Source organism: Streptomyces sp. NPDC001351, assembly GCF_042896045.1.
GTDB lineage: Bacteria > Actinomycetota > Actinomycetes > Streptomycetales > Streptomycetaceae > Streptomyces.
In genome coordinates, this window is the sequence record NZ_JBIAWS010000005.1 from 687289 (window position 1) to 741776 (window position 54488).

Consider the following 54488-nt stretch of genomic DNA (forward strand, 5'->3'; position numbering starts at 1 on the left):
CAGGCTGCCGTCGGCCGCGGTCCGGGCGGCCCTGCGGGCGTGGTGGAGCAGCATGAGAGCGAGCAGCCCGGCGACCTCGGGATGGTCGAAGCCGGCTGCGAGCCGGCGGGTGAGACGGATGGCCTCGGCGGCGAGGTCGACGTCGCCCGAGTAGCCCTCGTTGAAGACCAGGTACAGGACGCGCAGCACGGTGGCGACGTCGCCGGGCTGGTCGAACCGCACGCCGGAGACGGTGCGCTTGGCCCGGCTGATGCGCTGCGCCATGGTCGCCTCGGGCACGAGATAGGCCTGGGCGATCTGGCGCGTGGTGAGGCCGCCGACGGCGCGCAGCGTGAGCGCGACCGCCGACGACGGCGTCAGCGACGGGTGGGCGCACAGGAAGTACAGCTGGAGCGTGTCGTCCACCGCTGACGCCGGCCCGGGAGCCGGCTCCTCCTCGAGGCGGTCCTCACGCCGACGGCGGGCGGCGTCCGCCCGCCGCGCGTCGAGGAACTTCCGCCAGGCCACGGTCACCAGCCAGCCCTTCGCGTCCCGCGGAGGGCTGGCCGGCCAGACGCGGAGCGCCTCGACGAGCGCGTCCTGCACGGCGTCCTCGGCCGCGGCGAATTCGGCTCCGCGGCGGACGAGGACGGCGAGCACGCTCGGCGTGAGGCTTCTGAGCAGGGCCTCGTCGATCTGAGTCACTTGAAGGTGCACTCCGTGGTGGTGGAATGCGTGCCCAGGAAGGGGCGCAGCTCCAGCCACTCGTGGATCGGCTTGCCGCCCGCACCCGGTGCGGCCGACAGCTCCCCGGCCAGCTCGACGGCGCGCTCATGGCTGTCGACGTCGATGATCATCCAGCCGGCGATGAGGTCCTTGGTCTCGGCGAACGGGCCGTCGGTGACCGGGGGGCGCCCCTCGCCGTCGTATCGGACGAAGGTCCCCTCGGGGGCGAGCGCCTGGCTGTCGACGAACTCGCCGGTCTCCTCCAGCCGGGCCGCGAAGTCGCGCATGTACTGTACGTGGGCCGAGATCTCCTCCGGAGTCCACTGCTCCATCGGCACGTCGTTGACCGCGGCCGGGGCGCCGCGGTAGTGCTTGAGCAGCAGGTACTTGGCCATCGTGGTTCTCCTCGGTGTGGTGCGACCCATTGTGGTCGCGTTCACCCCGGGGACGGAGCCGGACGCGGGTTCTCGACATCGCCGTCCAGGTTTTTCCGTCGAGTGGACAGTTCTCCTGAGGTGGCAGCGGGTACCTAAGATCGTCGGCATGGCCCTGCGACCTGTACACGTGATCATCAAGGCGGTCGACGCCCCGGCGGTCGGCCGGTTCTGGGCGGAGGCGCTCGGCTGGCATGCCTACAGCCCCGGCGTGACCACCTACGTCGGACCGTCCGGCGGCCTCGTCTGGCCGCACCCGACCGCTGTCGGCATCGACGTCGTTCCTGTCCCGGAACCCAAGACGACGACGAAGAACCGTGTACACCTCGACCTCGCCACCGCCTCCGCGGCCCATCAGGCGGAGCTGATCGCGCGCCTGACGGCTCTCGGTGCGACGCCTGTCCACGTGGGCCAGGGCCAGGTGCCCTGGACGGTTCTCGCCGACCCGGAGGGCAACGAGTTCTGCGTGCTGGAGCCCCGGGAGATCTACCGCGACACCGGGCCGATCGCCGCGGTGGTGGTCGACTGCGCGGATCCGCGGGCCATGGCCCGGTTCTGGGACGAGGCGCTGGACTGGACGCTGCACGAGGTGAGCGACGATCATGCGTCGCTGCGCTCCGCCGCGGGTGTCGGCCCGTATCTCGAGTTCCTCCGCACGCCCGACGTGAAAACCGTGCCGGACCGCGTCCATCTCGACCTGCTGCCCCACCCCGGCGACGACAAGGCAGCGGAGGTGGCCCGGCTGCGGGCCCTCGGCGCCACCGACCTCGACGTCGGCCAGGGCGACGTCCCCTGGACGTGTCTGACCGACCCGGAGGGCCACGAGTTCTGCGTCCTCGCCCCCGCGGTCTAGCTCGTGGCGTCGGGCTTCCAGTCCTTGGCGAGGAGCCCGAGCAGCACCTCGTCCAGGAACTCGCCCATCACCCAGGCCGAGGAGCGCAGGACGCCCTCGCGGACGAAGCCGTTGCGCTCGGCGGAGCGCAGCATCGCCGTGTTGTCCGACAGCGTCTCGATCTGCAGCCGCTGCAGGCCGAGCACGACGAAGCCGTAGTGGCACAGCACCGCGACCACGTCGCTGCCGTAACCCTTGCCGCGGCAGGACGGCCGCAGGCCCAGCCCGATGTGCGCGGACCGGTTGTGGTTGTCGATGCCCCACAGCGACGCGGTGCCGACCAGGCTGTCGCCCTCCAGCGCCACCACGGAGAACTTGACGCTCCCCTCCTTCGTGTCGTCCACGATCAGCCGCGGGTCCTTGGAGCCCGGCGCGATCGGCCGCCACGGCGCGCTGTCGGACCGAGAGGAGTTGACCACGTCGTCGTAGAGCTCGGCCCGGAGTATCGGGATGTCGTCCTCGTGCCGGGCCCTGAGCCCGACCTTGCTGCCTCTAAGCACGCAAGCTTCCTATCCGACCTGGCCGGCCGGCGGCAAACCAATAAAAGTCCTCAACTACCGGGTTGGAGCCGCGTGTTGACGCCGTAGCGGACCGGCGGTCGACACTAGCGCCGGTAGCCACCCGCCTCGGCGCCGAGGACGTTCAGCAGAGCCAGAGCGTCGGCGCCGGGGGAACCGGGCGGCGCACTGTAGAGCACGAGGTGCTGGTCGCGGTCGGTGAGGGTGAGCGCGTCGCAGTCGACGGTGATCTCGCCGACAGCCGGGTGGCGGAAGGTCTTGGTGAGCGTCGGCGCGGCATGCACGTCGTGCCGTTCCCACAGCCGGGCGAAGTCGGTGCTGCCGGTGCGGAGTTCGTCGACGAGGCCGGTCACTGCGGGATCCGCCGGATAGCGGGCGAGGGCGGCGCGGAGCTGCATGACCACGTGGTGGCGGAACTCGGCGGCGTCGGAGATCCCGTACAACGGCGCATCGGCGGACGTCGGTCCGAGGAATGCCCGGCGTGCGAGATTGCGCTCCTCTTCGGCGAGTGAGGCGAAGTCCTCCATGAGCGCGGCCGCGAGGTCGTTCCACGCGAGCACCTCGAACGCGGCGGATATCACGAAGCCCGCCGTCTGCGGCAGCCGCTCGAGGAGCGCGAGGATGCTCGGGCGGACGTCGCGCCGGTGCAGCCGGGCACGGGGCGGCGCGGTCCCCGCGAGGAGGTGAAGGTGGTCGGTCTCGGCGTCGGTCAGCCGCAGCGCTCCCGCGATCCCGCCGAGGACCTCGGCGGACGGCCTGGGCGCCCGGCCCTGCTCGAGCCGGATGTAGTACTCGGTGGAGATGTGTGCGAGGACCGCGGCCTCCTCGCGGCGCAGACCCGGTGTCCGGCGTCGCGCCCCGGCGGGAAGACCCACGTCCTGCGGCTTGAGCCGCTCGCGGCGGCTGCGGAGGAACGCTCCGAGCTCCTGCTTGTCCATACGGCAAGTGTGCCCGCGGCGCGGCGGCGGATCCTGGTACTGGCTGTGCCTGTATCCGGCCGGCAGCGGGGCTGACGCTGCTGTCATGACGAACACCACTGACACTGACATCGCCACCATGGGCCTGCTCACCGGCAAGGTTGTGCTCATCACCGGCGCCAGCCGCGGCATCGGGGCGGCCGCGGCCCGGCTCTTCGCCTCCGAGGGCGCCGCCGTCGTGCTCGCCGCCCGCAGCACCGGCGCCCTCGACGCGCTCGTCGCCGACATCCGCGCCCATGGCGGCGCCGCTGACGCCGTCCCCCTGGATCTCGCCGACCGGGCGAGCATCCGCGCCGCCGTCGACCACGTGGAGAAGCTGCACGGCCGGCTGGACGGCGCCTTCAACAACGGCGCCGTCCCCCAGCAGCAGCCCGGCCCGGCCGACACCACCAGCGACGAGGACATCGACGAGCAGTTCGCCATCAACTTCCGCGCGCACTGGACCGCCATGACCGCCGAGGCCGCCCTCATGCGACGAGGCGGCGGCGGGGCGATCGTCAACACCTCGAGCATCGGCAGCCGCCGCGCGAACCCCGCGCTGCCCGCCTACGGGGCCATGAAGCGCGCGCTCAACAGCCTCACCGAGACCGCGGCGGTCAACTGGGCCGGTGACCGTGTCCGGGTCAACGCCATCACCCCGGGCGGCACCTCCACCCAGATGATCGACACCTGGGAAGCGGCCACTCCGGGCATCGTCGAGCAGATCACCGCGAGCATCCCGCTCGGCCGGATGGCCGAACCCCGGCAGATCGCCGAAGCGGCCGCGTGGCTGCTGAGCGACCGTGCCTCGTATGTGACCGGGGCGATCCTGCCGGTCGACGGCGGCGCCGGAGCCTGAAACAGCGGCTTCACCCGCGCCGCGTCCACCGACGGTCAGGCTCCGAATTGCCGCCGCGCGGACTCGATGTGCTCGAAGTACCGGTAGGTCCATGTGCACATCCCGTCGACCGTCGCCCGCAGTCCGTGGCCCGCCTCGGTGAGGGTGTACTCGACGCGGGGCGGGACGGTGGGGTGGACGGTTCGTTCGGCCAGGCCGTTCCGCTCCAGCATGCGCAGGTTCTGGGTGAGCATCTTGTGGCTGATGCCCTCGACCCGGCCGCGCAGCTCGCTGAAGCGCAGGGTGCCGTCCCCCAGCGCTTCGATGATCAACAGTGCCCACTTGTTGGCGACGTCGGAGAAGATCTCCCGCGCCAGGGAGTCGGCACGGCGCAGGTCTGCATCCTCTGGCGAGCCGCTGAGCTGCTTGGTCACCATCTGGTTCCCCAGTCACTGAAAAGTGCGTTCTTCCATGTCAACGCACACTCTCCTACGGTTCCTGAGTAACCACAAGAGACCACAGCTGGTCTGAGGAACACGGGCTCGAAGGAGCCCGGCGCAAGGAGACGGACACCATGGCCATCACCCTGAAGAACCCAGCCGGACTGCCGGAGATCGACGTCTACCGGCAGGTGGCGATCGCCTCCGGTTCGAAGCTGGTCTTCATCGCCGGGCAGGTCGCCTGGGACGCCGACGGGACCACGGTCGGTGAGGGCGACCTCGCCGGGCAGGTCGAGCAGTGCTACCTCAACATCGCCGCCGCGCTGGCCGGGGCCGGCGGATCCTTCGACGACGTGGCGAAGCTGACCTTCTACGTCGTCGACTGGACTGCCGACAAGATGTCCCCGCTCCTGGAGGGGGTCTCCCGGGCGGCCGTGAAGCTGGGAGTCACTCCGGTGCCGCCGACCACGCTGATCGGCGTGGCGGCGCTGGACGTCCCCGAGCATCTGGTCGAGATCGAAGCCACCGCGGTCCTCGACTGATCATGGAGCCCTGAGCGCCGAAGGAGTTGCCTCTTGGGATGGCTCCGGCACGCAGCCCGGACCGCACCCGGCAAGCTGCCCTTCGTCGTCTCCTGGGGCCGGGTCAGTCCGCCGGCAGGGTCGGCTGGATGCGGCGCAGGAACGTCGCGTTGTCGGGGGTGTCCCGCATGCGCTCCAGAAGGGTTTCCAGGCCGGCCTGGCCGTCGCGGGACTGCAGGACGCGGCGCAGGCCGTGTACGGCGGTCAACTCGGCCGCGGGCAGCAGGAGTTCCTCGCGGCGGGTGCCGGACGGGATGATGTCGACGGCCGGGAACACGCGGCGGGCGGCGAGCTTGCGGCTGAGGCGGAGCTCCATGTTGCCGGTGCTCTTGAGCTCCTCGAAGAAGTAGTCGTCGGCACGGGAGCCGGTCTCGACCAGCGCGGTGGCGAGGATCGTGAGCGAGCCGCCCTCCTCGGCCAGCCGGGCGGCGCCGAAGAACCGCTTGGGCCCGAGCAGCGCGGTCGCGTCGACTCCGCCGGTCAGGGTGCGGCCACCGGCGGCGGCCGCGTTGTTGTGCGCCCGGCACAGCCGGGTCAGCGAGTCCAGCAGGATGACGACGTCCTCGCCGGCCTCGACGAGCCGCTTGGCCCGCTCGATGACGAGTTCGGCCAGGGCGATGTGCTGCTTGGCCGGCCGGTCGAAGGTCGAGGCGTACACCTCGCCGCGCACGGAGCGCCGCATGTCGGTGACTTCCTCGGAGCGCTCGTCGAGCAGTACCACCATCAGGCGGCACTCGGGGTGGTTGCCGGCGACGGCGGCCGCGATCTGCTGCAGCAGCACGGTCTTGCCGGTCTTGGGCGGGGCCACGAGCAGGCCGCGCTGGCCCTTGCCGACGGGGGCGATCAGGTCGGCGACCCGCCCGGTGAGGCCGGCCGCCGGGTGTTCCAGGCGCAGCCGGTCGTGCGGGTGCAGCGGTGTGAGGTCGCGGAAGTGGCGGCGGCCGCGCAGTTCGTCGGGCGTGCGCCCGTCGACCTGTACGACCTCGGTGAGGGCGCGCCGGCCGTCGCGTACGCCTTCGACGAGGTCGCCCTTGCGCAGGCCGTGACGGCGGATCAGCGCGGGGGAGACCGAGACGTCGGAGGGCGAGGCCAGCAGGCTCACGGCGCGCAGGTGCCCCTTGCCGCCCGCGTCGATGTCGAGGACACCGGTGGCTGCCTGGGTCGTGGGCTCCTGCTTGACAGGGGAGTGTTCGAGAGTGGTGGTCATGGTGGTCGGTCCTTTCGAGGACGGATGGCATGAGACATGCGGAAGGAAGGGGTGGGATGCCGCGGAACGGAGGCGGACCAAGCGCCTTCGGCGGCAGGAACAGCACCTCGGGTACGGCACGGCCGTGCCGGTCGCGAGGCGGTGCTGGAAAGCCGGTGCGCCGGCCGGGAACGGCGGGCGATACGGCGAACTGAAGAGGAACTGGCACCGGCGCCCTCAAGGGGGGCGTACACAAGTGCTGTCAGGACCGTACCACAGCATGTACGGCGCCAAACCACTCCTCTGCATCGGTCAACGCACCGACGGCCTCGCTTATTCCGCGCATCCGGCGCAACTCGACGAGATGCGGTCGGCTGCCGCCCGGCGCACGCGGGAAGAAGTCCTCATCGGTCACAGTTGGCGTGGGACGAGTGTCCGACGATGAGAAGGGCAAGTCATGCGCGCACTGATCGTTGACCCCGCGGCACCCGGACGGCTGCGCCTGGGAGAGGCCCCTGATCCGCGGCCCGCGCCGGGCCAGGTGCTCGTCGAGGTCCGGCACACCTCTCTGAACGCGGCCGAGCTGTGGTTCGCGCAGCAGGCGGCGCCGGGTGAGGTGATCGGCTTCGATGCGGCGGGCGTCGTCGTGGCCGCCGCGGCGGACGGCACCGGGCCGGCGCCGGGCACCCGGGTCGTGGGCTTCGCGGAGGGCGGCGGCTTCGGCGCGCTGCGGGCCATGGACGTGGCCGATGTCGCCGCCGTTCCGGACGGTGTCGACCTCGGCGAGGCGGCCGCGCTGCCGGTCGCCGCGGGCACCGCGTTGCGGGCGCTCGACCAGGCGGGGGCGCTGCTGGGCCGCCGGGTGCTGGTGACCGGGGCCTCCGGCGGGGTGGGCGGGTTCGCGGTACAGCTCGCGCGGCTCGGCGGGGCGCAGGTCGTCGCGGTGGCCGGGTCCGAGGACGGGCGGCGGTGGGTCGCCGAACTCGGGGCGGACGAGGTGGTGGGCGGGGTCGGTGAGGTGACCGGGTCGCTCGACGTGGTCATCGACACCGTGGGCGGTGACCAACTGACCGCCGCCTACGGTCTGTTGGCATCGGGGGGCAGCGTGCAGAGCATCGGCTGGGCGTCGGGGCGGGAGGCCGTGCTGCCCGTCGGGTCGACGCTGGGCAGCCCGGCGCCCAAGGCGATCGTGTCGGTCTACAACGGCGGCGGACTCACCGACCGCCAGGACCAGTTGGCGCGGCTGCTGACCCTGGTCGCCGCCGGGAAGCTGCGCGTGCCGGTGGGCTGGCGCGGCCCCTGGGACAAGATCGCGCACGCCGTGGAGGCGCTCGGCAGCCGCAGTCTGCGCGGGAAGGCGATCCTCGACATCGAGTGAGGTCCGTCCGCCCTCGGCCCGAGTACCAGCCGTACGAACTCCCGATGGCCCTTCACTGACCTATTTCTGTTTCTGCGGCAGCAGCTGCAGAACGCCGTCAATGCTTAAGGAAAGGGATGAAGTTGAAGGCTGAACGCGTGGGTCTCATCGTGAGACTGGCTATCGTGAGTGCATGAAGCGGACGTCGTTCTCGAACTGGCCGTGCTCGATAGCCAGAACCATGGACCTGGTGGGTGACGCGTGGACACCCCTCGTGCTGCGCGAGGCCTTCTACGGGATCCGCCGTTTCGACGAGTTCCAGAAGGGGCTGGGCATCGCCCGCAACACGCTGGCCGACCGGCTGCGCCTCCTCGTGGACGAAGGGCTGCTCGACAAGCGGCCCTACCAGGACGAACCCGTGCGGCACGACTACGTGTTGACCGAAAAGGGACGGGACTTCTTCGGCGTACTCGCCGCGATGTCCCGGTGGGGCGACCGCTGGCTGGCTGAGGAGCCGGGCGCCCCTGTCGTCTTCCACCACGACGCATGCGGCCACGACACCGAGGCCGAGGTGGTCTGCGCCGAGTGCCGGAAGCCCCTGCGAGCCGCGGACACCTCCATGCGGATGGGCCCCGGCTATCCCGAACGGCTGCGGCAACGGCCCGACATCCAGCGCCGGTTCGGCGCGGCCTGACGGCGCCCGCGGTTCCAGGGGAGCACCCCCGTCCCTCTTGACATCGCAAGTTCTATAAAGCAACTCTGGTGGTCAGGCCCTTAATGGCGAGGAGGCTGACCGGTGTGAAGTGGACCGGCGCGCACTACACGGACAAACCCACCGTCGAGGTCCGGACCTGGATCGGTGCCCCGCCGGAGCGCGTGTGGGCGCTGGTCACCGACATCGGGCTGATGCCCAGCCTGAGCGAGGAACTCCAGTCGGCCGAATGGCTCGACGGCGCCACCGGGCCGGCGGTCGGCGCCCGCTTCCTCGGCCGCAGCAAACACCCGGCGTTCGGCGAGTGGGCCACCACCTCGCACGTCATCGAGTACGAGCCGGAACGCATCTTCGCCTGGGCGGTGCAGGACCCCGCCGAGCCCTCCGCGATCTGGCGCTTCCGGCTGCACGCGGGAGGCGGCGGCACCGAGCTCTCGCAGTGGATGCAGCTGGGACCCGGCCGCTCCGGCCTGTCCGTCGCGATCGACCGGATGCCGGAGAAGGAGCAGAAGATCGTGTTCGTGCGCATGCGGGAGTTCGAGCACAACATGACCGCCACCCTCGCGCACATCAAGAAGCTGGCGGAGGCCCACTGATGCGCACCGCGACCACGATCGAGGCCTCCGGCGGTGAACACTGGTCACAGCAGGCCGACTTCGTCGTCGAGGCCGAGAAGCTCGGCCTCGGCATCTGCTGGGTGGCCGAGGCATGGGGCTCCGACGCGCCCTCCGCCCTCGGCTACTACGCGGCCCGCACCGACCGGATGCTGCTGGGATCCGGCGTCATACAGGTGGGCACCCGCACCCCGGTCGCCGTCGCACAGACCGCGATCACCCTGTCCAACCTCTCCGGTGGACGGTTCCTGCTGGGCCTCGGGGCATCCGGCCCGCAGGTGCTGGAAGGGCTGCACGGCGTCCCGTTCGCCCGGCCGCTGTCCCGGGTGCGGGAGACCGTGGAGATCGTGCGCCGGGTGCTCGACGGCGGCAAACTCTCCTACTCCGGACGGGAGTTCACCATCCCGCTGCCCGGCGGCGACGCCGTCCCCATGCGGCTGTCGACGCGGGCCGAGCACGACATCCCCCTCTACCTCGCGGCCCTGTCGCCGGCCATGCTGCGGCTGACCGGCGAGATCGCCGACGGCTGGCTCGGTACCAGTTTCGTGCCCGAGGGCGCTGCGGGGGCGTACTTCGCCCATCTCGACGAAGGCCTGGCCGTCGGCAGCCGTAGCCGCAGCGACCTGGACGTCTGCCAGGGCGCCGAGGTCGCCTTCGCCCCCGACGAGGAGGCACTCGGCCCCATGGTGGCGGGCCGCAAGAAGGAACTGGCCTTCAGCCTCGGCGGCATGGGCTCGGCGTCGACCAACTTCTACAACCACGCCTACAGCCGCCAGGGCTGGGCGGAGGCGGCCGCCGAGGTACGCGAGCGGTGGCAGGCGGGCGACCGGGACGGTGCGGCCGGCCTGGTCACCGACGAGATGGTGCTCGGTACGACACTGATCGGGACCGAGTCCATGGTCCGCGCACGGCTGCGGGTGTGGCGGGACGCGGGCGTGAACACCGTACGCCTCTATCCGGCCGGGCAGACCCTGGACGACCGGCTCGCCACCCTGGGCCGGGCGATCGAACTCGTGCGGGAGGTCGACGGCCCCGAATGAGCCCGTCCAGGGGACGGCTCTCGCCCGGGGTGTCGATTGCGGCGGCCCCCGTTCGTCGGTGGGGTGTAGGAAGCTCATGACGACCGGGAGGACCCATGAAGTACATGCTGCTCGTCTGCGGCGACGACACCGCCGACGCCTCTGGGATGGCACCCGTCGAACCCTGGGTGGAGGAGCTCGGCGACCGCAGCGTCCGGCTGCACGGCCACCGGCTGGCCCTGCCCTCCGAGGCGGTCACCGTGCGGGTGCGCGATGGTGAGGTGCTGCGCACCGACGGCCCGTTCGCGGAGACGAAGGAGTACGTCGCCGGATTCGACGTCCTGGAGTGCGACAGCCTGGAGGAGGCCGTGGAGGCCGCCGCGAAGCACCCGGTGGCCACCATCGGCGCGATGGAGGTGCGCCCGTTCTGGCCGATGTGGGACGAGGAGGACGAGGAGACGTCGGTCCGTCGGCTCGACGCCGAGCTGACCGAGGCGGCCCGCGAGCGCGACGTGGAGCGGATCCTGGCCTGCTACGCCCCCGACGCCGAGATCTTCCACCTCGCCGACGGCGGGCAGCGGCAGGGCCTCGACGCCTTCCGCAAGGCGGTGGAGGAGGAGTTCGCCGCCGTCACCGGGCCCGTGACCCGCGAGGTCCTGGAACTGCGCGTCCATGTCGACGAGAGCATCGCGTTCGCCCATGCCCTCGTGCGGACGCGCGCCACCCGCACGGACGGCTCCCCCGTGGACGACGTGCGGCGCGTGACCACCGGCTACCGCAACGCGGGCCTGCGCTGGCTGATCACCCACGAGCATGTCTCGCCCGCCCCGGACGCCCGCCTGGCGAAGGACAGGCCGTGAGGTACGTGCTGTTCGTCTGTGCCCCCGCGGACGAGGAGGAGACCGCCCCCATACGGGTCACCGCCCGCCTGCGGCCGCCCGCCGACGCCACCACCGTGCGCGTCGCGGGCGACGAAGTCCTCCTCGGTGACGGGCCGTTCGCCCGCACCGAGGAGTACATCGCGGGCGTGGACCTCGTGGAGGCCGACGACCTCGACGAGGCCATCGCCCTCGCCGCACGGCACTCCGCCGCCCTCGGCGGCGGCACCGTCGAGGTGAGGCCGGTACGGGAGTGAACGTGCCCGATGCCGAGGAGGCCGTCGCCGCCGCCTTCCGCGAGGAGTGGGGGCAGATCGTCGCCACCCTCATCCGGGTGACCGGCGACTGGGACCTCGCCGAGGAGTGCGCGCAGGACGCCTTCGCCCAGGCCCTGGACCGGTGGCGGCGCGACGGAGTGCCGCGCCGCCCCGGAGCCTGGCTGACCACGACCGCCCGCAACCGTGCCCTCGACGTGCTGCGACGGGAGGCGGTGGGGGCGGCGAAACTGCGGGAGGTGGCAGTGCTGGCGCGCGACGAGGGACCGTACGACCCGGACCACGACGGCGAGGACAGCGGTGTCCAGGACGACCGGTTGCGACTGATCTTCACCTGCTGCCATCCCGCGCTGGCCATCGAGGCGCGGGTCGCCCTGACCCTGCGCACCCTCGCGGGGCTGACCACTCCGGAGATCGCCCGCGCCTTCCTGGTCCCCGAGGCCACCATGGCGCAGCGCCTGGTGCGCGCCAAGAAGAAGATCCGCAACGCCGGCATCCCGTACCGGGTGCCGCCCGCGCACCTCCTGCCCGAACGCACCACGGGCGTGCTCGGTGTGCTCTACCTCCTGTTCAACGAGGGGTACGCGGCGACGACCGGCGGCGACCTCGTGCGTACGGACCTGTGTGCGGAGGCGATCCGCCTCGCGCGCGTGCTGGCCGGCCTGATGCCCGACGAGCCCGAGACGCTGGGCCTGCTCGCCCTTCTGCTGCTGCACGACGCGCGCAGGCACACGCGCGTGGACGCGGCCGGCGAGCTGGTGACCCTGGAGGACCAGGACCGCAGCGCCTGGGACCGCGCCGAGATCGACGAGGGCGCCACCCTGCTGGAGACGGCACTGCGCCGCGGCAGCCCCGGCCCTTACCAGATCCAGGCCGCCATCGCCGCCTGCCACACCACCGCCGCCACGGCCGAGGACACCGACTGGGCCGATATCGCCGGACTGTACGGCGAGTTGGCCCGCTTCGTGCCCTCCGCCGTGGTCCGTCTCAACCGGGCCGTGGCCGTCGGCATGTCCGAGGGCCCCGACGCGGGCCTCGCCCTGGTCGCCGAACTGGAACACGAAGGCGAGCTGACCGGCTACCACCTGCTGCCCGCCACCCGCGCCGACCTGCTGCGCCGCAGCGGACGTACAGCAAAAGCCGCCGAGGCGTACGAGCGGGCGCTGGAGCTGGTGGAGAACGACGCCGAGCGGAGGTTTCTGGAGAAGCGCCTCGCCGAGTGTCGATCCGCGTAGGCGCCCTTCGTCGGTCGGGTGAGACAACTCCACGACACCGGAGGCCCCGATGACCGCTCACGACCCCCGCCCCGGCAGGCTTCGCCGGCTCCTCGCCTCGCTGCTGCGGGCGCGCCCGACCACCGACACGCCCGGCACGCCCGACGTCTGGCTGGCAGCCCTCCGGCTGCGAGGCTGACCATGATCATTGACACCGCCCGCCGCTGGTACGCCCTCGTCCTGCTCTGCGTCGCCGGGTTCATGGTGATCCTCGACGCGCAGATCGTCCTGCTCGCCCTGCCGTCGATCACCCGCGGGCTCGGCCTGTCCGCAGACGGCGCCCAGTGGGTGATGAGCGCCTATCTGCTCACCTTCGGCGGGCTGCTGCTCCTCGGCGGCCGCACCGCCGACCTGCTGGGCCGCCGACGCGTCTTCATGACCGGAACGTTGCTGTTCGGGCTGTCCTCGCTGCTGTGCGGATGCGCGTGGAGCGCCGGAGTCCTGATCGCTGCACGCGCCGTCCAGGGCGTGTCGGCCGCCGTCATGGCACCCAGTGCGCTCTCCCTCCTGGTGGACACCTTCGAGGAGGGGCACGACCGCAACAAGGCGCTCGCCATCTGGTCCGGCAGCGGCGGCTTCGGTGCCACCGCCGCCCTGCTGATCGGCGGACCCCTCACCGACGTACTCGGCTGGGAGTGGGTCTTCTTCCTCAACGTGCCCGTCGCACTGCTCCTGCTGGCCCTGAGCCCGCTGCTGTTGCGCGAGAGCCGCACCGGGACACGCTCCCGCGCCTACGACCCGGCCGGCGCACTCACCGCCACCGCCGCACTCGTCGCCTGTGTGTACGCGGTCGTCGAGGCGCCGCGCGCCGGATGGCTGTCGGCGCGCACGACGGGGCTGCTGACGGCGGCCGCGCTGCTCGCCGCGCTCTTCATCCGTGTCGAGGCCCGGTCCAGGGCGCCTCTCGTCCCCCTGCGCCTGCTGCGTGCGCGGACCGTCAGCGGGGGCAACCTGGTCGTCTTCCTGCTCGGAGCCGCCGCCTTCGGGATGTCGTACACGCTGTCCCAGTACGGGCAGGGAGTCCTCGGCTACTCGCCGCTGCGCTTCGGTCTCGCCAACGTGGTGATGCCGGCCGGCGCCGTCGTCGGCTCCTACGCCGGGCAGGCCCTGGTCACCCGCATCGGCGCCCGCCCGGTCGCCGTCGGCGGACTGGCCCTGGTCGGCGCGGGCAGCCTGCTGCTGGCGGGAGTCCCGGTGCACGGCGCCTTCGTCCGCGACCTGCTGCCCGGCCTGCTGCTCTTCGGACCGGGCCTGGGCGCCTGCGCGGTGGCCGGTTCCATCGCCGCACTGACCGGCGTGGGGGAGCGGGAGTCCGGGGTGGCCTCCGGCATCAACACCGCCGCCTTCCAGATCGGCGGCGCCTTCGGGGTCGCCGTCGTCACCTCTGTAGCCCTCTCCCACAGCGACGGGCCGGAACGGCTCGCGGCCCTGACCGAGGGGTACCGGTCCGCGTTCACGGCATGCGTCGCGCTTGCTGCGGCCGGTCTGGGCTGCGCGCTGGTACTGCTGGGCAGGCCACGCGGGCCCGAGAGGCAGTCCACGCCGGCAGCCGGAGCCCCGAGGCGCCGAGTCCGTTCGTGATCATCTCGCGGCGGAACCTTCGCACCGACGCGAGGCGTTGTGGAGTGGGGAGGTGGGGCATGGGGGCGCTGAGGCCGGGCGAGACCGCAGTTCGACGTGATGTGTTCCGCGCCAAGGTGTGGAGCGCACACGCCCTCCGCGTCGTCGAGGACGGACCGGAGGCGCTTGTCCTCGGGGGGCGGCCCGGGGCGGAACTGCTGGCGCCGACGACCTGGATCGAGTGGCTGCTGACGGGCGACGAGGCCGCGCGGGCCCGGGCACTGCCGAACCTGGCCGACGGGCACTGGCAGCTCGACCGCTGGTCGTGGCGGAGCACCGCCCATCTCCAGTGGGTCCCACCCGATGTCTGGTTCAGTGTGCACGCCTTCTACGACCCGTCCGACGGCCACCGGCTGACGCACTGGTACGTCAACTTCCAGCAGCCGATGCGCCGCATGGCGATCGGCTTCGACACCTTCGACCTCCTCCTGGACCTGGTGATCGCCTCAGACCTGTCGCAGTGGCGATGGAAGGACGAGGACGAGTACGCCCACGGCCGCCGGCTGGGGGTCGTGACCGAGATCGATCACCGGGCGGTAGAGAAGGCCCGCGAGGAAGCGACGGCCATGGTCGAGGAGAGAACGGGTCCCTTCGCCGCAGCCTCGGGCTGGCGGAACTGGCGCTCCGAACCCCACTGGCCGGCGCCTCCGCTGCCCGCCGACACGCTGACCGTCGGCCTTCCCTGACCAGGCGTCGAGCGCGTTCGTGATCGCCTCCACCCCGCCGTGCGCCGCGTACCCGCCGTCGACCGTGATCCCCGCGCCGTTGACGTACGACGCCTCGTCGGACAGCAGCCAGACCACCAGGGGTGCCACTGCGGCCCTGAGGCGCCGTCGAACCTCGCGCTGAACGCCTCAGAAAGGAACCGAACCACCCCACGCTGCTCATCAAGACCGGCTGAGCCGTCAGGCCCGCGCCTGCGCCTCCTTCTCGATCCGGTCGAACTGTGCGCCCATGGCCGCGGCCAGGGCCTGCGCGGCGGACAACGGGCGCACCATGACGGTCAGTTCGTCGATCAGGCCCGCCTCGTCGAGGTGGATGAAGTCGCAGCCGCTCAGCTCACGGTCGCCCACCCGTGCCGCGAACACCAGCGCGTGGTCGCGGCCGTCGGCCCCGGCGAGCTCGCGCTCGTAGCGGAAGTCCTCGAAGACCTGCGAGACCGCGCGCAGGATCGCCGCGGTGATCGCCTTGCCCGGGTAGGGCTTGAACACCACCGGGCTGGTGAAGACGACGTCCTCCGCCAGCAGCGCCTCGACGGCGTCCATGTCGCCGGCCTCGACCGCCTCGCGGAACGCACGCATCCGATCACCTCATAGTGAACTAGTTGAGTAGGTGCTGATGAGAGTAATCAGCTGTGGAGGGCGTGTCCAGCGCCCGTTCCCCTAAGCTGACGCTGATGTTCAGCCCCGAAGGTCCCAGTCTGCGCGAGCTCGCCGTCCAGGCGCTCTCGTCCGTCGAGCACGGCTACGACCTGCTCGCCCCGAAGTTCGACCACACCCCCTTCCGGACCCCCGACGCGGTGCTCGAGGCCGTCGCCTCGGCGCTGGCGCGGAGGGGCCCCTTCGACGCGGGGCTGGACCTGTGCTGCGGCACCGGTGCGGGAGTCGACGTGCTGGCGCGGGTGTGCCGGCGAAGCGTCACAGGGGTCGACTTCAGCGCGGGCATGCTCGCCGTGGCCCGGCAGGGCGTACGGCCGGCCGGGCCGGCGGTGTCCTGGGTGCGGGGAGACGCCCGCGCCCTCCCCTTCGCTCCGGGCGCCTTCGATCTGGTGGTGAGCTTCGGGGCGTTCGGGCACTTCCTGCCCAAGGAACTGCCGGGGCTGTTCGCCCAGGTCCACTCCGTGCTGCGGCCGGGCGGCAGCTTCGCCTTCCCTATCCTGGCCCCGCCGAGGCCCACCTCTCCGGCGTACTGGATGCTGCTCGGGTTCGACGCGGTCATGCGGGTGCGCAACGCCTTGTGGCGGCCGCCGTTCGTCATGTACTACCGGGCCTTCCGGCTCGGCGACGTGCGGCGGGAGCTGGAGTGGGCCGGGTTCCGCGTGGGCCTGGAGGAGCTGCCGGAGTTCGGACGGCGCGGCGACGGCAGCCCGCGCGTGCGGATGGTCGTCGCCGTCCGTTCCTGACCCGGGCGGGGGAGGGGGCACAGTCCGTTCACGTCGCGACGCCGCCCAGCGCCAGTGCGATCGCCGCGTCCGGCCCCAACTCCCGTCCCTCGCGCACCGCTTCGTCGAACCGGACGTCCCCCAGCGAGGCGCGCAGCCTGCGCTCGTACTCGCGGTGGAAGACCGTCAGGTCGGGCCTGCCGAGCTGCGGCAGGCCCGCCGCGTGCCACAGGCGCCGGCTGACGCCCAGGAGGCGGGCGGCGAGCTCCTCCTCGCCTCGTGAGGCCTGCGCGACCACCAGCAGGTCGGCGACCGCGGCGGCGCCGATCCGGTCGTGCACCCGCCACTTGGCGGTCAGTGCCTCGCGCGCCGAGAGTACCGCCTCGTCCGGATGGCCCAGACCGATCCCGGCGAGCGAGACGAAGAAGTCGCCCCAGGCCCGCATCCACAGCTCCCCGCGCTTGGCACACTCGGCGCGCAGCCGCTCCGCGACCGCCGCGCACCGCTCGAAAGCGGCCTGGCTCGCCAGCAGATACGCCTGCACGGCCAGCGTCAGCAGCTGGAAGAACTCGGCGCCACCGTCCCCGGCAGGCGCCTGCCGGACACTTCCGTACAACACCGCCGACCGCGCCGACTCGCCCCGCACGGCCAGGCTCGCCCCGGTCAACGGCAGCGCGGGCACCGGCAGTCGGCGCTCCTCGGCCAGCCACACATAGGCGGCGCTCACCGACTCGGCCGCCTCCAGGTCGTCCGGGACGACGGTGACCAGCCGGTGTGCCCAGACCGCCAGGGTGTGCTCGGGGCCGCCGCTCTCCGGGGTGTGGCGCAGCGCCCGCTCGAGATAGGTGCGGCCCTCCTCGGCGAACCCGCAGGCGAACCAGAAGAACCAGAGTGTGCCGGTGAGTTCGAGCGCGGTCTCGGGCTCGCGCGCGGTCAGGCACTCCTCGATCGCCAGGCGCAGGTTGGCGTGTTCCGCGGTCAGCCGCTCGGCCCACATCCGCTGGCCGGGCCCCAGCCACTCCGCCTCGCCCTGGCGGGCGATCCAGCGGAAGTAGTCCCGGTGGCGGCGGCGCACCACCTCCGCCTCGCCAAGCCCGGCCAGCCACTCGGCGCCGAACGAGCGGACCGTGTCCAGCATCCGGTAGCGCACCGCCGCGCCCTCGCCGTCCCGGGTGACGATGGACTTCTCGGTGAGCGAGGCGAGCAGGGCGAGGATCTCCTCCGCGTCCAGGGGGCCGCCGTGGCACACGAATTCGGCCGCCTCCACGTCCCAGCCGCCCGCGAACACCGACAGCCGGGCCCACAGCAGCCGCTCCAGCGGCGTGCACAGCTCATGGCTCCAGCCGATCGCGGTGCGCAGCGTCTGGTGCCGGGCAAGACGCGGCCGGGCGGGCGAGACAAGCAGGTCGAAGCGGGAGTCCAGGCCCTCCAGCAGCCGGTGCAGGGGGAAGCCCCGCAGCCGTACGGCGGCCAGCTCCAGCGCCAGCGGGATCCCGTCGAGCCGGGCGCAGACCGCGGCGACATGCGGCCGGTTGGCGTCGGTGAGCGCGAACGAGGGCACCGCGGCCGCCGCCCGGGCCGTGAACAGCGCCACCGCGTCGTCGCGTTCCCCGAGCGGCAGCGGCGCCACCGTCAGCAGATGCTCGCCCGGCACGCCGAGCGGCTGCCGGCTGGTGGCCAGAACGTGCAACTCCGGAACGCTCGCGAGCAGTTCCTGCGCGACCCGCGCGCACTCGTCCAGGACATGCTCACAGGTGTCGAGTACGAGCAGCACGGCCGCCCCCGCGAGGTGTTCGGACACCGCCTGCAGCAGTGGCCGCAGCGTCTGCTCGGTCAGCCGGGTCGCCTGCGCCACCGTGTTCGTCAGCAGATCCGGGTCCCTGAGCTCCGACAGCTCCACCAGCCATGCCCCGCCCGGGAACCCGGCCTTCGCGGCGTGCGCGGCCCGCAGCGCCAGACGGGACTTGCCCACACCCCCGGGCCCCGTCAGCGTCACCAGCCGCTCGGTCCCCAACAGCCCCGATATTTCGGCGAGTTCGAGCCGACGGCCGACGAACGTGTTCGCCTCGGCGGGAAGGTTGCCGATCCTGCCGCCCTGCACAGAGGCCGCCATCGTCCCCCCTCACCCGGAACCGATGGCGGACACGATAACCCCTCACGGCAGGGCTGCTTCCGGCGTAGCGTGGAAGCGGTCCGTCCACCGAGGGAGGTACGGGGATGGCCCTCACACCCACCCTGAAAACCGTGGGGCAGATGCGCCAGGGGGACCACCTGCTCCTCGGCTACGACACGGACGAGGAACGTGAGACCGTCCTCGTCGCGTTCCTGCTGGACGGCCTGGCCAGCGGGCAGCGCGGCCTCCTGCTGCCGCCCGCCGACATCCCCGCCGGCGTCGCCCTGTCCTTCCTGGAGGCGCACGGCTGCCGGGTCGACGAGGAGCTGGCGGCCGGGCGGCTGCGCGTCGACCCGCATCTCGCCGGCCCCGAGGGGCTGTGGGACCTGGACGAGGTGATCCGCCGCGAGACCCGCCGTGCCGTCGGCGACGGCTTCCTCGGCCTGCGGGTGTGCACGGAGATCCTGCGCGCCCAGGCCGGCAAGGAACTCAGGACACTGCACGACAGCGAGCTGCTGCTCGACCCCGTGTTCTCCTCGCTGCCGGTCCTCGGCATATGCCAGTACGACCGCCGCATCTTCGACGAGACGGAACTCGCCCCGCTCGCCGGGCTGCACCACGGCCGCGTCGGCGCCGACGACGTGTGGCGCGACGACCTCCTCGCCATCACCCGCACCTTCACACCCCCCGGCCTCGCCCTCGCCGGAGAGGTCGACGACACCAACGTCACGGCCGTCGCCCGCGCCCTGCACTCGGAGACGGCCCGCGCCCGGGCCCGCGCGGCGGACGGCGCCCGCATCCATCTCGACCTGCACGAGCTGCGGTTCATCGATGTCGGCGCGCTGCGCCTGCTGGTGTTCACGGCGCTCGCCCTGTACGCGGCGGGCGGCACCCTCGAACTGTCCGGCGTCGCCCCGCACGTCCAGCGGGTGATGCGGGTGACCGGCTGGGACCGGGTCCCGGGTCTGCACATCGAGCCGGAAGGACAGGAAGGAGAAGGACCGTGACCGGCTTCGTCCACCAGGCACCGCGCTACGCGTCGGACGACCAGTTCAGCGACACCAAAGCCGCCTTCGTCCGCGCCCCGTCGAGTGCTTCGACGCCCGCGACTGGTACGACTACCCCTCGCGCACCCTGGGCCGCTACCACGCCTAATGCACCCGGCAGCAGCCCCACCGCAGGGTCCGCGTCGTCGGCGAACCGGTCTGGGAGGGCCGCACCGACTTCGAGACCGGGGAATGGATGCGCTACGAATCGCTCGTCAACGTCGCCTTCGCCGGCTCCGCCCACCGGCTCCTGTGCCCGTACGACACCCGGGCGCTGCCGGAGAACATCGTCCGCAGCGTCGCCCGCACCCACCCCGAACTCGCCCACGAGCCCGGCACGGCGGCCGACTACACGGACCCGGCCGAATTCTGCGCCGAGTGCGACGAGCACGCCCCGGCCCGCCTGCCCGTCGCGGCAGCAGGGATCCCCTTTACCCGCGGCCGCACCGCCGCAGTCCGCCGCGCCCTCGCCGTGTACGCCCGCCGCCTGGGCCTGACCGAGCAGCGGACGTACGACCTGGTGACGCCGGTGCACGCCCCGCTCGCCCTTCCCCGGTCATCTGCCGCCCGAGCCGGCCGCCATGACCGGGCACGGCATGTGGCTGGTACGGCAGTTGAGCGACCTGGTCGCCGACGACCTCGACTCCTCGGGCTCCGTCGTACTGCTGTACTTCCGGCGCCCGGAGCGCGCTCACCCCGCGGCGGGCAGCGTGAACTCGTAGACCAGGGCGTCCGGTTGGGCGTCCACCACCAGGTCGGTGATCTCCAACGGCCGCGCATACTGGTCGTGCACGCGGCGTCTGACCCGCACCGAGGGCGCGTCCGCGAGCGGGGTGATGGAGTCCCGGTGGTGCAGGGTCAGGCCCGCCCTGCGCATCCAGTCGTAGGTGCGGCGCAGCTGGGCGGAGGCGGCGCCGTCGGCGCGGTCGCGGTAGCGGGCCAGCTCCTCGACCTCGGCGAGCGCCACCGCGGAGAACGAGGTCACGGCCGTGCGGCGGCCGCGGCCGTCGGCGCCGGCCGACTCGTAGCGGTGCACGAGCGTCTGCGAGCGCGGGGCGAGCCCCAGGGCCTCGGCGTGCTCGGGCGGCGGAGTCTCCCAGGTGACCGTGGCCCGGTCGACGGCACACGGGTCCGCGACCCGGGCGCCGACCGGGAAGGTCAGCGAGGACGCCGTCTCCACCGGCAGGCCGGGCAGCGTGGCGTGGCTGCCCCGCCGGTCGGTGGCGACCAGACCGTCCCGGCGCAGCACCTCCAGTGCCTGCCGGACGGTCTCCCTGCTGACTCCGAAGTGCCCGGCCAGCTGCCGCTCGCCCGGCAGCCGTTCACCCGGCGGGACGGTGCCGTCGCGCAGCTCGCCGAGCAGCTGTGTCGCGACGCGCCAGTACAGCGGGTCCCCTCGGTGTCCGCCTTCGGCGAGGGGAGGGTCGTGCGGGGTGGTGCGGGCCATGCCGCGCCTCCTGTTGGTGACGGTACGTAGCCGTGCGGGCTCATTGCGCCACCAGATCTAGCATTGGTCTAAACCACCAGGGAAGACCGACCCGCTGGTTCGGCCGAAACCGGTCCGCGCCGAGCGCCGTTCACAGCGCCCGGTACACGGCCTCGACCAGCGCCATCTTCCTCGGGTCGTCCGCGATATGAGGCCCCATCCGGTTCATCACATACCCCACCGACACACCCGCCTCCGGGTCGGCGAGCCCGCAGGAACCGCCGAAGCCGTCATGTCCGAAAGCCCGCGGGTTCGGCCCGTACGAGCCGTTCGCGCCGCTCAGCCACAGGCCAAGACCGATCTCCGTCTCATGCCCGAGCCCCGCGCCGAGCACCAGGTCCAAGCAGCTGCCCTGTCCCTCACGCGCCCGCTCGACCGCCTCCGCGGACAGCACGCGGTGGCCGTCGTAGGAGCCCCGGCCCGCGAAGATCCCGTACAGCGCGGCGACCGCCCGCGCCGTTCCGTGCCCGTTCGCGGCCGGGATCTCGGCGGCCCGCCACTCGGGCGTGTTTGCCTCGCCCGCGCCCACCAGCGGATTGGCCAGCGCGGCGAGCGCCTCCGGCCCCAACTGGCTGAAGATCGCCGCCTGTTCGCTGCTCGACGCGGCGGGCGGATGCACCAGCTCGGCCACCCGCCCGGCCTCCTTCTCCGGCAGTCCGACAGTGAAGTCGATCCCCAGCGGCCCGGTCACCTCGCGCTCCAGAAAGGCACCCGGCAGCAGCCCCGAGACGCGGCGCACGACCTCGCCGACCAGGAAGCCGTAGGTGAACGCGTGGTACCCGGACCGCGTCCCCGGCTCCCACCAGGGCTCCATTGCCGCGAGCCGCTGCGTGGTCACCTCCCAGTCGTACAGCTCCTCCAGCGAGTGCGGCTCACGCGGCCCGGACAGTCCCGCCCGGTGCGACAGCAGATGCCGTACGAGAACCTTGTCCTTGCCGGCCGCGGCGAACTCGGGCCAGTACGCGGCCACCGGCGCGTCGAAGTCCAGCAGCCCCCGGTCGGCCAGGATGTGCGCGCACAGCGCGACCGGGCCCTTGGTCGTCGACCACACATTGACCAGCGTGTCGCGCTCCCAGGGCCGCGTGCGCGCCGCATCGGCCCAGCCGCCCCACAGATCCACGACGGTCGTGCCGTCGACGGTGACGGCGACCGCGGCGCCGAGCTCCGCCCGCTCCCGGAAGTTCTCCTCGAGCGCCGTCCGCACGGCGGCGAACCGCTCGTCGCAGTAACCCTGTACCTCTGGTGCGCGCTCCGTCATGGGTCCCTCCGTCGTCCGCCGGAAACCCGGGCCGCGACGCTGCGGCCCGGGGCAACCTGAACGTACCGACTGGTCGGACTGGAGGGAAGGTCAGAGGAGGAACAGCTTCCCGGCGGGCTCCTGGTGACCGTCGGCCGTGTGCCAGTAGTCCCGCGTCTCGACGGCCAGGCCCGACCCGTCGAACCGTACGAACACACAGCCCGCGAGGGCCGAGGCGACCCCGCCCTCCTCGGCCAGGACACGGAACTCGGCCACCGCCACCCCGTCCTGGCCGACCACCGGCGGCGAGAACCGCACGTCCGTCACCCGCTCCTGGGCGAACGACCACCGCAGATACCCGGCCAGTTCGCCCCGCCCCCGGTGCGGCTCGCGGAACGGCATCGAGCGGTGGACGCAGTCCTCGGCATACAGCTCCAGCAGTGCGTCCACGTCGTGCGCGGCCCACGCCCGCTCCCACACGCGCACGAAGCGTTCGGCGGCCTCACGCGTGTCCATACCGCTCGCTCCTCACACGTACGACCGCAGCCACTTCAGCTTGGCCGCCTCCTGGAAGGGCCCACCGCCCTCGTGGTCGTTGAAGTCGTACACCTCGATCGCCTTGTCGTCGTGCGCCCAGGCGTTGAAGGCGGCGAAGACGGTGGACGGCGGGCAGGTCTGGTCCTCCAGGGCCGCCGAGAACAGGGCGGGGGCGCGACCGCGGGAGGCGAAGTGGACGCCGTCGAAGTAGGACAGGGTGCGCAGGGCGTCCGCGGTGCGGCCGCGGTGGGTCTTGAGGAACAGGCCGATCTCACGGTACGGGTGCCGGTCCGTCACCGTCGCCGCGCGTGGGTAGTCGCACAGGAACGGCACGTCCGGCGCGATCGCGGCCAGGTCCGGGACCAGACCGCCCACCGCGATGGTGATCCCGCCGCCCTGGCTGCCGCCGAGGGCGGCCGTGCGGGAGGCGTCGGTCAGGGGGTGCGAGCGGGCCGCCTCGACGGCACGCACCGCGTCCGTGAACACCCGCCGGTAGTAGTAGTTCTCAGGCGCGTCGATGCCGCGGGTCATGAAACCGGGGTAGGCGGGCGCGCCGCCCACCGGGTCCGCGGTGCCGCCGCCCCCGCCCCAACCGCTGCCCTGCCCGCGCGTGTCCATCACGAAGTGCGCCCGGCCCGTGGACGCCCACAGCAGATGCTCGTGCGGCAGGCCGCGCCCCCCGCCGTAGCCGATGAACTCCACGACCAGCGGTATCGGCTCCTCGGCCGCGGCGGGCAGCGTCAGCCAGCCCTTCACCGGGTGCCCGCCGAAGCCCGCGAACGTCACGTCGTACACGTCGACCGTCGTCAGGCCCGTGTCGACCGGTTCGAAACGGGCCTCCAGGTCGTGCTCGCGGGCCTCCTGCAGGGTCTTGGACCAGAACGCGTCGAAGTCCTCGGGCTCGACGGACTCGCTGCGGTAGTCGCGGAGCTCGTCGAGGGGGAGGTCGAACAGGGCCATGTAGGACCACCTTTGCGAAGGGACAGTCACCAAGGGACACTGCGGATGATCACACCGTACGTGGATCGTCGGACGACTCGCCAGGTCTTTCCGGCCGTACCTGTCTACGATGGGCGCCATGACGTCAGCCGTGGATCTGCTGGTCAAGGACGCCGGTCTGCTGGTCGTCGACGGGGAGAGGGAGATCCCCGGCGGCTGGGTGGCCGCCGGCAATGGTCGGGTCACCGCCGTGGGCACGGCCGGGACCGAGCCCGAGGCCCGTACGACCGTCTCCGCGGCCGGACGGCTGGTCACCCCCGGTCTGATCAACACGCACCATCACATCTACCAGAACCTCACGCGCTCCTACGCCCCCGCCGTCGGCGGCACCCTCTTCGACTGGCTGACGACCCTCTACCCGCTGTGGTCCGCCCTCGACGACGAGGCCGCCTACGTGTCGGCGTACGTCGGCATGGCCGAACTGCTGATGGGCGGCTGCACCACCTCCTCCGACCACCTGTACGTCCACCCCCGCCCGCACCTCGTGGACGCCGAGATCCGCGCCGCCCGCGACATCGGCTTCCGCTTCCACGCGACCCGCGGCTCCATGACCCGCTCCGTCGAGGACGGCGGACTGCCGCCCAGGAGTGTCACGCAGACCGTCGACGAGGTGCTCGCCGACAGCGAGCGGCTGATCAAGGCCCATCACGACCCGAAGCCGGGCGCACTGATCCGGGTCGCGCTCGCGCCCTGCTCGCCGTTCTCGGTGACCAAGGAGGTCATGACGGCGACCGCCGAACTCGCCGAACGCCACGACGTACGCCTGCACACCCACCTCGCCGAGGACCACGACGAGGACACCTACTGCCTGGAGACCTACGGCTGCCGGCCGGTGGAGTACTTCGAGGACTGCGGCTGGATGAGCGACCGCACCTGGGTCGCCCACTGCATCTACCCCAACGACGACGAGCTCGGCCGGCTCGCGGCGGCGGGCGTGGGCGTCGCGCACTGTCCCAGTTCCAACATGCTCATCGGCGGCGGCACCGCACGCGTCAAGGAGATGCGCGAACTCGGCCTGCCCGTCGGCATCGGCTGTGACGGCTCCGCCTCCACGGACCACGCCTCCCTCTGGATGGAGACGCGGGGTGCCCTGCTGCTGGGCCGCTACCGCGGCGGACCCGGCGCGATGACCGCACGCGACGCCCTCGACATCGCCACCCGCGGCTCGGCCCAATGCCTCGGCCGCGCCGACGAGTTGGGCCATCTGCGCCCGGGCGCCTGCGCCGACCTGGTCGTCTGGGACCTCCACGAGGTCGCCCTCGCGGGCGCGTTGAGCGACCCCGTCGAGGCGTGGCTGCGCTGCGGACCGGCCCGTGCCTGGACGACGGTGGTCGGGGGCCGGGTCCTCGTCGACCGGGGGGAGCCGGTGCTGCCGGGGCTGACGGAGGCGCTGCGGGACCACGGGCGGATCGCACGCAGGATGCAGCAGGAGGCGTAACCGGGATCACGCGGTGGGCTGCCGGCCCGGGGGCGGGGGTCTTGCCGTTGTCACTGGTCGGCGACCAGCATCTCCGCAAGCTCCTTCAGATCCTGCGCGCTGAGACTGGGCGGGGTCATCGTGCGCGGGTACACGGAGACTCCGCGCCGCAGCCACGCGCCGTCCAGCCCGGCTCTGCGCGCCCCGTCGATGTCCCAGGGATGCACGGCGACCACCATCGCCTGCTCAGGCCGGACGCCGACTCGTTCGACGGCGTAGTGGTAGGCGGCCGGTGCAGGTTTCCAGCAACGCGGTCCGCCCACGTCTGACAGGGCCTCGAAGCGGTCCCGCACTCCTGCCGCGTCCAGCAGCCGCTCGGCCAGGGCGACGCTGCCGTTGGTCATCGCCGTCAGCCGGTACCCCGCATCGCTCAACTTCCGTACACCGTCCGGCACGTCGGGGTGCACGGCCGGCTGAGCGAAGCCGTCCAGAATGTGGCGGGCTGCGGCCTCTGCGTCTCCCGTCCATCCCTCCAGGCCGGACAGCAGCGTCCGTACGCCCTCGTGTGCGACGGAGGTGAAGTCCGCGTACGCACCGGCGGCTGTCAGGGCGAATCCGTCCCGCAGTACCCCGGCGAACCAGGTCGGCAGCAGATGCACGGGTGCACCGATGTCCTCGAAGCGACCGCGCAGGGGCGTGAGATCGCTGAGCGTCTCGTTGATGTCGAAGACGAGAACCTGGTGCCGGCCGGCGGGCATGCTCCTCTCCTCTCCTCCTGGCGTCCGCACAGGGATGCCGGACGTCGAGCCCCGTCAGGCTGCGAGTACCCGCCCGGCGTGCAGTTGCTGCAGCAGGCCGTTTCCCTCCCGCAAGCGCAATCCGCGGATGGTCCGAGTCTCGAGCCGGATGTGGGCACCGCAGCCGGGGCCATGTTCCGACAGGCGGGCCAGGGCCTGGTGGATGTGGGTCGCAGGTTCGTCGATGCAGAGACGTTCCTCCGCGTAGGCGTGGGTGAGCGGGTGCACCCGGAAACGGTGGGGCGCGGTGCGTTCGATCAGGTGCTCGGCGGCCAGGGTGGCCAGATGATGTTCGGCGGTGGTGAACGGTTCGCCCAGGAGTACGGCGGCTCCTGCGGTCTCCACCTCTGTCGGAGGATGGAGTGCCAGCAGACGAAGGAGTCGCCGTGCACCCTGCGGCAGCCGGGCGTCGGAGGCGGCCAGTGCGGTGCGCACACCGTCCTCCAGCGCCAGGGCGATCAGGGGCTCGCGGTAGTAGTCGCCGAGGGCCCAGGCGGGATGCTCGCGCATGTGGCGGCCGATGACCGACAGGGCGAGCGGGAGGTGGCCCAGTAAGCCCGCGATCTGCTGGACGGCCGGGAGGTCCGAGGCGAGGCGTTCGGCTCCGGCGGCGGCCCGCAGCAGGTCGACGGAGTCGTCCGGGGCGAGCGGCGGCACCGGCAGACGGGCGGCTTCCGTCAGGCCGTCCAGCGCCCGTCGGCTGGTGACCAGGGTGCGGCATCCCGGGGCCCCGGGCAGGAGCGGCCGCAGTTGTTCCTCGTCTGCCGCGTCGTCCAGGACGATCAGTGCGCCCGTTCCCGCCAGGAGCCGGCGGTAGAGGGCTGCTCGTGCGTCGAGGTCGTACGGGATGCGGTCGCCGGTGACGCCGAGCAGCCGCAGAAAGGTTTCCAGCACGGCAGCAGGGTCGGCGGTCGGGCCCTGAGCGGCGGAGCCTCGCAGGGCGGCGAAGAGGACAGGTACCTCGGTGCACTCCTCGGCGAGCAGCCGGTGGGCAATGTGCAGCACCAGTGACGTCTTGCCCACGCCCGCCATGCCCTCAAGTGCCAGCGCCTGTCCCTCGGAGAGCAGCAGTGCCGCCGCCTCGGCCGCCGGTCCGGTCCTGCCGACGAGTGCGGAAAGTCCCGAAGGCAGCCGATTGGAGGCGCTGACCCGCGTGGCGGCTTCGGCCTCGCCGAGCACCGCACGAAGCGACTGCCGCCAGACGGAGACGACGGCTTCGTCGGCGCCGCTGAGCGCCTTCACCACGGCAAGCAACAGCTCGGCGTTGGGGCGGCGACGACCCACCTGGAAACAGTTGCCCACCGTGGAGCGGGCCGGCCATTCGCCGCGCGGGCGTCCTGCCCGCTGCCAGTCGCGGTGGATGCGCCGCGTGATCTCGGTGATCGACGGGTTGCCCGCCCATGCCTTCAGCAGTCTCAGTTCCGCGATGAATTGATCTATTGTGCGGGCTTTTGCCGGATCCAGCACCTGCGGCACGAACATCCTCCCCCATGGGACACCTGGGCCACGACCAACTTGGAACGCTCGTTTCAAGTTAGACGACATGGGGTCTCGACTGTCAAGCGGTGTCCGAGGGTTGACCTTCGGCCACGGAGCGCGTCCAGGATCATCCACGAACACTCCGGAAGCCCGTATTCCGTCCTGATGCTGAGGCCCGTCCCTGCTCATCGGCACCCAGGAATCCCACTCGCCCCTGACGGCGAGCCTCGTGTGCCCCGTTCCAGGACAGGAGTCCGTGCATCACCATGCCCGAAATCGGTGTGTCCCTACGCCTCGTCGGCGGCAGCGTCGTCGTGGGCCGGGCCAGAGATCACACGCTCACCATCGACCGGCCCGAGGAGAAGGGGGGCACCGACGCCGGTCCCATGGGCGGAGAGCTGCTGCTCCTGGCACTCGGTGGGTGCTACGTGAGCACCTTCCTCGCCGCCCTGAAGGCCGAGGACCCGCAGGCCGACACCTCCGAGATCAGCCTCCAGGTCGAGGGAAGCCTCGTGAGTGCGCCGACCCGATTCTCCGACATCACCGTGCAGGTGTCGGCGCCCGCCGCCCTCCAGGACCTGATCACCAAGCCCCTGCTCAAGGCCGAGCGGGGCTGCATCGTCCACAACTCGATCCGTGACGCCATAGCGGTTCGCTTCACCCACGAGTGGCGCTGACTCTTCCCCCCCACCGAAGGAGACAAGACCGTGGAAATGCAGCACACCACGATGCAGCACACCACGATGCAGCACGCCACGATGCAGGACACTCCGAGCCAGGACCGTGGCATGCCGTACACGGCCGCACAGCCGAGCAGCATGCAGCACGACCCCATGGGCGATACGGCCCCGCGTACGCGGCGCGTCACCATCGTCGGTGCCGGCTTCTCCGGCACGCTCACCGCCATCCGGCTGCTCCACTTCGCCGACACACCCCTGGAGATATGCCTGATGGAGAGGGAGGAGGGCTACCGCTACGGAGGTATCGCCTTCGGCTGGGCGTCCACCAACTGGGAGCACATGCTCAACATCCAGGCCGGCCGCATCACCCTGCGCCGCGAGCGTCCGGAGGACTTCCTGGAGTGGGCCAACGAGGAGGCGGACCGCTCGGAATGGCCGCAGAAATGGCAGTACCACACCTTCGGCGTGGCCTGTGTCGTACCGCGGCGGATCTTCCGGCAGTACCTGGCCGAGCGGCTGCGCGACGCGGCGGCCGACGCCCACGCCGAGGTGACTCTGCGGGAGGCTTCCGGTGAGGTCATCGACATCCGCGGGCAAGGGGGCGGCTACGTCGTCAAGTACGCCGACGCCGCAGAGCAGGGCGGTGTGCACGACCTGCCGTCGGACCAGGTGATCCTCGCTACCGGTCACCTCTCGCCGGTGCAGGCGCCCTTCTACCACCGCATCAAGGACTGCGACCGCTTCCTCGCCGACCCCTACGCTCCCGGTGCGCAGGACTGGTTCCGGGCGGTCGGCCCCGAGGAGAGCGTCCTCGTCACGGGCTCCGCCCTGTCGGCCTTCGACACGGTGATCTCCCTCATCCACGCCGGCCACCGGGGACAGATCCTGATCTGCTCCCGCGGCGGCCACATGCACGGCACCTACCCCGTGGACCACGAGCACGACATCTGGCAGGCACGCCGACCGCCCTTCCTCGACGCCGAGAAGCTCACCCCCGAGGCCGTGGTGGAGGGGATCAAGGCGGAGTACGCCCACCTGCGCGCCGAGCACGGAGTGGAGCCGGGCAGCGCGCTCGACGCCGTCTTCCCCGAGCGGGTCATGAAGGCGTGGGAGCCGTACGTCATCGAGTTGGTCTCCCGCATGGACGCCCGCGACGTACGGATGCTGCTCGACCGCTACAAGAGCCTGATCGTCACCCACCGCACCAGCACCGTGCGGGAGATCGGCGGCGTCGTGCGCAGCCGGATGCGCGGATACAACGGCGCACCGAAGACCGTCGAGGCCCTGTCGGCCGACATCCAGGACATGCGCCTCGCCGATGACGGCACGAAGATCCGGGTGGTCTTCGCCGACCGGCCGGACATCGTCGTCGACCGGGTCGTCAACTGCCTGGGCAACAAGACCGATTACGAGCGCACCGACCACCCCCTGTGGCACGGCCTGGTCAACGGACACGGCTACGCGCAGCCGCAGACCAAGACCCACAGGGGCATCGAGGTCGGGCCCCACGGACAACTCGTCGCTGCCGACGGCACGGTGACAGCGGGCCTGTTCTGCGTCGGCCCGATGCGCCAGGGCGACGAGACCACCCGCCGCGGCCGGCTCGGCGCGTTCGTGTTCAGCATCGGCACCCTGCGCAACCAGTGCTTCGACACGGCGATGGAGGTGCTGCGCCGTCTCGAACCGGCCGGCGACGAGGAGCAGATGGACATCCCCGACGGAATCCACCACTGCCTGATCCGCAGCAGCGACTGGATCGCCGCCGACCTCGCCACCGAGGAACCGCAGGCCACGCGCCTGCGCGAGCGACTGCAGCGCTACGCGAAGGACAACGCCTACCCCACCGCCGTCAACTACCTGCAGGCCCAGGACCGCACCGAGCGCCGCAAGTACCGCGCCATCCTCGACGACGACCTGGCCGACTTCGGTGCCGCTCTGGCCCGCGAGTTCGACCTCACCGCAGAGCAGGCCCGGCGGACCGTCTCCCTGCTGGCCGCGCTCGTGCAGAAACACGCGGTGCACAACCTGTGCGACATCACCAAGCTGGCGGGCTGGGACTCCCAGTACGCCGAGCAGGTCAAGCACGCCCCGAAGAAGGGCGCGTGATGGCAGAGCACAACGAGCAGGAGCTGCTGAGCCGGCTGTTCATGGTCCGCCACGGCGAATCGACCTGCAATTCCGTCCACCGCATCGCCGGGCAGCGCGACGCACCCCTGACCTTCCTCGGCCGGATCCAGGCCGAGAAGGTCGCCAAGGGCCGCCGCGGTCAGCACTTCGACCACGTCTACGTCTCCCCGCTGACCCGCGCCTATGAGACCGCCGACACCATCTTCCGTCTCGACGCCCACGAGGCGGACGTCCCCGAGGTCGTGGTCGACGAGCGCCTGATGGAGCGCGACTTCGGCAGCTACACGCTGGAGAGCAAGTCCATCCTCCAGCGCCGCCACGGCATCGCCGAGTACGAGCGGGCCATGAACGCCGACAGCCCGACCCTGCACGGCGGCGAGACGTTCCAGCAGTTCAAGGACCGCGTACACGCCTTCTACGAGGAGGAGCTGCTGCCCGCGCTGCGGCGCGGCGAGACGGTGTGCGTGGTCTCGCACAAGTACGTCGTGGAGTTGATCTGCCGGTACATCCTGGACCGCCCGGCCGACGAGTCGTACGACCTGCGGCTGCCCAACTCCCAGATGCTGCAGGGCGACCGGATCCACAGCTATGTCAAGAACGAGAACAAGACCATGAACATGGTCTACGACTGGATCGTCGTCAACCATCCCGTGGTCTTCTGCGCCGGCCTGGCCGCGGGCCTGATCGCCAACCTGGCGGGAGCGCGGATCTCCGCCTCCCCGTATCTGCTGCTCCTGCTCCTGGTGCTGGCCAGCGTCATCACCATGTGCCGCATCGAACTGGAGAACGCGCGAGCCTTCGTGACCGACCGCGGCACGCTGAGGTCCGTCGCCCTGCGCTACCTCGCCCTGCCGATGGCCTTCGCGGCCCTGGTGCGCTGGTCGGATGCGGGCAGCACGAGCACGGCGGCGATCGCCGCGGTGTTCCTCGCCACGCCCAGCTCCGTGGTGGCGATGACCGTCAGCCGCTGCCTCGGCGGGATGATCATGCCGACCTTCGCGCAGGTCCTGCTCTCCTCGCTGGCCGCGACCCTCTCGTTCTCGGCCGTGCTCGCCCTGACCCTGCACGAGGACGTCGCCCCGGCGATCGCCATCAGCGCCGCCACCTCGACCGGCGTCGTCACCGCGGTCTACGTCCTGGTCAAACGCCTTCGGGAACGCTCGCCCATCAGCACGGCCAAGTACGGCGAGCGCAACGGATACGTGGCGGTGCTGCTGCTGACCGCGTTCATCGTGCTGGTCTGCCTCAAGCTCGACCTGGACGGCTTCACCAGCTACGCGCCCACGGCCGTGGGTATCGCCCTCGGCCTGCGGCTGGTCGCCGCCCTGCTCAAACGTCGCCGCCACGTCCAGACGCTCGACGACTACACCGCCATGACCTACCCCAACGTGTTCGTGGTGGTCATCATCGCCGCGCTGACCGGCAACGGGCCGCTGGAGCAGGTGGCGATCTGGACTCTGCTGCCGATGTTCGTCCTGTCGTTCTTCGACAGCTGGTACGCCCGCCACCTCGTCGTCGCCCCCGACGATCCGCGCTGGCCCGACGTACTCGGCCTCAAGGACCGTCCGTCGGCCGAGCCGCCTGCCACCGCGCCCGTCCGCGCCCTTGAAGACCCCGACGTCCGGCTTTCCGCGAGGAGTTGACCTTGTCCGCGCCACCCGCTTCGTTGATACCCCGGCCGTTACTGTTCTGGACTGGTGTCGCTCTCACCTGCGCCGGCGTCGCCGAGCACCTGTGGATGTTCGTCGACTCCGCATCCATGCACTTCCACATGTCCATGATGGACATGTCACCGGCGGTCATGTGGGCTGCCATGGCCGCCATCGTGTTCGGCGTGGTGCTCTCCGGCATCGCGGTCGTGCAGCCGCGGACAGCCGGTCCCGCTGCCGCCCCCGCTGAGGTCCGAGCCACGACGGCGAGTCGGCGCCGCCTCATCGCCATCCTGACCTTCGCCCTCCTGGTCGACCAGATGAAGCCCGCCACCCTGGCATTCATCTCGCCGGGCCTGCGAGCTGAATACGGACTGAGCGCCGCCGACGTCTCGTGGCTGCCCACGGTCGCGCTGACCGGCACTGTGCTCGGATCGCTCGTCTGGGGACGCGCGGCGGACCGTATCGGCCGCCGGGCCACGATCCTCATCGCCTCCCTGCTCTTCCTCGGCACCACGGTGTGCGGCGCCATGCCGACCTTCGCCGGCACCCTCGTCATGTGCGCCCTGATGGGCATGGCGGCCGGCGGCATGCTGCCCGTCGTCTACGCCCTGATGACCGAGAGTCTGCCGCCCGGCCGACGCGCGGCCATCATGGTCCTCCAGGCCGGGCTCACCACCACCGGCGGCTATATGGCGGCCTCCGGACTGGCCGCCGTCCTCATTCCGCTGGCCGGCTGGCGCGTGACCTGGTTCGCCCAGCTCCCGCTGGTCCTGGTCCTGATCGCACTGAACCGCTGGATCCCCGAATCCGCCGCCTTCACCGCCCGCCAGGCACGAGCCGAGCAAGTCCCCGCTTCCGCCCTGTTCAAGCCTCCGCAGACGGCCAAGACACTGGTTGTCAGCGCCTACGCAATGGCCTGGGGCCTCGTCTACTGGGGCTTCATCACCTTCCTGCCCAGCCAGCTGGAATCCACCGGGAGGCACGGCATGTCCGCCGTCACCCTGCTGTTCCTCTCCTCACTGCTGGCCATCCCCACCTGCGCGGTCGGCGCGTGGCTCTACATGCACTGGTCGGCCAGGGGCACCATGGTCGTCTACGCTGCCCTCACCGTCGCGGCCCTGCTCACGCTGGCCGCCGTCGGCATGGACGGCAGTCGGCCCGTCCTCCTGGCCACGGTGATGTTGCTGTTCGCCGGCACCGCCGGTGTGATCGCGCTCATCGGCCCCTACACGGCTGAGATCTATCCCCTGGCCCTCCGCGGTACGGCCGGCGGCTGGGCCGCGGCCGTCGGCAAGTCAGGCGGAGCTTTCGGCCCGCCCCTGATCGCCCTGGTCCTCTCGGCGCCGGGCGGCATCCGCACCGCCGCGGTGTTCGTGGCGCTCCCCATGGCGCTCGCAGGCATCGCCGTCGCCGTACGCGGGAGCAACCCGCAGGTGGCTACCCCGACCCCAGAGGACACCACCGTGCTGGACGCCGAACTCGACGACCTGGTCGGCAGCGAGGCTGTTGCCGCTCAGGCCGCCACGACAACGCCCCTCCCGGTGAAGGGAGGTACACAGACATGACCGGTGGCGTCAACGGCATGGCGCTGGCTGTCTTCGCCCTGTTCTTCCTGCTCGTCACTGTCATGGGCTTCCTCGCCGCGCGCTGGCGCAAGTCCGGCGACGGGCACACCCTCGACGAATGGGGCCTGGGCGGCCGCTCGTTCGGCACCTGGATCACCTGGTTCCTGCTCGGCGGCGACGTCTACACCGCGTACACCTTCGTCGCCGTACCCGCGGCGATCTACGCGGCGGGCGCGGCCGGCTTCTTCGCGGTGCCGTACACGATCCTCGTCTACCCGCTGATCTTCACCTTCCTGCCCCGCCTGTGGTCCGTCTGCCACCGCCATGGGTACGTCACCACGGCGGACTTCGCCCGCGGCCGCTTCGGCTCCAAGGGCCTGTCGCTCGCCGTGGCCTTCACCGGCATCCTCGCCACGATGCCGTACATCGCGCTCCAACTCGTGGGCATCCAGGCGGTGCTGGACGTGCTGGGCGTCGGCGGTGGCGACAACACCAACTGGTTCTTGAGGGATCTGCCGCTGCTGATCGCCTTCGGGGTGCTGGCCGCCTACACCTACTCATCGGGTCTGCGTGCCCCGGCCATGATCGCCTTTGTGAAGGACACGCTGATCTACGTCGTCATCGTCGTCGCGATCATCTACGTCCCGATCAAGCTGGGCGGCTTCGACCACGTCTTCGCCCAGGCGAGCGAGAAGTACACGGCAGCCGGTGCGGGCGGTCTGCTCCCACCCGCACAGGGGCGATGGACGTACGCCACGCTGGCGCTCGGCTCCGCGATGGCCATGTTCATGTACCCGCACTCCATCACGGCGACGCTCTCGTCCCGCAGCCGCGAGGTGATCCGCCGCAGTACGACGGTGATGCCCCTCTACACCCTGATGCTCGGCCTGCTCGCGCTGCTGGGGTTCATGGCGATCGCGGCGGGGGTCAAGGTCACCAACGGGCAGCTGGCGATCCCGCAGCTGTTCGAGGACATGTTCCCGAGCTGGTTCGCGGGCGTGGCCTTCGCGGCGATCGGCATCGGCGCGCTGGTGCCCGCGGCGATCATGTCGATCGCGGCCGCGAACCTGTTCACCCGCAACATCTACAAGGACTTCATCAAGCCGGACGCGACGGCTGAACAGGAGACCAAGGTCTCCAAGATCGTCTCGCTGCTGGTGAAGGTCGGCGCGCTGGTCTTCGTCCTCACCATGGACAAGACGGTCGCCATCAACTTCCAGCTGCTGGGCGGCATCTGGATCCTGCAGACCTTCCCGGCCCTGGTCGGCGGCCTGTTCACACGCTGGTTCCACCGCTGGGCGCTGCTCGCGGGCTGGGCGGTCGGCATGGTCTACGGCACCCTCGCCGCGTACGGCGTCGCCTCGCCCACGCAGGGGCACTTCGGGGGCTCGTCCGCGGCGATCCCGGGCATCGGCCGGACCGGCTACATCGGCCTGACGGCGTTCGTGCTCAACGTCGCCGTGACGGTGGCCCTCACCTTCGTCCTGAAGGCAGCCAAGGCCCCTGAGGGCATCGACGCCACAGCCCCGGGGGACTACACCGCGGATGCGGCAGAAACCGAAGCCGCGTCGGCATCCCCCCTCCGTCCGGGCACTTCACCTGCGCCCAACCCCAGTTGACACCCGATCGACAGATACCTATGCCGCCGCCCTGACACCGAGCGAGTCCAGGGCGGCGGCCACCGTCTTTCGCAACGATGCGGCCTCGGCACCGGCACGCGAGCGCAAGTTGACCCCGTAGGCGAGCAACGCCAGCAGATCCGCGGAAGCACCGGGATCGGCCCCGGGGGCGAGCTGCCCCTGGCGCTCGGCGGTGACCAGTGCCGCGTACATCGCGTCGCGCAGTTCCCGGTGGTGCTGGTCCAGGATGCCGCGGACCTCCGGATCACTGTTCTCGGCCCCGGCGTGCGCGTTGGAGACCATGCAGCCCCACCGGGCGTACTCGCCCGAGCAGCGGGCCTCGATCAGGCCGGCGAAGAACTCGGAGACGGCCGGCAGGCCTCGCTCGTCCTCGGCCAGGCGCCGGAACATCGGCTGGGAACGCTGCTCCAGGTAGCGGCGCAGCGCGGCGAGGTAGAGCTCCTGCTTTCCGCCGAACGTGGCGTACAGGCTTGAGCGGTTGAGCCCGGTCGCGGTCACCACGTCCTGGATCCCGGTCGAGGCCACGCCCTGCCGCCAGAACAGCCGCACCACGGTCTCCAGGGTGGCATCCGGATCGAAGTGCTTGATGTCCGGCATGGTCCACCCCACCATCCTGAAATGAGGATTCCAAGATACTCCCCGTTCAGCACGCCGCAAAGGTGTCGACAGGTACAGAGTGGGACAGGCCCCCGCGCGAGCGCGAAGGCGTCCAGCTTCGTCCACGATCCGCCTCAGGGGGACCGTGTGCCGCGACCATGCCCCCATGAATCGAATACCAGCCCTCTGGGTGACCGCGTACGGATCACAGACTCCTCGCCTTCGCCGGTACCTCGCCCGTCGCGCGGTCCAACTCGCCGCGTTCATCAAGGCGCTGGCCCTGACGGACCATCACCCATTCACCGGCCTCTGACCCATCAGCACCGCCGCCCGGCTGGCGCGGGACCTCGCATGCCCTTATCTTGGAACGGTCATTTCAAGATTGATGGGTCCCGCTCCAGTCGCCGACCAGAAGGAACGAGCACCATGACCACCCTCAACGCCGAACTGCGCACCTTCTACGAAGCACGTCAGCAGCAGATTCCCGCCGAGATCCGGGAGATCATGCACCGGGCCGGCCAGGAACTCGCCGACTCCGGCCAGGCCGACCGCGCCCTGTCCGTCGGCGCCCGGGCCCCGCGCTTCACCCTCCCCGCCGCGACCGGACAGACCGTGAGCCTGGACAAGCTGCTCACCGACGGCCCGGTCGTCCTGACCTTCTACCGCGGCGCCTGGTGCCCGTACTGCAACATCGCCCTGCGCTCACTCCAGCAGCACCACGAGGCCATCACCGCCTGCGGCGCCCGCCTGGTGGCCGTGTCCCCCCAAATCCCCGATGAGTCCCTCACTCTGACGGAGAAGCACGCGCTCGCCTTCGACGTCCTCAGCGACATCGGCTCCCACACCGCCCAGCAGTACGGCCTCGCCTTCGACCTCCCCGACGACCTCGCCGCCGTCTACGACAAGCTCGGCTTCGACCTGCAGCGCGTCAACGACGGCCACCCGCGCACGCTCCCGCTGCCCGCCACCTACGTCATCGACCGCAACGGCACCATCCGCTGGGCCTTCGTCGACACCGACTACACCACCCGCGCCGAACCGGCCGACATCCTCGCCGCACTCGACGCGCTGGACTGAACGTCCGGGCTGCTTCATCAAGGACGTGAGGGCCACGACCGGACAGGTGTTGACCGAGGTCAGTACAGTCGTGGCCGCTGAGCGTGAAGCGGATCTTGTTGCGGCGTACCGTGCGCTTGTCGTTGGACCTCCGCCCGAGGGACTGATACGAACCGAGCTGCTGAGCGGGCAGGAAGGGCGGTGGCGCAGGCATGGTGCCGGCTCGGCGGATCGCCGTGCTGGCAGGATGGCGGCATGGAACGTGTGCTTGGAATCGGTGGTTACTTCCTGCGCGCCGCCGATCCGGCGGCCCTGAGCGCGTGGTACCGGGACTGTCTGGGCCTCGACGCCGACGAGAACGGCCTGTGGCGGCCGGAAGCCGGGCCGACGGTGTTCGCGGCGTTCGAGTCCGAGACCGACTACTTCGGGTCCCGCACCCAGCAGAGCATGCTCAACTTCCGGGTCCGCGACCTGGACGCCATGCTCGCGCAACTGCGCGCCAAGGGAGCGGACGTGGCCGGAAAGACTCAGGACATGGAAGGCGTCGGCCGATTCGGCTGGGTCACCGACCCTGAGGGCAACAAGATCGAGTTGTGGCAGCCCGCCTGAGCACGTCGCGTCCCTGAGGCCGGCCTGTATATGAGGCCGCTTGTACATGAGGCCGGGACGGGGTCCGGATCTTTGTGGCTTCTGGCAGTACGACGGTCCGCCGGGGGGCCGCGAGACTGCCGGTCGGTGGCTGCGGCGCGCCCAGGGCGCGGGGGCCGGGGCCCAGGGACATGACCAAGCACAGGGGAGAAAGCGACGTGAGTGTCCAGCAGTACGACAAGATCGGTGAGGCCTTCGAGGGCTTCAAGTCCCTTCCGCTGACGCGGTACGCGGAAGTACCCGGGTTCCTGGCCCTGGTCGGGGAGGTGCGCGGCAGGTCGGTCCTCGACCTGGCCTCCGGTACCGGCTTCTACCTTTGATCTCGGCCAGTGCTCCGGCGTTTACGCCGGGGGTGAAGGCCATCTCAAGATAGGTGTGACTTGGGCTGAAGCACGGGTCTGCACTCTTCAGCTCATTCCACGGGGCGTTCCTGCCGCTCGATGTACTGCTGTACGACGGTCATGGGCGCCCCGCCGCAGCTTCCGGCGAAGTAGGAGCCGGACCAGAAGTGTCCGCCCCACAGGTACCGGCGTACGTGCGCGTCGTACTCCTTGCGCAACAGGCGGGCGGAGACGCCCTTGAGGGAGTTGACCAGCTTGGAGAGCTGGACTTTCGGCGGGTAGTGCACGAGCAGGTGTACGTGATCCTCCTCGCCGTTGAACTGCTTCAGGTCGGCCTCGAAGTCCGTGCAGACCTCTCGCATGATCTCTTCGCAGCGCGTCAGCATGGCGTCCGTCATGGCATTGCGCCGGTACTTGGTGAGGAACACCAAATGCACGTGCAGGTTGTAGACGACGTGACGGCCGGTGCGTACGTCAGGGTTGGGATTCCATCGTGGTGACATAAACCAACAGCGTATAGTGATCGTCATGAGCGAACTCGGCCTAGTGAAGCGCCAGTTCGGGCACCGTGCCCGACTGGCGCTCAGCCCCGCCGAGATCCGCATCCTCGATGACCAAGCGCATGCGGCCCGCACCATGTGGAACTGCCTCCACTCCTGGTGGACGATGACACCGAAGAGCGACACGAAGCTGTCTCTCGCCGATGCGGCGATCCGGCAGGCCCGCAAGGACCTCGATCACCTCGCCGTGCTGCCCGCCCAGGCCGCGCAGGCCGTCTTGAAGACATACCTGCGCGCGTGGGTCAACTGCTGGGAAGGCCGGGCCGAGGAGCCCACCTACAAGGTCCGGTTCCGCTCCGCGATGTCCGTGGACATCCCGCAGGGCCGCGACCTGAACATCGTCCGCGTGCACCGCCGCTGGGGCATGGTCAACATTCCCAAGGTCGGCCGGGTCCGTTTCCGCTGGACCAAGGATCTCCCGGTCGGCAAGCGGGCCAACAAGGAGAACCGGATCACCGGCGCCCGGCTCGTCAAGGACGCGTTGGGCTGGCACATCGCCTTCCGCGTCCAGACCCTTGAACGCGCCCCCGAGCCCCACCAGGGGCCGGAGGTCGGCATCGACGCCGGAGTCAACATCCCCCTCGCCCTGTCCAACAAGGACCACCAGGACCACGGCCGCCCGCCGCGCCTGCCGAACGGTGACTCCGACCGCGACAAGTGGCTCACCCCGAAGGAGAAAGCCAAGCTCCTGCGCCTGGAGCAGCAGGCCGCGCACCGCAAGACGTTCCGCAAGCGCGGGGAGAAGCCTTCCAGGCGGTTGCGGCACACCTACGACCAGATCAAGCAGCTCCGAGCAAAAGCCACGCGACGAGCCTTGGACTGGCAGCACCAGACCACCTATCTCGCCCGCACGTACGGCGTGCTGGTGGTCGAACAGCTCAACATCCTCGGCATGACCAAGAGCCCGGCCCCCAAGCACGATCTTGAGCAGCAGGGCGCGTTCCTGCGCAACGGGGCCAGGGCGAAGGCCGGACTCAACCGCTCCATCGCCCAGGAGGCATGGGGGCGGACCGTGACAATGCTGACGTACAAGACCGCCCGATACGGCGGCCGGCTCGTCAAGGTTCCCGCCCCGCACACCTCCCAGCGGTGCTCAGCCTGCGGGTTCACCACCCCCGGCAGCCGAGAGAGCCAGGAACTGTTCGCCTGCAAGAACCCCGACTGCGGCTGGACGGCGAACGCCGACTGGAACGCGGCGCGGAACATCTTGCACTCGTACCGGATCGGCCACGTCATCGTGGAGGTCCCGGCCGCCGGAAGGCGCGGTCGCAGGGCGGGTAAAACCGTCAAGCCTGTCGCCGCAAGGTAGACAGGAATCCCCTTCCTGAGCTTGCGAAGGGAGGGGAGAGCTTCAAAGCAGGGAGTTCAAGCGGCGCGGCGCCGAGGACGTGCTCGGCATCGACATCTCCGGAGAAATGGTCGCTGCCGCACAGGAGTGGGAAGCCCGTGATCCGCTCGGCGTGCGCTACGAGGTGGGCGATGTGGCCGAACTGCGGCCGCTGGAAGGCGAGTTCGACATCGTCACGGGCGTGCAGATGCTCAACTACGCCGAGGACATCGCCGCCATGGAACGGATGTGCCGTCACGTGCACCGGAGCCTCAAGCCCGGAGGCGAGTTCTTCGCGCTCATGCAGTCACCCGACTACGTCTTCGACAAGGCCTCCCTGGAGAAGTACGGCTTCCTCTGCGAGCCGACCGGCGGGGAGAGCGAGACCGGGCCGCGCGTCCGGGTCACCGCGCTGCTCGACCCGCCCATCGAGATCATCTCCACCGCCCCGCGCCGCGAGGTCTACGAACACTGTCTGCGGGCGGCCGGATTCGGTGAGCCCACCTGGGTCCCCCTGGAGGTCTCCGAGGCCGGCGTGCAAGCGTTCGGTGCGGACTTCTGGGCGGACTTCGCTGCCAACCCTCCGCTCGAGATGCTGCGCTGCCGCGCCTGAGATCCGACCGGACACCCGTGCGTCACGCCCGGCGCCGCGTCCACTCCGGCTCGGTCCGTGCCCACTCCCGCTCCCACTCGGCCAGCCGGTGCCCGGTGGACACCCGGCGTACGAGCGTGTGCGCCAGCAGAACCGCGGCGGCCGCGCCGCCCGTGGCGCAGACGCCCGTGGTCACGGTGTGCTGCCAGACCTGGGTCTCGCCCGGGGGTGGGGGAGCGGCCCGGCCGGCGACGTCGAACCAGACGTCGACGGTGTCGCCGTGCTTCGTGCCCGCCGGGACGCGCGCGTTCGCCGTGTGCGTGCCCGTCGTGTCCGTCCAGCGCACATCCACGCGGTACGGGTGATCCCGGCCGCCCTGTACCGACGGCAGTCTCTCGGGTGTCCTTCCGACGACCTCGGCGCGCACCTGGTGGCGTTCGGCGCGCTGTGCCGTCGCCACGGCCCGCGCTTGGTCATGGGCCCACCAGCCCGCGAACGCCCCCGCCAGCGGTGCGCCCACGAACAACAGGACGGCGACGACCAGCGCCGTCCACGCCTCGACCACGTCCGACCGGCGCCGTAGCGGATTGCGCCGCCAGCGCCAGCCGCGCACCCGGGTTCGCATGTCGACCTCCTCGCCGTCACCCGAGCCAGAGGGGCCGTATCGTCTTCGGTCTGTATTGTCCCTCTGTGCCGCATATGCGCGGGAGTGCCCAGGGGAATCGGGTACCCAGCACGCGGGAGATCGCTCCATCTGCCCGGCGGGCCCTTCGAAGCGTCAGCCGAAGCGTTCGATGCGGATCCGGTCCACGGGCTGGCCCGCCTCGACGAGCAGCCGTGAGGCGTGCTCGGCGAAGGCGTTCGAGCCGCAGACATAGGCCTCCCACCCGCCCGGGGGCTGCTCGGCCAGTAGCGGCGCCACATGAGCGGCGGCCAGACGGCCCACCGGCGCACCGGCCGGTGCGCGCCGCGTGAACACGGGCGTCGTCTCCGCGCCGAACTCCTGTGCGTAGATGAGCTCTTCGGGACTGCGCGCGGACACCAGCAGCCGCAGCGGCACGTCCAGTCCGCGCGCCCGGTGGTGCCGCACCATCGACATCAGGGGTACGACCCCGGAGCCGGCCCCGAGCAGCAGTGCGGGCCGGTCGCCCGGCCACGCGAAGAAGCCGCTGAGCGGGCCGCGTACCTCGACCCGGTCTCCGGGTTCGGCCACAGTGTGGAACCAGCCCGAGACCTCGCCGCCCTCCACATGGTCCAGGGTCAGTTCGATGTGCCCCGGGTCGTCGGGCGCGGACGCGATCGAATAGTGGCGCTGGGCCACATAGCCGTCCGGCGCGGTCAGCCGCAGCATCAGGTGCTGACCGGGCAGATGCCCCTCCCAGTCGGGCACCGCGAAGCGGAAGGTGGCCGCGTGCGGGGTCTCGCGGCGGATCTCGGTGAGCGTGGCGGTCTGCCACACCGAAGCCGCCCGGCCGCTCACCGCGATCCGGCCGGGCACGGCGAAGCGGGTCGGGGGAGTGAACCCGGAGGAAGGGGACGGCTGCGTCAGTTGCTCAGTCACCGGAGTACCGCTGCTCCTGCCAGGGGTTGCCGCGCGCGTGGTAGCCGTTCTGCTCCCAGAAACCCGGCTCGTCGTGGTCGAGGAGCCTCAGGCCCGCGATCCACTTGGCGCTCTTCCAGAAGTACAGGTGCGGCACCAGCAGCCGGGCGGGCCCGCCGTGCTCGGGGGCAAGGGGCTGCCCGTCGTACTCCCAGGCGATCCAGGCCCGCCCGCCGGTCAGGTCCGCCAGGGGCAGGTTGGTGGTGTAGCCGGTGTGCGAGTAGGCGACGGCATGGGTGGCCGATTCGTGAGGGCGCACCACATCGAGGAAGGCGTCCAAGGATATGCCCCCGAACCGCACCCCGAACTTCGACCAGCTCGTCACGCAGTGGATGTCGCCCTCGTACGCCGACGCCGGCAGCGCGTGCGCCTGCTCCCAGTCCCAGGTGTGCGGCCGTTCCACCAGGCCGTCGACCCGGAAGGTCCAGTCGGCGGGCGCCAGTTCGGGGGTGACCTCGGCAGACAGGACGGGCCAGTCGTCGCCCGCGTCGTACTGGCCGGGCGGCAGGCCCGGATTGTCGACGCGGGCGCGCCCGGTGAAGCCTCGGGTGACGTTCATACGGATCCAGCGGGACGGAAGTGATGGCTTACGCATTCAACCGTACGTGTTGGTGAGGGGTGCTCCGCCCCCGGGCCCGGCCTCGATCATTAAGGCCGTATGAAGACTTCGGCGGCCCGGGAATAGCAGGCCATTGATCCTCCTTGCCGACTGGTGCCGGAACCGGTGTCCCGTACAACCGGTGACCAGGCGGCAGCGAAGGAGAGTGGGAGCAGATGCCCAAGGCGTACGTCTTCACGCGCTACGGCGGACCGGAGGTCGAGGCCCTCGTCGACGTGGACCGGCCGAGCCCCGGCCCCGGTCAGGTGCTCGTCGCGGTGCGTGCCGCGGGGGTGAACCCCGTCGACTGGAAGCAGCGCACCGGCTACCGCCGTCCCGGCGAGAGCGGCGAGCGTGACTTCCCCGCCTACTTCGGCAACGAGGTCTCCGGTGTCGTGGAGGAGGTCGGCGAGGGAGTCGAGGGGTTCGCCGTCGGGGACGCGGTCTTCGGCCGGCCCGTCGTCGGCGGGTACTCCGCATACGCGCTGCTGTCGGTCGACCTGATCGCGCACAAGCCCGACGCGCTGTCGTTCACCGACGCCGCCACCCTGCCCGTCGCGGCCGTGACGGCGTACGACGGAATCAGCCAGCTCGACCTGCCGGCCGGTGCGACCGTCCTGGTGACCGGCGCGGGCGGCGGGGTCGGTGTCGCGGCGGTGCAGATCGCCCGCGCGCTGGGCTTGCGGGTCGTGGGTCTCGCGAGCGAGGCCAAGAAGGACTTCGTCGCAACGCTCGGGGCCGAGCACGTGGCGTCCGGACCGGGGTGGACCGGGCGCGTGAAGGGCGATGTCGACGGCGTGTACGACCTGGTGGGCGGCGACGTTCTGGAGGAGGCGGCGACGCTGCTCACCGACCGGACCAGACTCATCACGGCCGGAGCCCCGCCCGAGGTCGTGGAGAAGCTGGGCGGCGCCCGCGTCGCACGGGTGCGCACCTCCGAGCGGCTCACGGCGGTGGCCGACCTCGTGGTCCGCGGCGACCTGGACCCGCACGTGACGCGGACCTTCCCGCTGGAGCGGGCCGGTGAGGCGCTGCGCACCGTCGAGAAGGGCCACACCCGTGGCAAGATCGTGATCGAGGTCGCCCAGTGAGCCACGTCCTGGACAACCCCGCCCTCGCCTCGCTGACCGGGCCGCACGCGCACTTCGCCGAACGGCGCGGCCGGGTGCTGCGCTACCCCGTCGATGTGTCGCCGTGGCTCGCGCTGCCCGACGATCCCGGCCCCGACGACTGGGCCGACCTCGCGGCGCTCGCGGGCCCCGGGGCGGAGGTGCCGCTCGCCGGCTACTGCGGCGAGCTCCCCGCGGGCTGGGAGGTCACCTTCCATGTGGACGGCGTGCAGCTCGTCGACGACGGCATCGCCGCCGCACCGGACCCGGAGGCCGTCCGTCTCGGCGCGGCCGACGTGCCCGAGATGCTCGACCTGGTCGAGCGCACCAGGCCGGGCCCCTTCCTGCCCCGCACCGTCGAGCTCGGCACCTACCTCGGTATACGCCGGGACGGCGCCCTGATAGCGATGGCGGGGGAGCGGCTGCACCCGCCGGGCTGGACCGAGATCAGCGCGGTGTGCACCGACCCCGCCTTCCGCGGCGAGGGTCTCGCGACCCGGCTGATCCTCGCGGTGGCCCACGGCATCCGGGAGCGGGGCGAGACCCCGTTCCTGCACACCGGCGCGGGCAACACCAACGCCATCCGCCTCTATGAGTCCCTCGGCTTCCGGCTGCGCCGCACCACCGCGTTCCTTGCGGCCCGCGCTCCCGAACCCCTCACGGACGAACGGGAGTTGGCAGCCTCCTAGTCCTCACCGTCGGGTGGCGTCCACGCGTTGTAGCGCACGAGATAGCCCGCGAACCGCCGTAGATCCTCCTCCGGCCAGTCCGCCAGTCTCTCCCGGAAGGCCGCCCGGCGGCTGTCGGTGACCTGGGCGAGGATCCGGCGCCCGGCCTCGGTCAGGTGCAGGACCTGGACGCGGTGGTCGTCCGGGTCCAGGCGCCGCTCGATGAGCCGGGCCTGCTCCAGGGCGGCCACCTGGCGGCTGACCGTGGACTTGTCCAGGGCGTAGTGCGCCGCCAGGTCGGTGGCCCGGCAGCCGCCGCTCTCCTCCAGATGTCCGAGCAGCGTGTACGAGACCAGCGACAGCTCGGGGTGCATACGGCCCGCCGAGGCGCGGGCGCGGCGGGCGAAGGCCGTCATCTCGCGCTGGATCGTCTCCACGGCTTCGTCTGCCTCCACCGGACCTCCCTCGTTCACCACGGAATACCACCCCATAGCACTTGGTTGTATAGTACAACTTGAAGTGAGAGTTGTATAAGCCAACTATCTGGAGGTTGTGAGTCATGAGGTCTCCGGCCCTGCGCCACGTGATCACGCACCTGATCACCCCGCTGCTGATGTGCATCGGCATGGGACTCGCGTACATGGGGGCGTTCGTCACCCCGGAGCCCCACCACCTGCCCGTCGCCGTCGTCGGCTCCGGCCCGCAGGCGAAGGTGTTCGCGCAGACCGTCAAGGACGAAGCGGGGGACAGGCTCGACGTCCGCACGGTCGCCACCCGCTCCGAGGCCGTCGGCCTGCTCGACTCCCGTGACATCACGGGCGCCTACGTGCCCAGCGCGAAGACGCCGGAGCTGGTGGTCGCCAGCGCCGCCTCCGACATGGACGCCACGGCCGTCGAGAAGGTCTTCACGCCCATCGCCGCCGGGCAGGGCGTCCCGCTCAAGGTCACCGACGTGGCCGCACCGGTCGACGACGACCCCACCGGGCAGGGCCTGTTCTTCCTGCTGATCGCGCTGAGCATCGGCTCCTACGCCTCCGTCGCCGCGCTCGGTGCCGCCGGCGCCGGCCTGCCCATGCGGCTGCGCGCCCTGCTGGCCCTCGGCGTCTCCGCCGTCGTCAGCGGCATCGGCGCGCTGCTCGCCGGACCGGTCTTCCACCTCGCCCACCACGACCTCGCGGGCCTGTGGGGGATGGCCTGGCTCTACTCCGCGGGCATCCTGTTCGTCGGCGTCGGCCTGCACACCTTCCTCAAGCGCTGGACCACCCTCGCCATGATGGTGCTGTTCGTCATGCTCAACTTCACCAGCTCCGGCGGTCTGTTCCGGCCCGACCTGCAGAACGGCTTCTTCGGCACCCTGCACGCCTTCTGGAACGGCGCCGGATTCGTCGAGGGCGCCCGCAGCCTCCTGTACTTCCACAGCGACGGTCTGTCCCGCAACGTATGGACGCTCATCGTGTGGCTGCTGCTGGGTCTCGCCGTCACGGCGATCGCCGCCGCCCACGAGCGGGCGCGAGGCCGGGCCGAGACACCCGTGACCGCCGCCGCACCGGTCCGCGTGGCCGAGGAGCAGAAGGCCGAACCGAAGGATGAGGAGAAGGCCGAGGAGGAAGCGGAGGAAGAGATCGAGGAGACGGTCGGCGTCTGACGCGTTGCGGTAGTGTGGGCGCCCGGCCGTGGAAGCTCCCGGCCACCGAAGACCGAGGAGGTGAGACCCATTACCGCAGTGTCAGGTCGGGTGCTCACACCTCGAGTCGACGCGGGCCGCCGGCAGTAGGCGACCGCGAGAGCGCCCTTCGACTTACCGAAAGGCTCTCGGCTTTCATGCCTCCCTTGTCTCCTTCTCCTTCCTCCCTGCCGTCGCCCTCCCCCCGCGAATCGGTCGTCGCCGCGCTGCGCGCCGCGGGATGTGTCTTCGCCGAGGACGAGGCGGAGTTGATCCTGGCCGCCGCGCGCACGCCGGAGGAACTGGCCACCCTGGTCGACCGCCGGGCCGGCGGGCTGCCCCTCGAACTCGTCGTCGGCTGGGCCGAGTTCCGGGGGCTGCGCATCGCCGTGGAACCCGGCGTGTTCGTGCCCCGCCGCCGTACCGAGTTCCTCGTCGAACAGGCCCTCGCCCAGGCCCCCGACGCATCCGTCGTCGTGGACCTGTGCTGCGGCTCGGGCGCCGTCGGCGCGGCCCTGGCCACGGCGCTCGGCCAGGTCGAGCTGCACGCCGCCGACATCGATCCGGCCGCGGTGCGCTGCGCCCGCCGCAATGTCGGCGCCGTCGGCGGCCGGGTCCACGAGGGCGACCTGTTCGCGGCGCTGCCGGACGAGCTGCGCGGCCGGATCGACATCCTCGCCGCCAATGTGCCCTACGTTCCCACCGGCGAGGTCGGCCTGCTGCCCGCCGAGGCCCGCGACCACGAACCGCTGGTCGCGCTCGACGGCGGCGCGGACGGCCTCGACGTCCTGCGCCGGGTCGCCGCCGAAGCACCCCGCTGGCTCGCCCCGGGCGGCTGCCTCCTGGTCGAGACGAGCGAACGGCAGGCAGCGGCGGCCGTCGACGCCTTCACCCCTGGAGGGTTGACGGTACGCCTGGCGGCCTCCGAGGAGCTGTACGCCCATGTCGTGATCGGCGTCCGCCCCTGAACTCGCCTTTGCGGACCGGGCACCGCTCCCGGTCAGGCGGAAGGGGTGAGCTGTTCGCGCACCCATGCCGGATCGGGGTTGGTGTGCGGCCGGCCCGCCACGACGACGGTCGGTACGGTCTCGTTGCCGTCGTTGGCCTCCCGCACCGCCGCCGCGGCCGCCGGGTCGCGCCAGATGTCGACCCAGTACAACTGACGGGCGCTGCGGCCCAGTCGGAGGCGCAGTCGCAGACAGTACGTGCAGCCGGGGCGCCAGAAGACGACCGGCCGGCCGTCGACCGCGCTGCGGCGTTGTGCCTCCGGCCAACCGATGGACCGCGGGAAAACCAGAGGCGAGTTCACGCCCGCGAACACCACGAACACCAGCAGGAAGGCCACAGCGGCGGCCGGGCTGCCTCTGAAGAGCAGCCAGGCCGCGACGACCGAGCCGCCGAGCAGCAGCACAAGCGGCAAGAACCAAGGACGCGTCATGACAACGCAGGCTATCGGTGCCTCAGGTCGTCGCGCCGCTGCCCGACGGGCCCGGGAACGGTGCGTGCTCGCGCCAGTCCCTGTTGCCGGGGCCCCGGAACCTGTCGTGCCCGTCGCCGTGCCCCCTGCGGTCGAAGGTTCCGGAGATCGCGCGGGTCGCGGTCCGGGTGCCGTCGGAGGAGCGGGTGCCGGCCAGCAGGGCCGTCTCACCCTGCTTGAGGGCGCCGGCGCCCGAACCCTTCGTGCCGTCACGGAACACGGTGGTGTCGGAGTTCACGGTCCAGGTCCAGTTGGCGCCGTCGTCGCTCTTGAGCGTGACCTGGTCGCCGGTGACCTTCTCGACGGTGCCGCGCTGCCAGATCCGTACGACCCACTTGCCGGTGTCCTGGTCCTTGACCGTCGTCTCGCCGTGCACACCCATGCCGCCGAAGCCGAAACCGAACCAGGGACCGGCACCGTGCCGGCCGCCGGGGCGGTCCGGCGACGGGGAGGCGGACCCGGACGCGGAGGGCGTGGCGCTCTGGCCGGAGCCGCCCGAGGTGGCGGCGTAGGCGACCGTGCCGCCGAGGGCCATTACGGCGACCGTGGCCGCCGCGGCCACGGCACGCGCCCGGCGGGAGCGGCGCCGCCACGGCCCCGGCTCGTGGTCCGGGCCGCCCGGACCGGTCATCACTTCCATGTCCGGGGTCGTCCCGAAGCGCCCGTCAGGGGGCTCGCCCCCGGCAGTGGGTTCCTGCTCCGGCTCGTGCATCACGGCTCGCTCCCCTCGCACACGGCAGCGGCATCTGCATGCCATGCCTTGCTGTGATTGTCGAATGCGGGCGATAAGGAACCCGTAATCACCAGCTGTGAGAGAGCCCGGCGCCCGGGCCGCCCTGGTCGGTCAGCCCGGCTTCTGCACGCGCGCGATGAGCAGCGCCACGTCGTCGGAGTTGTCGGGCTGGTGCAGGGTGCGCAGCAGGAGGTCGCAGACCTCCTCCAGGGGGCGGTCGGGGCCTTCGAGGAGGGAGAGCAGGGCGTCCAGGCGCTCGTCGAGCGGGTGCTGCCGGGTTTCCACCAGCCCGTCGGTGTAGAACACGAGACGGTCGCCGGGCTCCAGGTCGACCGTGGTGGTGGAGAAGGCGACCCCGCCCACGCCCAGCGGTACGCCCGTCGGCAGCTCCAGCAGCTCCGGGGGATGCCCGGGCCGCAGCCGGGCCGGCGGGAGGTGCCCGGCATTCGCGATCCGGCACTGCCGCAGCTGCGGGTCGTGGACGGCGTACACACAGGTCGCGATCGAGTGGTCCAGGCCCTCGGTGATCTTGTCGAGGTGTTCGAGGAGCCGGGCCGGATCGAGGTCGAGGGAGGCGAGGGTGTTGGTCGCGGTACGCAGCCGGCCCATGGTCGCGGCCGCGTTGATGCCGCTGCCCATCACATCGCCCACCACCAGCGCCGTCTTGCCGCCGTCCAGCGGGATCACGTCGAACCAGTCGCCGCCGACCTCGCTGGTGGCCCCCGCGGGCTGGTAGCGGGAGGCGACCTCGAGGCCCCCGGTCACCGGCGGGTGGCTGGGCAGCAGGCTGCGCTGGAGGGTGAGGGCGGTGTCACGGGCGTTCTGGTACCAGCGGGCGTTGTCGATCTGCACGGCCGCACGGGAGGCCAGCTCACGGGCGAGCAGCAGGTCGTCCTCGCTGAACGGCTCCGGGTTGTGCGTGCGCTTGAGGTCCACGGCGCCGAGCACCTCGCCGCGGGCGATCAGCGGCACCGCCAGATACGAGTGGACACCCGCCTCGGCCAGCAGCTCCGCCGCCTCGGGGGAGCGGGCGATGCGCGGCAGGTCCGCGGGCGCGACCTCCGCCACCATCACCGGCCGGCCGGTGCGCACGCACTCGGTCACCAGGCGGTCGGGGCCGTACCGGGTCACCTGCCCGGGCGGATCGGCCGCCCGCAGTGCCTGAGGGGCGCCGGCCGCCTGCACGGCGAGGGCCCGGATCACCGCCGGTTCCGTGGGGCCCAGGCTGCTGCGTCTGCCCGCCACCACCGCCTCCAGCAGATCCACGGCGGCTATGTCGGCGAGCTCCGGCACGGCGACGTCGGCCAGTTCGCGGGCGGTGCGGTCCAGCTCCAGGGTGGTGCCGATGCGGGCGGAGGCGTCCGCGATGACCTGCAGCCTCCGGCGTGCGGACTCCGCCTCGACGCTCGCCCGGTGCTGCTCGGTGATGTCCACGACCGAACCGGCCACGCCCAGCACGGTCCCGACAGCGTCCTCCAGCCGGTACAGCGAGAGCGACCAGGCACGCTCCTCGTCCGGACCGGCCGCGGTCCGCCCGGTCGCCTTCTGAGCGACGAGGGGACGCCCGGTCTCCAGCACATGACGCGCCGCGCTCTCGATGGCCTCGACGTCGAGGTGCGGCAGGACCTCACCGATCGACCGGCCGATGTGCTCCTGCGCGGTGATCCCGTCGAGCCGCTCCAGGGCCGGATTGACCGACACGTACCGCAGATCGGTGTCGAGGACGGCCAGCCCGATCGGGGACTGCGCGATCATCCGGGTGGACAGCGCCACGTCCCGCTCCAGCTGCCGCACAGTCGACCGGTCGGCGCACAGCCCCAGCGCGTAGACATCGCCGTGGTCGTCCAGCAGGCGCATGTTGCGGAACTCCACCAGGCGCGTGCTGCCGTCCTTGCGCCGAATGGGGAAGGCCCCGGCCCAGCTCTGGCCGGTGACCATGACATCGGCGAACAGTTTGACCACCAGGTCGAGATGCTGCTCGTGCACCATGAGCCGGGCCGCGTACTGGCCGAGGGCCTCCTGCGCCGGATAGCCGAACAGCTCCTCGGCCTGCGGGCTCCACAGCACGACGCGGCCCTCGGCATCCAGGACCACCGAGGCCACGCGCAGTACGTCGAGCAGCCCGCTCGGCCGTACCGACTCCTCGCCCTCGGCCACCGGAAACCCAGGTGCACTCATTCCACGCACCGCCTTCGCCCGTTCACGCGGCACGCCGTCCCCCGTGCCGACTCCCCATGTTCTACCGCGCTCAACCGCCTGTGTGACGACCCCGTCGCCCACCTCCACCATCCCTCAACACCAGGGGGGCGTCCCCCGGAGCCGTGACGACAGTACCCGTACGGACCGTCACCGGACCGACAGCTCCCGTTACCGAATTGGTCTGTACATGACTACATCCTGAGGCCAGACTGTCCGCCGAGCACGCCCCCCATCGAGGAGCCCCGCATGCCCCTGCGCGCCCGGCAACGTTGTCACGCGGCCCTGACCGCGGCCCTCGCCCTCGCGGCCGCCGCCGTCCTGTCCGCCGCTCCGCCCGCGTCGGCGGCCGACACCTGGACGGAAGTGGGCTCGGACCGCGCCGATCCGCTGACCGAGAGCCAGGGCCTGACCTCCGTCGAGGTCCCGGCGAACAGCCCCAACCGGTACACCGGCATCGGCACGATCCCCGCCGGCGTCTCCAGCCGCGGCTGGAACCACGTCGGCGACCCCGACGCGTCCTACAACGGCTACTACGTCGAGCCCTACCAGGCCGACTCGGGCAGCGCGAAGATGTTCCGCGTGCAGGCCCCGGGCGGGGCCTGGTCGGAGTACGTCCACACGCTCAGCTCCGGCGAGGCACTCAACAACTCCTGGGTCGCCATCTCGCCCGACGGACAGTGGATGCTGACCGGGGAGTACGGCACCATGAGCCGCTTCCTGGTGTTCCCGACCCCGGGTGCCAACGCGAGCACCTCGCCCTCGGCCAACCTCCCGCAGGCCTCCACCGTCAACCTCGACCACGCCGTCCGCGACGTACAGGGCTGCGACTTCTCCGGCCCGACGACGCTGCTGTGCTCCTCCGACGACCCGGCCGGAACGCTCTTCGGCATCACCAAGCCGCTTCTCCAGGTCGACCTGTCCGCGCAGCCGAACGGCACGTCCGACGTCTCGGGCCATGTCACCGCCCTGCGGCAGCTTCCGCTGCGCAGCTCCTGCTCGGGCACCTTCGAGGTCGAGGGCATCGACTACGACCGCCGGGACGGCACCCTGCGCGTGATTGTCGTGTCGCCGGGCTTCTGCGTCCTGACGGACAGCAAGACGTACCGCTTCAAGCGGAGCTGAGCCTCTCGCTGGTCCGGTGCGGCCAGTGGTGCTTTTCTGGGGGTGTGGCGTGGTTCGCGGGGAACTCGCGGTACCGCGCCACAGCCACGAGAGGAGCGGTCACGATGGATCGTCAGCGCTCGCACGAGGAGCCGGTCTCCCTCGAGATCAGCGGATGCAGCAAGGAGGACGCCCGGATCGTGTTCGACGCGCTGTGCGCGTGCTTCGAGTCCGACCGGGGCCCGGACGAGGTGCCGGAGCAGCTCCATGAGACCCGGCCGATGGTGTGGCTCGGCACGTTCGAGGTCACCGACGCGCATCAGTGCCCGGCACCGAGGCGGCTGTCGTCCTCCGTCGAGGTCGACGCACAGGGTGGGTACTGGGCGATCGAGCGGCTGCGCAGCACGCTGGATCCCCTGTTCACGGTGCGTGATCTTTCCTCGGCGTCGGGGGACCAGGAGCGGGAGTTGCACGTCATTCTTGAGAGTCGGTGAGGTTTTCGTCTGCGGCGCTGTGGGGGCTGGGCGGGCCCACGCGGCGGAGCCGCACATCAATACAGCCCCGCGCCCCTATAGGGGGGTTGCCGAGCCGCTGGTCAGCAGGCGCAGCACGGCTTGCCTGTAGATGGCGTGGACCCTGGGCAGGTCTGTGAGGCAGGCTCGCTCGTCCGTGCCGTGCAGGCTCTCGTAACGCACGCCGAAGCCTGCCGTCGCCGGGATGCCTTCCGCCGCCAGCAGGTTCCCGATGTTCGAGGGGCCCGCGGTCTTCGTGCGGACCGCCAGGCCCGCACGCTCGGCTGCGTCGAGAAGTGCGGCAGCGGGCTGCTGGTTCTCGGTCAGGCGGTACGGCGGCCAGGAGGCCATCGGGGTGATCACGGTCGGCCTGGGGCCGGGAAGCAGCGCGTCCAGCTCGGCGACAGCTCCGTGCACCAGAGCCTCGGCCGTGTCGGCGCCGAAGGCCGGGGTCGTGCGGATGTCGACGCCCAGTTCGCACAGGCCGGGCACCACGGAGAAGCCCTCGCCGCCGTGACAGGAGGTCACCGTCAGTTTCGGCGGCAGGGGGAACTCGCCCTCGGCGGCCGGGAGTTCGGCCTCCTCCAGCAGTTGTACCAGCCGCGCCGCCCGGGAGACGGCGCCGGGCGCCGTGCTTCTCGATCCGGAGTGCCCCGACTCCGCGTGCACCGCGATCGTGGCCCGCCACAGCCCCCGCCCGCCGACCACCACCTCGTCCGGGCCGGGGTACCCGATCATCACCCCTGCCGGGCGCACCGCAGCCGCGTCCGCGAGATAGGCCCGGGCCCCGCCGAACCCGCCGGTGTGCTCGTCGGCGTCCAGCAGCACCGCGAGGCCGCCGCTCAGCTCCTCCGCCCGGGCGTGCAGCTCCGCCGCGATCCGGCAGAACATCGCCGCCGCCAGCTTGGAATCGGCCGCCCCGCGCCCCCGCAGCCACCCGTTCACGACGTCCCCGCAGTCCGGCGGGAACGACCAGGCACTCTCGTCGCCGTAGGGGGCGGTGTCCACGCAGGCGTCCAGCGCCCACCACGGCCCCGGCCGGGCACCCGCCACCTCCACCAGCAGGGCGACCGGCCGGCCCTCATGGTCGTAGAGGCTGCGATACGGCAGGTCGCGGGCGCCGAGCCAGTCCTGGAGGACGGCGAGGACGGGACCGTGGTCGTCGATCCCGGCCCGGCTCGGGCGGCGGATCAGTGCCTGCGCGAGCTCGACCACCTCGATGTCTTCGGGGCTCATGAGGCCACTGTGCCCGGAGGTGGTCCCTGTCACCCCTCTCCGCTTATGCAACTAGTTGCAAAACATGGGCGGGGTCCTCTACAACAGAGGCACGACACCGCGCATGGAGGGGCCTGATGAGCCGTTACCCGCATCTGCTGAACCCGCTCGACCTGGGCTTCACCACGCTGCCCAACCGCGTCCTCATGGGCTCCATGCACGTCGGCCTGGAGGAGGCCGAGCGCGGTTTCGAGCGCATGGCGGAGTTCTACGCCGCCCGGGCGCGCGGGGGAGTGGGTCTCATCGTCACCGGCGGTATCGCCCCCAACGACGAGGGGCGCCCGTACGAGGGCGGCGCCAAGCTCACCACCGACGCGGAGGCCGAGCAGCACCGGCAGATCACCGAGGCCGTGCACCGCGAGGGCGGCCGGATCGCCCTGCAGATCCTGCACTTCGGCCGGTACGCCTACCACCAGGACCTGGTCGCCCCGAGCCCCCTCCAGGCGCCGATCAGCCCCTTCCCGCCCCGCGAGCTCGCCGACGCCGACGTCGAGCGGACCATCGACGACTACGCCCGCGCCGCCCGCCTCGCCAGGCAGGCCGGCTATGACGGTGTCGAGATCATGGGCTCCGAGGGCTACCTCATCAACGAGTTCATCGCCGCCGGGACCAACCGGCGCACCGACCGCTGGGGCGGCTCGTACGAGAACCGCATGCGCTTCCCCGTCGAGATCGTGCGGCGGGTGCGCGAGGCGGTCGGCGAGGACTTCATCATCGTCTACCGGCTGTCCATGCTGGACCTGGTCCCCGGCGGCTCCACCCTCGACGAGGTGATCACCCTCGCCAAGGCCGTCGAAGCAGCCGGTGCGACGATCATCAACACCGGTATCGGCTGGCACGAGGCCCGCATCCCCACCATCGCCACCTCCGTGCCGCGCGGCGCCTACACCTGGGTCACCAAGAAGCTCATGGGCGAGGTGTCCGTCCCGCTCGTGACCACCAACCGCATCAACACCCCGGAAGTGGCCGAGCAGTTGCTCGCCGAGGGGTATGCGGACATGGTCTCCATGGCCCGTCCGATGCTCGCCGACCCCGACTTCGTCAACAAGGCCGCCGAAGGCAAGCCGGAGGCCATCAACACCTGCATCGGCTGCAACCAGGCCTGCCTCGACCACACCTTCAGCCTCAAGATCACCTCCTGCCTGGTCAACCCGCGCGCCTGCCACGAGACCGAACTGGTCCTCTCACCCACCCGGTTGAAGAAGCGCGTCGCCGTCGTGGGTGCCGGACCGGCCGGTCTCGCCTGCGCGGTGTCGG

57 protein-coding genes and 3 pseudogenes (2 of these 60 only partly in view) are annotated in these 54488 nt (G+C 71.2%); 36 read left to right on the top strand and 24 right to left on the bottom strand.

The features are described 5' to 3' along the window. On the bottom strand, nt 1–675 hold the 5' portion of the coding sequence (locus tag ACFY1U_RS21810; RefSeq protein WP_390695873.1) for an RNA polymerase sigma factor. Its footprint begins 474 nt before the window's first position; 675 of the gene's 1149 nt are visible here — the first part of the coding sequence; its start codon is at nt 673–675; its stop codon lies beyond the left edge, outside the window. Nucleotides 676–680: 5 nt separating this feature from the next. Next, nucleotides 681–1100 carry a YciI family protein gene (locus tag ACFY1U_RS21815; RefSeq protein ID WP_390695769.1) on the bottom strand — a complete coding sequence of 140 codons (420 nt, stop codon included), beginning with the start codon at nt 1098–1100 and terminating at the stop codon, nt 681–683. A gap of 148 nt (nt 1101–1248) precedes the next feature. Between ACFY1U_RS21815 and ACFY1U_RS21820 the strand changes: the two genes are divergently transcribed. Beyond that, on the top strand, nt 1249–1992 hold the full coding sequence (locus ACFY1U_RS21820; protein WP_390695770.1) for a VOC family protein: 744 nt from the start codon (nt 1249–1251) through the stop codon (nt 1990–1992). Here the strand turns inward: ACFY1U_RS21820 and ACFY1U_RS21825 are convergent. Next, entirely contained in the window at nt 1989–2531 is a 543-nt protein-coding gene (locus ACFY1U_RS21825; RefSeq protein WP_390695771.1) for a GNAT family N-acetyltransferase, read from the bottom strand. The genes ACFY1U_RS21820 and ACFY1U_RS21825 overlap by 4 nt on opposite strands. A gap of 104 nt (nt 2532–2635) precedes the next feature. After that, nucleotides 2636–3487 carry a helix-turn-helix transcriptional regulator gene (locus ACFY1U_RS21830; protein WP_390695772.1) on the bottom strand — a complete coding sequence of 284 codons (852 nt, stop codon included), beginning with the start codon at nt 3485–3487 and terminating at the stop codon, nt 2636–2638. A gap of 85 nt (nt 3488–3572) precedes the next feature. Between ACFY1U_RS21830 and ACFY1U_RS21835 the strand changes: the two genes are divergently transcribed. After that, the gene (locus ACFY1U_RS21835) at nt 3573–4364 is read left to right on the top strand and encodes an SDR family NAD(P)-dependent oxidoreductase (RefSeq protein WP_390695773.1); all 792 of its coding nucleotides are present in this window, start codon (nt 3573–3575) and stop codon (nt 4362–4364) included. Nucleotides 4365–4399: 35 nt separating this feature from the next. Here the strand turns inward: ACFY1U_RS21835 and ACFY1U_RS21840 are convergent, their stop codons facing one another. Next, on the bottom strand, nt 4400–4780 hold the full coding sequence (locus tag ACFY1U_RS21840) for a winged helix-turn-helix transcriptional regulator (protein ID WP_390695774.1): 381 nt from the start codon (nt 4778–4780) through the stop codon (nt 4400–4402). Between the two features lie 137 nt (nt 4781–4917). Between ACFY1U_RS21840 and ACFY1U_RS21845 the strand changes: the two genes are divergently transcribed. Continuing rightward, entirely contained in the window at nt 4918–5325 is a 408-nt protein-coding gene (locus ACFY1U_RS21845) for a RidA family protein (protein ID WP_390695775.1), read from the top strand. A 103-nt stretch (nt 5326–5428) separates the two neighbouring features. Here ACFY1U_RS21845 and rho read toward each other — a convergent pair whose 3' ends face one another. Continuing rightward, a complete protein-coding gene (gene rho, locus ACFY1U_RS21850) occupies nt 5429–6571 on the bottom strand; it encodes a transcription termination factor Rho (RefSeq protein WP_390695776.1) in 1143 nt (380 codons plus the stop codon). Between the two features lie 436 nt (nt 6572–7007). Here rho and ACFY1U_RS21855 point away from each other — a divergent pair, with 436 nt between their 5' ends. The 10 genes from ACFY1U_RS21855 to ACFY1U_RS21900 all read left to right on the top strand — a co-directional run bounded on the left by ACFY1U_RS21855 (nt 7008) and on the right by ACFY1U_RS21900 (nt 14985). Further along, nucleotides 7008–7928 carry a zinc-binding dehydrogenase gene (locus ACFY1U_RS21855; protein WP_390695777.1) on the top strand — a complete coding sequence of 307 codons (921 nt, stop codon included), beginning with the start codon at nt 7008–7010 and terminating at the stop codon, nt 7926–7928. A 172-nt stretch (nt 7929–8100) separates the two neighbouring features. Next, nucleotides 8101–8601 carry a winged helix-turn-helix transcriptional regulator gene (locus ACFY1U_RS21860; RefSeq protein WP_390695778.1) on the top strand — a complete coding sequence of 167 codons (501 nt, stop codon included), beginning with the start codon at nt 8101–8103 and terminating at the stop codon, nt 8599–8601. 104 nt (nt 8602–8705) lie between these two features. Then, nucleotides 8706–9215: an SRPBCC family protein gene (locus ACFY1U_RS21865; protein ID WP_390695779.1), complete on the top strand. Its 510-nt coding sequence runs from the start codon at nt 8706–8708 to the stop codon at nt 9213–9215. Then, nucleotides 9215–10273, top strand: coding sequence for an LLM class flavin-dependent oxidoreductase (locus ACFY1U_RS21870; protein ID WP_390695780.1), 1059 nt, complete (start codon nt 9215–9217; stop codon nt 10271–10273). Before ACFY1U_RS21865 ends, ACFY1U_RS21870 begins: the two co-directional genes overlap by 1 nt. Before the next feature lie 95 nt (nt 10274–10368). Next, entirely contained in the window at nt 10369–11112 is a 744-nt protein-coding gene (locus ACFY1U_RS21875) for an SgcJ/EcaC family oxidoreductase (protein ID WP_390695781.1), read from the top strand. Continuing rightward, the gene (locus tag ACFY1U_RS21880; protein WP_390695782.1) at nt 11109–11387 is read left to right on the top strand and encodes a YciI family protein; all 279 of its coding nucleotides are present in this window, start codon (nt 11109–11111) and stop codon (nt 11385–11387) included. The genes ACFY1U_RS21875 and ACFY1U_RS21880 overlap by 4 nt, the downstream gene beginning before the upstream one ends. Beyond that, nucleotides 11384–12640 (top strand): RNA polymerase sigma factor, encoded by a 1257-nt coding sequence (locus tag ACFY1U_RS21885; RefSeq protein WP_390695783.1) that lies wholly within the window; start codon nt 11384–11386, stop codon nt 12638–12640. Before ACFY1U_RS21880 ends, ACFY1U_RS21885 begins: the two co-directional genes overlap by 4 nt. 49 nt (nt 12641–12689) lie before the next feature. Further along, the gene (locus ACFY1U_RS21890) at nt 12690–12818 is read left to right on the top strand and encodes a hypothetical protein (RefSeq protein ID WP_390695784.1); all 129 of its coding nucleotides are present in this window, start codon (nt 12690–12692) and stop codon (nt 12816–12818) included. Between the two features lie 2 nt (nt 12819–12820). Then, a complete protein-coding gene (locus ACFY1U_RS21895) occupies nt 12821–14260 on the top strand; it encodes an MFS transporter (RefSeq protein ID WP_390695785.1) in 1440 nt (479 codons plus the stop codon). Nucleotides 14261–14319: 59 nt separating this feature from the next. Beyond that, a complete protein-coding gene (locus ACFY1U_RS21900) occupies nt 14320–14985 on the top strand; it encodes a DUF402 domain-containing protein (protein ID WP_390695786.1) in 666 nt (221 codons plus the stop codon). A 219-nt stretch (nt 14986–15204) separates the two neighbouring features. Here the strand turns inward: ACFY1U_RS21900 and ACFY1U_RS21905 are convergent, their stop codons facing one another. Continuing rightward, a complete protein-coding gene (locus tag ACFY1U_RS21905; RefSeq protein WP_389073421.1) occupies nt 15205–15600 on the bottom strand; it encodes a nuclear transport factor 2 family protein in 396 nt (131 codons plus the stop codon). Between the two features lie 95 nt (nt 15601–15695). Here ACFY1U_RS21905 and ACFY1U_RS21910 point away from each other — a divergent pair, with 95 nt between their 5' ends. Next, on the top strand, nt 15696–16421 hold the full coding sequence (locus ACFY1U_RS21910; protein WP_390695787.1) for a class I SAM-dependent methyltransferase: 726 nt from the start codon (nt 15696–15698) through the stop codon (nt 16419–16421). A gap of 28 nt (nt 16422–16449) precedes the next feature. Here the strand turns inward: ACFY1U_RS21910 and ACFY1U_RS21915 are convergent, their stop codons facing one another. After that, the gene (locus ACFY1U_RS21915) at nt 16450–18513 is read right to left on the bottom strand and encodes an ATP-binding protein (protein ID WP_390695788.1); all 2064 of its coding nucleotides are present in this window, start codon (nt 18511–18513) and stop codon (nt 16450–16452) included. Nucleotides 18514–18617: 104 nt separating this feature from the next. Between ACFY1U_RS21915 and ACFY1U_RS21920 the strand changes: the two genes are divergently transcribed. The 3 genes and pseudogenes from ACFY1U_RS21920 to ACFY1U_RS21930 all read left to right on the top strand — a co-directional run bounded on the left by ACFY1U_RS21920 (nt 18618) and on the right by ACFY1U_RS21930 (nt 20281). Further along, nucleotides 18618–19520 (top strand): MEDS domain-containing protein, encoded by a 903-nt coding sequence (locus ACFY1U_RS21920; RefSeq protein WP_390695789.1) that lies wholly within the window; start codon nt 18618–18620, stop codon nt 19518–19520. 217 nt (nt 19521–19737) lie between these two features. Next, nucleotides 19738–19815: pseudogene (locus tag ACFY1U_RS21925) on the top strand (hypothetical protein); the annotation flags it as partial. Between the two features lie 325 nt (nt 19816–20140). Then, nucleotides 20141–20281 (top strand): hypothetical protein, encoded by a 141-nt coding sequence (locus ACFY1U_RS21930; protein WP_390695790.1) that lies wholly within the window; start codon nt 20141–20143, stop codon nt 20279–20281. Here ACFY1U_RS21930 and ACFY1U_RS21935 read toward each other — a convergent pair. The 4 genes from ACFY1U_RS21935 to ACFY1U_RS21950 all read right to left on the bottom strand — a co-directional run bounded on the left by ACFY1U_RS21935 (nt 20251) and on the right by ACFY1U_RS21950 (nt 23779). Next, complete coding sequence (locus ACFY1U_RS21935) at nt 20251–21006, bottom strand: GntR family transcriptional regulator (protein WP_390695791.1); 756 nt, start codon at nt 21004–21006, stop codon at nt 20251–20253. The genes ACFY1U_RS21930 and ACFY1U_RS21935 overlap by 31 nt on opposite strands. A gap of 130 nt (nt 21007–21136) precedes the next feature. Then, on the bottom strand, nt 21137–22303 hold the full coding sequence (locus ACFY1U_RS21940; RefSeq protein ID WP_390695792.1) for a serine hydrolase domain-containing protein: 1167 nt from the start codon (nt 22301–22303) through the stop codon (nt 21137–21139). Between the two features lie 90 nt (nt 22304–22393). Continuing rightward, nucleotides 22394–22798: a nuclear transport factor 2 family protein gene (locus ACFY1U_RS21945; protein ID WP_390695793.1), complete on the bottom strand. Its 405-nt coding sequence runs from the start codon at nt 22796–22798 to the stop codon at nt 22394–22396. A gap of 12 nt (nt 22799–22810) precedes the next feature. Next, complete coding sequence (locus ACFY1U_RS21950) at nt 22811–23779, bottom strand: acetylxylan esterase (RefSeq protein WP_390695794.1); 969 nt, start codon at nt 23777–23779, stop codon at nt 22811–22813. A gap of 118 nt (nt 23780–23897) precedes the next feature. On the opposite strand from ACFY1U_RS21950, the gene ACFY1U_RS21955 reads away from it, so the two are divergent. Beyond that, a complete protein-coding gene (locus ACFY1U_RS21955; RefSeq protein ID WP_390695795.1) occupies nt 23898–25256 on the top strand; it encodes an 8-oxoguanine deaminase in 1359 nt (452 codons plus the stop codon). Between the two features lie 50 nt (nt 25257–25306). On the opposite strand, the gene ACFY1U_RS21960 is transcribed toward ACFY1U_RS21955, so the two are convergent. Both ACFY1U_RS21960 and ACFY1U_RS21965 read right to left on the bottom strand, forming a co-directional pair. After that, nucleotides 25307–25993, bottom strand: a complete 687-nt coding sequence (locus tag ACFY1U_RS21960; protein WP_390695796.1) for a haloacid dehalogenase type II — start codon at nt 25991–25993, stop codon at nt 25307–25309. Nucleotides 25994–26047: 54 nt separating this feature from the next. Beyond that, complete coding sequence (locus ACFY1U_RS21965; RefSeq protein ID WP_390695797.1) at nt 26048–27508, bottom strand: NB-ARC domain-containing protein; 1461 nt, start codon at nt 27506–27508, stop codon at nt 26048–26050. A 269-nt stretch (nt 27509–27777) separates the two neighbouring features. Here ACFY1U_RS21965 and ACFY1U_RS21970 point away from each other — a divergent pair, with 269 nt between their 5' ends. Genes ACFY1U_RS21970 through mctP form a run of 5 tightly spaced genes read left to right on the top strand, consistent with a single transcriptional unit; the run spans nt 27778 to nt 35154 of the window. Continuing rightward, nucleotides 27778–28188: an OsmC family protein gene (locus ACFY1U_RS21970; protein WP_390695798.1), complete on the top strand. Its 411-nt coding sequence runs from the start codon at nt 27778–27780 to the stop codon at nt 28186–28188. 36 nt (nt 28189–28224) lie between these two features. After that, on the top strand, nt 28225–30297 hold the full coding sequence (locus tag ACFY1U_RS21975) for an FAD/NAD(P)-binding protein (protein WP_390695874.1): 2073 nt from the start codon (nt 28225–28227) through the stop codon (nt 30295–30297). Continuing rightward, nucleotides 30297–31961 carry a histidine phosphatase family protein gene (locus ACFY1U_RS21980; protein ID WP_390695799.1) on the top strand — a complete coding sequence of 555 codons (1665 nt, stop codon included), beginning with the start codon at nt 30297–30299 and terminating at the stop codon, nt 31959–31961. Before ACFY1U_RS21975 ends, ACFY1U_RS21980 begins: the two co-directional genes overlap by 1 nt. A 2-nt stretch (nt 31962–31963) precedes the next feature. After that, complete coding sequence (locus ACFY1U_RS21985) at nt 31964–33535, top strand: MFS transporter (protein WP_390695800.1); 1572 nt, start codon at nt 31964–31966, stop codon at nt 33533–33535. Continuing rightward, nucleotides 33532–35154 carry a monocarboxylate uptake permease MctP gene (gene mctP, locus ACFY1U_RS21990; protein ID WP_390695801.1) on the top strand — a complete coding sequence of 541 codons (1623 nt, stop codon included), beginning with the start codon at nt 33532–33534 and terminating at the stop codon, nt 35152–35154. Before ACFY1U_RS21985 ends, mctP begins: the two co-directional genes overlap by 4 nt. Nucleotides 35155–35172: 18 nt before the next feature. Here mctP and ACFY1U_RS21995 read toward each other — a convergent pair whose 3' ends face one another. Further along, complete coding sequence (locus ACFY1U_RS21995) at nt 35173–35772, bottom strand: TetR/AcrR family transcriptional regulator (RefSeq protein ID WP_390695802.1); 600 nt, start codon at nt 35770–35772, stop codon at nt 35173–35175. A gap of 166 nt (nt 35773–35938) precedes the next feature. Between ACFY1U_RS21995 and ACFY1U_RS22000 the strand changes: the two genes are divergently transcribed. The 4 genes and pseudogenes from ACFY1U_RS22000 to ACFY1U_RS22015 form a co-directional block, all read left to right on the top strand. Continuing rightward, on the top strand, nt 35939–36085 hold the full coding sequence (locus tag ACFY1U_RS22000; RefSeq protein WP_390695803.1) for a hypothetical protein: 147 nt from the start codon (nt 35939–35941) through the stop codon (nt 36083–36085). 113 nt (nt 36086–36198) lie between these two features. Continuing rightward, entirely contained in the window at nt 36199–36849 is a 651-nt protein-coding gene (locus ACFY1U_RS22005; protein WP_390695804.1) for a peroxiredoxin-like family protein, read from the top strand. Between the two features lie 234 nt (nt 36850–37083). Next, nucleotides 37084–37437 carry a VOC family protein gene (locus ACFY1U_RS22010; protein ID WP_390695805.1) on the top strand — a complete coding sequence of 118 codons (354 nt, stop codon included), beginning with the start codon at nt 37084–37086 and terminating at the stop codon, nt 37435–37437. A gap of 74 nt (nt 37438–37511) precedes the next feature. Then, nucleotides 37512–37790 (top strand): annotated as a pseudogene (locus tag ACFY1U_RS22015) (class I SAM-dependent methyltransferase); the annotation flags it as partial. A gap of 98 nt (nt 37791–37888) precedes the next feature. Here ACFY1U_RS22015 and tnpA read toward each other — a convergent pair. Further along, nucleotides 37889–38320, bottom strand: a complete 432-nt coding sequence (gene tnpA / locus ACFY1U_RS22020; protein WP_390695806.1) for an IS200/IS605 family transposase — start codon at nt 38318–38320, stop codon at nt 37889–37891. Between the two features lie 25 nt (nt 38321–38345). Between tnpA and ACFY1U_RS22025 the strand changes: the two genes are divergently transcribed. Together ACFY1U_RS22025 and ACFY1U_RS22030 are read left to right on the top strand one after the other, a co-directional pair. Beyond that, on the top strand, nt 38346–39686 hold the full coding sequence (locus ACFY1U_RS22025) for an RNA-guided endonuclease InsQ/TnpB family protein (RefSeq protein ID WP_390695807.1): 1341 nt from the start codon (nt 38346–38348) through the stop codon (nt 39684–39686). Between the two features lie 55 nt (nt 39687–39741). Then, nucleotides 39742–40317: pseudogene (locus tag ACFY1U_RS22030) on the top strand (class I SAM-dependent methyltransferase); the annotation flags it as partial. 22 nt (nt 40318–40339) lie between these two features. On the opposite strand, the gene ACFY1U_RS22035 reads toward ACFY1U_RS22030, so the two are convergent. The 3 genes from ACFY1U_RS22035 to ACFY1U_RS22045 all read right to left on the bottom strand — a co-directional run bounded on the left by ACFY1U_RS22035 (nt 40340) and on the right by ACFY1U_RS22045 (nt 42455). Beyond that, complete coding sequence (locus ACFY1U_RS22035; RefSeq protein WP_390695808.1) at nt 40340–40921, bottom strand: hypothetical protein; 582 nt, start codon at nt 40919–40921, stop codon at nt 40340–40342. A 153-nt stretch (nt 40922–41074) separates the two neighbouring features. Beyond that, on the bottom strand, nt 41075–41857 hold the full coding sequence (locus ACFY1U_RS22040; RefSeq protein ID WP_390695809.1) for a ferredoxin reductase: 783 nt from the start codon (nt 41855–41857) through the stop codon (nt 41075–41077). Then, entirely contained in the window at nt 41850–42455 is a 606-nt protein-coding gene (locus ACFY1U_RS22045; protein WP_390695810.1) for a sulfite oxidase-like oxidoreductase, read from the bottom strand. Before ACFY1U_RS22045 ends, ACFY1U_RS22040 begins: the two co-directional genes overlap by 8 nt. 215 nt (nt 42456–42670) lie before the next feature. Here ACFY1U_RS22045 and ACFY1U_RS22050 point away from each other — a divergent pair, with 215 nt between their 5' ends. Beyond that, nucleotides 42671–43585 carry an NADP-dependent oxidoreductase gene (locus ACFY1U_RS22050; protein WP_390695811.1) on the top strand — a complete coding sequence of 305 codons (915 nt, stop codon included), beginning with the start codon at nt 42671–42673 and terminating at the stop codon, nt 43583–43585. Further along, complete coding sequence (locus tag ACFY1U_RS22055) at nt 43582–44292, top strand: GNAT family N-acetyltransferase (RefSeq protein WP_390695812.1); 711 nt, start codon at nt 43582–43584, stop codon at nt 44290–44292. Before ACFY1U_RS22050 ends, ACFY1U_RS22055 begins: the two co-directional genes overlap by 4 nt. Here ACFY1U_RS22055 and ACFY1U_RS22060 read toward each other — a convergent pair. Further along, a complete protein-coding gene (locus ACFY1U_RS22060; RefSeq protein ID WP_390695813.1) occupies nt 44289–44726 on the bottom strand; it encodes a MarR family winged helix-turn-helix transcriptional regulator in 438 nt (145 codons plus the stop codon). The two genes, ACFY1U_RS22055 and ACFY1U_RS22060, sit on opposite strands and share 4 nt — an antisense overlap. A 104-nt stretch (nt 44727–44830) precedes the next feature. On the opposite strand from ACFY1U_RS22060, the gene ACFY1U_RS22065 reads away from it, so the two are divergent. Beyond that, nucleotides 44831–45916, top strand: a complete 1086-nt coding sequence (locus ACFY1U_RS22065; protein WP_390695814.1) for a hypothetical protein — start codon at nt 44831–44833, stop codon at nt 45914–45916. 176 nt (nt 45917–46092) lie between these two features. Next, a complete protein-coding gene (locus tag ACFY1U_RS22070) occupies nt 46093–46902 on the top strand; it encodes a putative protein N(5)-glutamine methyltransferase (RefSeq protein WP_390695815.1) in 810 nt (269 codons plus the stop codon). A gap of 32 nt (nt 46903–46934) precedes the next feature. Here the strand turns inward: ACFY1U_RS22070 and ACFY1U_RS22075 are convergent, their stop codons facing one another. From ACFY1U_RS22075 to ACFY1U_RS22085, 3 genes are all read right to left on the bottom strand, one after another. Then, nucleotides 46935–47372 (bottom strand): glutaredoxin domain-containing protein, encoded by a 438-nt coding sequence (locus tag ACFY1U_RS22075; protein ID WP_390695816.1) that lies wholly within the window; start codon nt 47370–47372, stop codon nt 46935–46937. 22 nt (nt 47373–47394) lie between these two features. Continuing rightward, nucleotides 47395–48123 carry a hypothetical protein gene (locus ACFY1U_RS22080; RefSeq protein ID WP_390695875.1) on the bottom strand — a complete coding sequence of 243 codons (729 nt, stop codon included), beginning with the start codon at nt 48121–48123 and terminating at the stop codon, nt 47395–47397. 132 nt (nt 48124–48255) lie between these two features. Next, the gene (locus ACFY1U_RS22085; RefSeq protein ID WP_390695817.1) at nt 48256–50322 is read right to left on the bottom strand and encodes a SpoIIE family protein phosphatase; all 2067 of its coding nucleotides are present in this window, start codon (nt 50320–50322) and stop codon (nt 48256–48258) included. A gap of 267 nt (nt 50323–50589) precedes the next feature. Between ACFY1U_RS22085 and ACFY1U_RS22090 the strand changes: the two genes are divergently transcribed. After that, nucleotides 50590–51465 carry a hypothetical protein gene (locus ACFY1U_RS22090; protein ID WP_390695818.1) on the top strand — a complete coding sequence of 292 codons (876 nt, stop codon included), beginning with the start codon at nt 50590–50592 and terminating at the stop codon, nt 51463–51465. A gap of 104 nt (nt 51466–51569) precedes the next feature. Next, nucleotides 51570–51938: a hypothetical protein gene (locus ACFY1U_RS22095; protein ID WP_390695819.1), complete on the top strand. Its 369-nt coding sequence runs from the start codon at nt 51570–51572 to the stop codon at nt 51936–51938. 75 nt (nt 51939–52013) lie between these two features. Here the strand turns inward: ACFY1U_RS22095 and ACFY1U_RS22100 are convergent, their stop codons facing one another. Continuing rightward, a complete protein-coding gene (locus tag ACFY1U_RS22100) occupies nt 52014–53192 on the bottom strand; it encodes a M20 family metallopeptidase (RefSeq protein ID WP_390695820.1) in 1179 nt (392 codons plus the stop codon). A 116-nt stretch (nt 53193–53308) separates the two neighbouring features. Between ACFY1U_RS22100 and ACFY1U_RS22105 the strand changes: the two genes are divergently transcribed. Next, nucleotides 53309–54488: the 5' portion of an FAD-dependent oxidoreductase gene (locus tag ACFY1U_RS22105; protein WP_390695821.1), read on the top strand. 836 nt of this gene lie beyond the right edge of the window; 1180 of the gene's 2016 nt are visible here — the first part of the coding sequence; the start codon lies at nt 53309–53311; its stop codon lies off the right edge, out of view.

Coding starts and splice junctions, on each gene's coding strand:
- ACFY1U_RS21815 (WP_390695769.1), bottom strand. CDS start 1,100: ATGGCCAAGTACCTGCTGCTCAAGCACTACCGCGGCGCCCCGGCCGCG.
- ACFY1U_RS21820 (WP_390695770.1), top strand. CDS start 1,249: ATGGCCCTGCGACCTGTACACGTGATCATCAAGGCGGTCGACGCCCCG.
- ACFY1U_RS21830 (WP_390695772.1), bottom strand. CDS start 3,487: ATGGACAAGCAGGAGCTCGGAGCGTTCCTCCGCAGCCGCCGCGAGCGG.
- ACFY1U_RS21835 (WP_390695773.1), top strand. CDS start 3,573: ATGACGAACACCACTGACACTGACATCGCCACCATGGGCCTGCTCACC.
- ACFY1U_RS21840 (WP_390695774.1), bottom strand. CDS start 4,780: ATGGTGACCAAGCAGCTCAGCGGCTCGCCAGAGGATGCAGACCTGCGC.
- ACFY1U_RS21845 (WP_390695775.1), top strand. CDS start 4,918: ATGGCCATCACCCTGAAGAACCCAGCCGGACTGCCGGAGATCGACGTC.
- rho (WP_390695776.1), bottom strand. CDS start 6,571: ATGACCACCACTCTCGAACACTCCCCTGTCAAGCAGGAGCCCACGACC.
- ACFY1U_RS21855 (WP_390695777.1), top strand. CDS start 7,008: ATGCGCGCACTGATCGTTGACCCCGCGGCACCCGGACGGCTGCGCCTG.
- ACFY1U_RS21860 (WP_390695778.1), top strand. CDS start 8,101: ATGAAGCGGACGTCGTTCTCGAACTGGCCGTGCTCGATAGCCAGAACC.
- ACFY1U_RS21870 (WP_390695780.1), top strand. CDS start 9,215: ATGCGCACCGCGACCACGATCGAGGCCTCCGGCGGTGAACACTGGTCA.
- ACFY1U_RS21875 (WP_390695781.1), top strand. CDS start 10,369: ATGAAGTACATGCTGCTCGTCTGCGGCGACGACACCGCCGACGCCTCT.
- ACFY1U_RS21890 (WP_390695784.1), top strand. CDS start 12,690: ATGACCGCTCACGACCCCCGCCCCGGCAGGCTTCGCCGGCTCCTCGCC.
- ACFY1U_RS21895 (WP_390695785.1), top strand. CDS start 12,821: ATGATCATTGACACCGCCCGCCGCTGGTACGCCCTCGTCCTGCTCTGC.
- ACFY1U_RS21900 (WP_390695786.1), top strand. CDS start 14,320: ATGGGGGCGCTGAGGCCGGGCGAGACCGCAGTTCGACGTGATGTGTTC.
- ACFY1U_RS21905 (WP_389073421.1), bottom strand. CDS start 15,600: ATGCGTGCGTTCCGCGAGGCGGTCGAGGCCGGCGACATGGACGCCGTC.
- ACFY1U_RS21910 (WP_390695787.1), top strand. CDS start 15,696: ATGTTCAGCCCCGAAGGTCCCAGTCTGCGCGAGCTCGCCGTCCAGGCG.
- ACFY1U_RS21915 (WP_390695788.1), bottom strand. CDS start 18,513: ATGGCGGCCTCTGTGCAGGGCGGCAGGATCGGCAACCTTCCCGCCGAG.
- ACFY1U_RS21920 (WP_390695789.1), top strand. CDS start 18,618: ATGGCCCTCACACCCACCCTGAAAACCGTGGGGCAGATGCGCCAGGGG.
- ACFY1U_RS21930 (WP_390695790.1), top strand. CDS start 20,141: ATGACCGGGCACGGCATGTGGCTGGTACGGCAGTTGAGCGACCTGGTC.
- ACFY1U_RS21935 (WP_390695791.1), bottom strand. CDS start 21,006: ATGGCCCGCACCACCCCGCACGACCCTCCCCTCGCCGAAGGCGGACAC.
- ACFY1U_RS21940 (WP_390695792.1), bottom strand. CDS start 22,303: ATGACGGAGCGCGCACCAGAGGTACAGGGTTACTGCGACGAGCGGTTC.
- ACFY1U_RS21945 (WP_390695793.1), bottom strand. CDS start 22,798: ATGGACACGCGTGAGGCCGCCGAACGCTTCGTGCGCGTGTGGGAGCGG.
- ACFY1U_RS21950 (WP_390695794.1), bottom strand. CDS start 23,779: ATGGCCCTGTTCGACCTCCCCCTCGACGAGCTCCGCGACTACCGCAGC.
- ACFY1U_RS21955 (WP_390695795.1), top strand. CDS start 23,898: ATGACGTCAGCCGTGGATCTGCTGGTCAAGGACGCCGGTCTGCTGGTC.
- ACFY1U_RS21960 (WP_390695796.1), bottom strand. CDS start 25,993: ATGCCCGCCGGCCGGCACCAGGTTCTCGTCTTCGACATCAACGAGACG.
- ACFY1U_RS21970 (WP_390695798.1), top strand. CDS start 27,778: ATGCCCGAAATCGGTGTGTCCCTACGCCTCGTCGGCGGCAGCGTCGTC.
- ACFY1U_RS21975 (WP_390695874.1), top strand. CDS start 28,225: ATGCAGCACACCACGATGCAGCACACCACGATGCAGCACGCCACGATG.
- ACFY1U_RS21980 (WP_390695799.1), top strand. CDS start 30,297: ATGGCAGAGCACAACGAGCAGGAGCTGCTGAGCCGGCTGTTCATGGTC.
- mctP (WP_390695801.1), top strand. CDS start 33,532: ATGACCGGTGGCGTCAACGGCATGGCGCTGGCTGTCTTCGCCCTGTTC.
- ACFY1U_RS21995 (WP_390695802.1), bottom strand. CDS start 35,772: ATGCCGGACATCAAGCACTTCGATCCGGATGCCACCCTGGAGACCGTG.
- ACFY1U_RS22000 (WP_390695803.1), top strand. CDS start 35,939: ATGAATCGAATACCAGCCCTCTGGGTGACCGCGTACGGATCACAGACT.
- ACFY1U_RS22005 (WP_390695804.1), top strand. CDS start 36,199: ATGACCACCCTCAACGCCGAACTGCGCACCTTCTACGAAGCACGTCAG.
- ACFY1U_RS22010 (WP_390695805.1), top strand. CDS start 37,084: ATGGAACGTGTGCTTGGAATCGGTGGTTACTTCCTGCGCGCCGCCGAT.
- tnpA (WP_390695806.1), bottom strand. CDS start 38,320: ATGTCACCACGATGGAATCCCAACCCTGACGTACGCACCGGCCGTCAC.
- ACFY1U_RS22025 (WP_390695807.1), top strand. CDS start 38,346: ATGAGCGAACTCGGCCTAGTGAAGCGCCAGTTCGGGCACCGTGCCCGA.
- ACFY1U_RS22035 (WP_390695808.1), bottom strand. CDS start 40,921: ATGCGAACCCGGGTGCGCGGCTGGCGCTGGCGGCGCAATCCGCTACGG.
- ACFY1U_RS22045 (WP_390695810.1), bottom strand. CDS start 42,455: ATGAACGTCACCCGAGGCTTCACCGGGCGCGCCCGCGTCGACAATCCG.
- ACFY1U_RS22050 (WP_390695811.1), top strand. CDS start 42,671: ATGCCCAAGGCGTACGTCTTCACGCGCTACGGCGGACCGGAGGTCGAG.
- ACFY1U_RS22065 (WP_390695814.1), top strand. CDS start 44,831: ATGAGGTCTCCGGCCCTGCGCCACGTGATCACGCACCTGATCACCCCG.
- ACFY1U_RS22070 (WP_390695815.1), top strand. CDS start 46,093: ATGCCTCCCTTGTCTCCTTCTCCTTCCTCCCTGCCGTCGCCCTCCCCC.
- ACFY1U_RS22075 (WP_390695816.1), bottom strand. CDS start 47,372: ATGACGCGTCCTTGGTTCTTGCCGCTTGTGCTGCTGCTCGGCGGCTCG.
- ACFY1U_RS22080 (WP_390695875.1), bottom strand. CDS start 48,123: ATGCACGAGCCGGAGCAGGAACCCACTGCCGGGGGCGAGCCCCCTGAC.
- ACFY1U_RS22085 (WP_390695817.1), bottom strand. CDS start 50,322: ATGAGTGCACCTGGGTTTCCGGTGGCCGAGGGCGAGGAGTCGGTACGG.
- ACFY1U_RS22090 (WP_390695818.1), top strand. CDS start 50,590: ATGCCCCTGCGCGCCCGGCAACGTTGTCACGCGGCCCTGACCGCGGCC.
- ACFY1U_RS22095 (WP_390695819.1), top strand. CDS start 51,570: ATGGATCGTCAGCGCTCGCACGAGGAGCCGGTCTCCCTCGAGATCAGC.
- ACFY1U_RS22100 (WP_390695820.1), bottom strand. CDS start 53,192: ATGAGCCCCGAAGACATCGAGGTGGTCGAGCTCGCGCAGGCACTGATC.